This is a genomic window from Prevotella sp. KH2C16 (genome assembly GCF_900113305.1).
In the GTDB taxonomy this organism is placed as follows: domain Bacteria; phylum Bacteroidota; class Bacteroidia; order Bacteroidales; family Bacteroidaceae; genus Prevotella.
On the sequence record NZ_FOOW01000015.1, the window covers coordinates 1 to 57230 of the forward strand.

Here is a 57230-nt window from a genome sequence, read left to right on the forward strand (position 1 = left end):
GACCAGGGCATCCATCTCGTGCATGGCCTCAAGGCCAACATGAAGAATAAGCTCATGCCCATGTGGGACAAGATCATGCTCAGAAAAAGGTACATCATCGAGTGTATCAACGAATTGCTCAAGAACAAGGCCAACCTCGTGCATTCACGACACCGGTCCATACACAACTTTATGATGAACCTATGCTCGGCTCTCGCGGCCTACTGTTTCTTTGACAACAAGCCGGAGGCGCTGCCAGTGCATGTGGAGAAATCAAGACAATTAGAGCTATTTGCATGGTAATCTTATCCCGAACTCGCGTACTTATTGGTAACATTGTTACCAACCGCTGGTAATTCTCCGGAAAGCTATTTGTCGTAAAATCGGAATTTGTCGCAGTAGGCGTCGAACTCCACTTCTTCGATGTAGCCATAGCGGCGAAAGAGCCGGCGAATCCATTCCTGCTGTTCGGGCATGAGCGTGCGTTCGCCGTGCTGGTAGCGATAATAGGTGCCGTTTCCACCCAGATATTTCACCAGTTCGGCGCGCATAGCGGCGGCATGTCGCTGCTTTACCTCTTTGAAGATGTTGCCGAATCCTGCGGCTGTGTGCACGATCTCGGCCTTCTTGAAGAGTTGACATGTGCCGCCTTTCATTGCCTGTGGGGTTACTGCCGGCGCCGTGAGCACCGTTTCTGGCACGGCAAGTCCTGCCTTGTGCCGCAGACATTCTTCCTGTCGTGCGCATCCACTGAGAAAGCAGATGGCCCACCCCGTGGGGATGTCTTGATATCTTAGTTCCATGGTTTTTGTATAATTAGTCATACAAAAATACTTTTTAATTTCAACATTTGCAAGAAAAAGCGCAATCTTCTTTTCCTTGTGGCCGGCCCAGGATGATTTCCTTTGCATGGGAAGAACCGGGCGCGGAGGGGCTGGAATCCGTCCTGAAGTATATTTTTCTTAAAATATGCAAAAAACTTCGAGGAATATTTGGTGGTTCGGAAATAATGCCTTATCTTTGCACTCGCTTTTCAGATGAAGCCAAGGGCGTTTAGCTCAGCTGGTTTAGAGCATCTGCCCTACAAGCAGAGGGTCGGCGGTTCGAATCCGTCAACGCCCACACGAGAGTCCTGTTAATCGAAATGATTACAGGACTTTCTTGTTTTTAACAATTCTTTTCTCTGATAGTTGCAGGTGTATCGATTTAAATTCGTACTTTTGTAGGCGGATAAATTCAAACAAGAATGGAGTTGGACAGGTTGACCGCTATATCGCCGATTGATGGCAGATACAGGAGCAAGACAGAGCCTTTGGCAGATTATTTTTCGGAATGTGCCCTTATCAGGTATCGGGTACGGGTGGAGATAGAATATTTTATCGCCTTGTGCGAGCTGCCGCTGCCGCAGCTGGCATCGTTGGATGCCGCCTGTTTCGACCGTCTTCGCGCCATTTATCGCGATTTCACGGAGCAGGATGCCCGGCGCGTCAAGGAAATTGAGGCGGTAACGAACCACGATGTGAAGGCCGTGGAATACTTCATCAAGGAGAAATTCGACGCCATCGGTCATCTGGAAGCCTATAAGGAGTTTATCCACTTCGGCCTTACCTCGCAGGACATCAACAATACCAGCATCCCCCTTTCTGTCAAGGAGGCCTTGGAGCAGGTGTTCTGTCCGCTGGTGGAAGAACTCATCACCCAGCTACGGGAATATGCTGAGGCTTGGGCAGATGTGCCCATGCTCGCCAAGACTCATGGCCAGCCGGCCTCTCCGACACGGCTGGGCAAGGAGGTAATGGTCTTTGTCTATCGCCTCACGGAGCAGTTGGACAACCTGAAAACCTGTAGGATGAGCGCGAAGTTCGGCGGTGCCACGGGCAACTTCAATGCCCATCATGTGGCCTATCCGGCCGTTGACTGGAAGGCTTTTGCCAACCGTTTTGTGAGTGAGAAGCTCGGCTTGCAGCGCGAGCAGTATACCACTCAGATCAGTAATTACGATAATCTCGGCGCGGTGTTTGATGCCATTCGCCGCATCAACACCATCATCATAGACCTCGACCGCGACTTCTGGATGTATATATCCATGGAGTATTTCAAGCAGAAAATCAACCCAGGGGAGGTCGGTTCGAGTGCAATGCCCCACAAGGTAAACCCCATTGACTATGAGAATAGCGAGGGCAATCTGGGCATGGCGAATGCCATCTTGCAGTTCCTGGCGCAGAAACTGCCCGTGAGCCGCCTACAGCGCGACCTCACGGACTCAACGGTACTACGCAACATAGGCGTCCCCCTCGGGCATGCCGTCATCGCCATTGAGAGCACACTGAAAGGGCTCCGCAAGCTGATTCTTAATGAAGATAAGCTCCGGGAGGACCTTGATAACAACTGGGCGGTGGTGGCAGAGGCCATTCAGACCATCCTCCGCCGCGAGGGCTACCCCCATCCATACGAGGCCTTGAAGGCTCTCACGCGGACAAACGAGAGGATGACGGAGAAAACCATACACGAATTTATACAGAATCTGGATGTAAACGAGCGTGTGAAAGCTGAACTGATGGCCGTCACGCCCGGCAACTATACAGGAATTTAATAAAAACAATCTAAATATTCAGTATTAAATAACAGTAGTATTAATCAAGCCGTGAGGCTAAAAAAGGAAAGAGAAATGGAAGAATTGGAAAACAAGACACAGGAGTCTTCTGCTGAACAGAATGACAACAGCCGTGAAGGCAATCAGCCATCCGCAGAAGGTTATCAGGGAGAGTATCGTAACACATCAAGGCCACAGCGTCCTCGTATCCACACTCAGCGTGCATACAGCTCCGACCGTGGCAATTCAGCAAACAACGAAGATGGCGGTTTCCGTCCCGAAGGCTTTGGGGCCGGCCTCCAGAGTTCGGCTTCGCAGCGTCCCCGCGGAGGCTATCAGCCTCGTCCGCAGCAGGGTGGCTATCGTCCTCGTTATAATAATAATGCTGGCGAGGGCGGCTATCAGCCTCGCCAGCAAGGTGGCTATCGCCCGCGCTATAACAACAATGGTGAGGGTGGCGGCTATCAGCCCCGCTCGCAGCAGGGTGGCTATCGGCCGCGCTATAACAACGACGGCGAAGGCGGCTATCAGCCTCGTCCATATCAAGGAGGCTATCGCCCGCGCTATAACAACAATGGTGAGGGTGGCGGCTATCAGCCCCGTCCGCAGCAAGGTGGCTATCGCCCGCGCTATAATAATGACGGCGAGGGTGGCTATCAGCCTCGTCAGCAAGGCGGAGACTATCAATCCCGTGGCGGTTACCAGCCTCGCGGGGGCTACCAACCGCGTCAGCAGGGCGGCTATCAGCCTCGTGGCGGTTACCAGCAAGGCGGTTATCAGCCCCGTGGCTACCGCCCGCATACGCCTGACTATGACCCGAATGCAAAGTACAGCATGAAGAAGCGCATCGAGTATAAGGAGGAGCATATCGACCCCAACGAGCCGATTCGCCTGAACAAGTATCTTGCCAATGCCGGTGTATGCTCTCGCCGTGAGGCCGATGAGTTTATCCAGGCAGGTGCTGTAACCGTGAATGGCGAAGTTGTGAAGGAGCTGGGAACGAAGGTTATGCGTTCAGACGAGGTTAAGTTCCACGACCAGCTGGTCTCTTTGGAGAAGAAGGTGTATGTTCTTCTGAACAAGCCGAGAGACTATGTAACCACGAGCGACGATCCCCAGCAGCGCAAGACGGTGATGGACCTCGTGAAGAATGCTTGTCCGGAGCGCATCTATCCCGTCGGTCGGCTCGACCGCAACACCACGGGTGTGCTGTTGCTCACCAACGACGGCGACCTTGCCAGCAAGCTCACCCACCCCAAGTTCTTGAAGAAGAAGGTATATCATGTCTTCCTTGACAAGAATGTTACCGCCCATGACATCCAGCAGATTGCCGAAGGCGTGGAGCTGGAAGACGGCGAGGTACACGCAGACGCCATAGAGTATGCCGACGAGAGCGACAAGAGCCAGGTGGGCATAGAGATCCACAGCGGTAAGAACCGCATCGTTCGCCGCATCTTCGAGCATCTTGGCTATCGGGTAGTCAGGCTCGACCGGGTACAGTTTGCCGGCCTTACGAAGAAGAATCTCCGTCGTGGCGACTGGCGTTTCCTCACGGAGAAAGAGGTTGATATGCTCCGCATGGGCGCTTTCGAGTAATTTAATAAATCATTAGCGAAAATGAAGAGAACTAAAGTTGTTGATGCTCTTTGCAGCACCGACTTTGGAAAAGATATAACAGTAAAGGGATGGGTACGCACTCATCGAAGTAGTAAGGTCGTAGACTTCATTGCCCTCAATGACGGCTCTACCATCAAGAACATACAAATCGTGGTAGATCCGGCTAAGTTTGACGCCGAAATGCTGAAGAGTATTACCACCGGGGCATGTCTCAGTGCCACGGGAAAGCTCGTTGAAAGCCAGGGCGGAGGACAGGCTGTCGAGGTGCAGTGCGAGGCTATTGAGGTCTACGGTCTTTGCCCCGGCGACTATCCGATGCAGAAGAAGGGGCAGAGCTTTGAGTACATGCGCCAGTATGCCCACCTGCGTCTGCGCACCAATACCTTTGGTGCCGTGATGCGGATACGCCATAACATGGCCATCGCCATCCACAGATACTTTCACGAGCATGGGTTCTACTACTTCCACACACCCCTTATCACCGCCAGTGATGCCGAGGGTGCGGGCGAGATGTTTCAGGTAACTACGCTTGATTTAAACCGTGTTGCAAAGAGCGGCGAGGTGGTTTACGACCGTGATTTCTTTGGAAAGAAGACGAGCCTGACGGTCAGCGGTCAGCTGGAAGGCGAGCTTGGGGCTACAGCCTTGGGCGCCATCTATACCTTCGGGCCTACCTTCCGCGCCGAGAACAGCAACACTCCCCGCCATCTTGCGGAGTTCTGGATGATAGAGCCTGAGGTTGCCTTCATCGACAAGGACGACCTGATGGACCTCGAGGAGGACTTCATCAAGTATTGCGTGCGCTGGGCTTTGGACAACTGTAAGGACGACCTGGAGTTCTTGAACAAGATGATTGACAAGACGCTCCTTGCCACCCTCGAGTCGGTGGTTAATGAGGACTTTGTCCGCCTGCCTTATACCGAGGGAATCAACATCCTTCAGGAGGCTGCTGCAAACGGCCATAAGTTCGAGTTCCCGGTAACGGGATGGGGCATGGACCTTAGCAGCGAGCACGAGCGCTACCTTGTGGAGGAGCACTTCAAGCGGCCGGTCATCATGACCGATTATCCCAGCGAGATCAAGGCCTTCTACATGAAGAAGAACCCTGACGGGCGAACCATGCAGGGAACGGATGTCCTCTTCCCCCGCATCGGCGAGATTATCGGAGGCTCCGTGCGTGAGGAGAACGGCGAGAAGCTGATTGCGGAAATCCGTGCCCGCGGCATGGAGGAGTCCACCTACAGCTGGTATCTCGACACCCGCAAGTACGGAAGCTGTCCTCACGGCGGTTTCGGATTAGGCTTTGAGCGCCTCATACTTTTCGTTACGGGCATGCAGAACATCCGCGATGTCATCCCGTTCCCCCGCACTCCGAAGAACGCGGAGTTCTAAGAAGTCCGTTTATTGACGCTGTTTTGCGAATGTATCCGACCCTTAAAGACTGGTCCTGTATTGTAGGACCATGGGGGTCGGACACATTCGCATTTCTTTCTTTACGGTAAGTCAGTCCTTCCTCTGAAGAAGGGAGTTGCAGGGTGGTTTTCCTTTTAGCCGCTAAAAGGAAAGCTTTTAGCCGCCTTTTACTCACCTTTTAGCCGTTAAAAGGCGAGCTTTTAGCGGCCTTTTACTTTTCCTATTCCCCAGCCCTGTGTCCTTTCCCATTAGAAAGGGTCTCAAAGCTCGTTGATAGAGTGAACATGGAATGCCATCATCTTGCACTTGCTTGTGGAATTCACCCTGCAAGGCAGAAAGTTAAACTATGTTATTTTTGTTGACATCTAAGCAAAAACAGCGCTATATTTATAGAATAATAAGTTTAACCTGATAATTAAAGTGGCAATGAAAACAAATATGGATAGGCTTGTCATATTGTTGATTCTTTGGTTTACGGGCATTGCGGGACATGCGCAAGACGCCATCAAATCCATTCAGATAGTCGACCCGCAGGGAAAACCACTGAAGGGAATCGTTGTTGGGATAAATGCGTGTGGCAAGGATTCCAAGCTGAAAACGAAAGAAGACGGAACCGTAAAGCTCAGCAATGTAAACTGTGCAAGCATCAATATTCATATCGGAAACAAGTTTTATGAAGATGTTGACACGCTCATAAATTCAGCAGGGGGCGATGTCAAGATTGCCTTGAAAGATAAGATTATAGGCCTGGAAGATGTAGAGGTCAAAGCTTTCAGGCCTATGCTAAAGGGCGATGCGGAGAAAACCATCTACTCGATAGATACCCGTGGGCTGCTGAAAAACGCCAAGGCCAACGAAGCGTTGCGCTTCCTTCCCGGGGTGGTAGCGGAAAATGATACATACAAGATATTGGGAAAAGCGAACAATGCACGACTGAAAATCGACGGGGTTGCGGCATCTGTCGAAGAACTGAAGATGCTCAAGGCCACGGACATCAAGCAGGTTGAGGTACACAACATCAGTTCTGACGACACGGCAGGGTCTTCTGGCGAAATCAACATTATTCGCAGAAGGCACGAACGGCCGCGAATCTACGGGTCGGCACAGGCATGGACCAACCTGCTTCATCCTCTTTTCGGGAACTTCGACACCTTTATGTTCCAGAACAAGAAGTGGGATCTGGGTGCAAGGATGAACTATGTTACCAACAAGCAGCGCATGGAGAACGGAGTGGAGAGGCAATATCCGGCCACCGGCAGCATCGAGTCGCTGTATGAAGACCGCCGTTTTGATGTTACGCAGTTTTCCCAGGCTCTGAAGGTGGGCTATTATCCGAATTCCAATGCTTCCATCACGGCCAAGCTCTCACACGATAAGTATTCCAGCGACATCACCCATGAAACCCGGGGTTTTGAAAGTGAACTCTCTAACACAAGCGCAAAAGAGAACATCGAGCACTACCTCGCGTTGCTGAATGGGTTTCTCAAAATCGGGGAAAACAACAGCCTGCTGCTGAAGGGGAATTACCATAAATATAGATATACGACCCGATATATTACGGGATATGATGATTTCTACAGATCGTCCATGGACGAATTCACCGCCGAACTGGTCTCTGAAAACAACAAGATAAGCTGGCTTTGGGACGATAATGTGCGCATCGGGCTGAAAAGCGTGTGGCGTAGGAATGATTCCCATGCGGCAGAGAGAAGCAACTATAGCATTCAGCAGCTGCACGCCTCCCTGTCTCACAACTTCAGCAAGAAGCTTTCCATGCACTTGATACTCAAGGGCGAAACCGACAATCTGAACCATGAGCGCTCCTATGAGTTCCTTCCGTCGGTAAGGCTGAACTATAATATGGGAAAAGCCGGCAGCATTTCGGCAAATTACCAGCGTAATGTCGTCCGCCCAAGTATCGACTACCTGAACTCAGACACCTTGCGGGTAAGTGAATTCCAGCTATGGGTGGGCAATCCGAGTCTCGCCTCACAACACAATGATGCCTTCGAGCTGTCTTACCGCAAGCAGATAAAGTCGGCCTATCTTACGATTGCCGCAGGCTATAATCGCCAGAAGGGTATCATCAATCCGGCATATCTTGACCCTCAAGACTACAATACTTACACCTATGAGAACATCGGAAGCAAGGACGAGGCTTCGCTCTCTGCCAACTGGACGCAGCGCCTGTGCAAGGGAAGGCTTAATCTCTCTTTCACCTTGGCGGGGCTGTATACAAATTACGATGTAGTAAGGAACTTTGCCGACGCAGTGCTGATGGTTCCTGAAAAAGGATTCGGATGGTCGGCAAACCTGAACTTCAGCTATCTCACTACCAGGCAGTGGCAATACTCTCTTATGTGTTCCTATCGTCCGCAGACTTATTCCTTCAATACCATAAACTATCAGAAGCCGTTCTTGATGGGAAGCATCACGAAGGCGTTCTTTAATGACAGGCTCGAAGTCGGCGTAAACTTCTATAACTCTTTGCTCTATCTGAACCGTACTCATGCCACGAGTAACTTCCGCGATATGCAGCAGCGTTCGTGGCGGAAAATGTATATGAACAGCATAAATCTGAGTCTCACATGGAATTTCGGGAAGTGGTTCCGTGGGCGCAGGGGTGCTGAAGACACAGACAACAATGATATTGAGCTGAGGAAATAATGTGTCATCCTTGGCAATAGCCATCTCCCCAATCCGCTATCTTGGCTTGTTGTGCCAAGCCGGGATTGTTATTTGGAATTCTTTTCGCGCTTGTCTATGATCTTTGCGTTAGGATATTTTGCGGGATAGAAGCTGAAGTTGACATCTGAATAGTTGGCTGTCGTAACATTCCAGAGCCTGATATTGGCCCATATCAGACCCAGTTTCACACGCAGGCGGGTGGGCTTATTATTGGCTTTGTCAATCCAGATCTCCGCATTCTTTATCTTTGCGCTCTTGTCCTGGGCCCTTACCGTGATCTTCCAGTCGCTCCCGTCGCTGACCATAGAGTACAGGCAGTCGTCCCTGACCTTGTTGATCTGCTCTGTCAGCGACGCGTTCTCATCTTCGTCCTTGCGTCTGCTGCGCTTCGGATTTGATATCTTCACCACCTGTGTCTGCCGGTTCATGGTCCAGTAGGTGCTGCCGTCAAACCAGTCGATGGTTCGCTTGCTCCTTCGCTGGAACTTGTTCCCTTTGAAGATAACATATCCCTGCCGGTGGAATACTGCCACATCAATCTTGTAGTTCAGGCTTGCCCCGCCTGGGTTCTGAAGTATGTTGAGTGCCTTGATCAATACGGCGGGAGGCTGTTGCTCTTTGTTCCGTGCGCTTACGGTAACCGACAATGCGGCCAAAAGTAAAATCAGTAAACTCCTAAATCTCATTCTGCCAGTTTGATTCCTTCTTCTCCCAATATAACAATAAGGTGCCGCCTGTAAAGGTCGCCGACGGCCTTCTTGTATGTCTTCTTGCTCACCTGGAAGCGGCGTTTTATCTCTTCGGCATCGCTCTTGTCGCCCAGATCACACTTTCCGCCATTCTCATGGAGGTAGTTGAGGAGCATTTCGGAGAAGTCGAGGGTCTGCCTGCGTCCCGCAGCCTGTAGCAAGACATCGATTTTCCCATCCTGCCTTACGGTGCCGATATAGCCTTTCATCCGGTCGCCCGTATGTACAGGTCTGAAAATCTGGTTCTCGTATATCAAGCCGGGATAGTCGTTGTCGATGATTACCTTGAATCCCAGGTCGGTCTTCTGCCATATGAGCAGGTCTACCTCGTCGCCCGGTGCATAGGGGGGATAGTCTTCCGCAAGGAATTTCTCCACCTTCGCCGATGCCACGATACGGTAGCTCTCCTCGTCGACATAGAGGTAGACGATGTAGGAGTTGCCGATTTCCATGCGCCTTTTCTGCTCATGGAAGGGACAGAACACATCTTTCATTAGTCCCCAGTTCAGGAATGCCCCGTATTCATTCACCCAGACGCATTTCAGGCAGGCAAAATCGCCTACCTTGGCAAGGGGCTTTTCGGTGGTGGCAACAGGTCTTTCGTCCTGGTCAAGGTAGACGAATACTTCGATTTCGTCCCCAATCTGACAGCCTTCCGGCACATATCGCCTGGGCAGAAGAATCTCCCCTTCGCTGCCGCCGTCAAGATAAACTCCGAAGTCAACGGACTTTACAATCTCGAGCGTGTTATAGTCGCCTAATTTAATTTTATTCATTGGTCTCTGTTTTTGGGATTTCCGTGATTTCTTCGGGCATCACGATCTGCCCGTCCTTCAGGTGAATGGTGCGGTCGGTGGTGGCCGCAAGGCTTTCGTCGTGCGTTACAATGACGAAGGTCTGGCCGAATCGGTCTCTCAAGTCGAAGAAGAGCTGGTGCAGTTCCGCCTTGTTTTTGGAGTCCAGCGAGCCGCTCGGCTCGTCGGCCAGGATTACCGCGGGATTGTTGACCAGGGCTCTTGCCACGGCCACGCGCTGCTTCTCGCCCCCTGATAGCTCGTTGGGCTTGTGTGCAGCACGGTCGGCCAGTCCCATGAAGTCGAGCAGTTCCATGGCCCGGTTCTTGGCTTCTGCGTGCGATTGCCCGGCTATGAAGGCCGGAATCATAATGTTTTCGAGCGCGGTGAACTCGGGAAGCAGCTGGTGAAACTGGAACACGAATCCTATGTGCCGGTTGCGGAAGTCGCTCAGTTTGTTGGTGGAGAGCTTTCTCACATCAACTCCGTCTACCTGTATCTGGCCGCTGTCGGGCTTGTCGAGTGTGCCGATAATCTGCAGGAGCGTGGTCTTCCCGGCTCCCGACGGTCCCACGATGCTTACGATCTTGCCTTTGTCGATGTGCAGGTCAATGCCTTTTAGCACCTGCAGTGAGCCGAAACTCTTGGTGATACCTTTTATGTCTATCATATCTTTTTCCGTTTATGGGTGTATTTTCTTGTGCAGCCATTCGTTCAGCATGTCGTAGGCACTAAGCTCCTCCGTGTGCTGCGGCTGGGCAAATGTCATCTCGTCCATGGTGCTGCCGAACTGGTCGGGGAAGATAATTATCAGATTCTTGCCGCTGAAGTATCTGGTGATTTCCTCCGGGAGGCGTTCAAGGGCATTCTTGAAGGATACCGTGCCCTTGCGTGCCGTTATCACCACGAAGAGGTGGTCGTCGGCAATGGTCTTGGCCAGTTGTGGCATCGAGTTCCAGTGCTCCATCTCCTGATAGTCAGCCCGGATGCTCGCATGCCGGTTCTGGATGTATTCCCTGATGAGCACGAGCGTGTCGTCCCGCCCGTTGAAGGTGATGCGGCACTCCAGGCTCTCGGCCATCCGCGAGAGCCGTTCCAGCCAGCGATAGAATCCCGGCTCGTATTGAGCCCTCGAGGGAACGGCCACCTGAATCCTTCGGAGCGTATTGAGAGGCTGCATCAGGCGTGCCATGATAATCTGTTGGTTCAGTCCGTTGAACAGGCTCTGGTGGAATTGTCCCCAGAACTTGGTGCTCACATTGAAGTGCATGTGCAGCCCGATGACCACCTCCGAGGCCTGAAACTCCTTGAAGGCATGTTTGATTCCGTTGGCGATGTTTGCCGCCACACGCACCTGCGTGCTCATGGGCACATCGGCGGCAGCGGCATATTTGGTAACCTTGTCCAGCAGTTCGCGTCCCCGTGCCTGGTTCGCCCTCATGTTTTCGTCGTCGTAGACCACATTCAGTCCTACCAGCGGGCGGTTCAGCCTGGGGTTGCGCATCAGGATGGCGAGGGTGGTGAGTCGTTCCGCATATTCCGGATACTTCACCGGGATGAGCATTCTTTCATCGTCTTTTTCGGGTAATTCATCGCTTGCCACTTCCTTGTCGCGGAGGATGATGCGCTGGGCGGCATACTCCGTAACGAGCGACGAGATGACGCAGGTGAACAAGATCATGATGACGATGCCGTTCAGCATTACATCATCCACGATTGGCTGCCCGTCGGCACCTTTCAGCCGCAATCCCACCATCACCATGGCGATGGCACCCGCGGCATGCGCCGAGGTGAGGCCGAACATCATGTGGCCTGACGAGAGCGGCATCTTCAGGAGAAAGGAGGCTGTATAGGCAGCCAGAGCCTTGCCCAGCGTGCCGAACAGCACGAAGCAGAACACCACCCAGATGATGCCCCCGCCCTGGAAGAGCAGTCGCACATTGATGAGCATGCCTACGCCAATCAGGAAGTAGGGAATGAAGATGGCGTTGCCGATAAACTCTATCCGGTTCATCAGGGGAGACAGGCGAGGGATGTATCGGTTCAGTATCAGGCCCGACAGGAATGCCCCGAAGATGCCCTCAAGGCCCACGGCCTCTGACAGCGAGGCACTCATGAACAGCATCGAGAGAACGAAGATGAACTGCATCACGGCATCGCTGTATCGGCGCAGGAACCATCGCGTGAGCCGCGGGATGAAGAAGATGAGGACGGCGCAGAAAGCCACGAACTTCACCGCGAACCAGAGCCAGAATCCCCAGCCGTTGCTGCCCTGATTGGAGGCCACGATAGCAGCCAGCATCACGAGTGCCAGAAAGAGTGCTATCATGGTGGAGCCTACGCTCACGATGACGCTGGGCTTACGCTGCAGACCGTATTTTCCCACGATGGGGTAGGCTACGAGCGTGTTGGAGGCCATGATGCTTCCCAGGAGGAGCGACGCCGTAACGGAGTATCCGAGCATGTCCTTACCCGTGAAATAGGTGATGGCGAAGGGTATCAGCGAGGTGAGCAGACCGAAGGTGAGCATTCTGTATTTGTTCTTCTTCAATCCCTCCATGTCCATCTCCAGCGCGGCCAGGAACATGATGTAGTAGAGTCCCACCTTGCCGAAGAGCTCGAACGAGGCGTCGCGCTCCAGTATATTCAGTCCGTATTGGCCGATGAGCACGCCGGCAATCACCATTCCGATGATGTGCGGAATGCGCAGTTTGCCCATGATGATGGGGGCAAAGAGGATAATCAGCAGCACCACGAGGAATCCCAGGGTGGGGTCGGTGATGGGAAAGTATTGCAGCAGGCTGGTCATGGACGAGTACTTTGTATTTGTCTGCAAAATTAGCAAAAAAAAAGCCAAAGCAGCTATATTTCGGCCGAAAAGTTGTACTTTTGCAAGCATAAGAATCGTTTATTAATTTTTTAAAAGATATGAAAGTTGCAATCGTTGGTGCCAGTGGTGCCGTTGGTCAGGAGTTCCTGCGCATTCTCGCAGAGCGCAAATTCCCTATGGATGACTTGGTTTTGTTCGGCTCGGAGCGTAGTGCGGGCCGTAAATACACCTATCTCGGCAAGGAATATGAGGTGAAGCTGCTGCAGCACAACGATGACTTCAAGGACATCGACATAGCCTTTGCCTCTGCCGGCGCGGGCACTTCCCAGGAGTTTGCCGAGACCATTACCCGGCACGGGGCCGTGATGATCGACAATTCGAGCGCCTTCCGCATGGACGGGGATGTGCCCCTCGTGGTGCCCGAAGTGAACGCCGCGGACGCCCTTGTGCGTCCCCGCGGCATCATTGCCAACCCCAACTGCACCACGATCATGATGGTTGTGGTGCTGAAACCCATCGAGCAGCTGAGTCATATACGCCGGGTGCATGTGGCGTCGTATCAGAGTGCCAGCGGCGCGGGTGCCGCCGCGATGAAAGAATTGGAGCAGCAGTATCGCGAGCTCGTGGAGACCGGCGAGGTAAAGACCGTTGAGAAGTTTCCCCATCAGCTGGCCTACAATGTGATTCCGCAGATAGACAAGATGACGCCCAACGACTACACGAAGGAGGAGATGAAGATGTTTAACGAGACGCGCAAGATCATGCACTCCGATGTGCGCACCAGCGCCACCTGCGTGCGCGTGTCTTCCCTGCGCTCCCACTCGGAGTCCGTATGGCTCGAGACCGAACGGCCGCTCACCGTCGAGCAGGTGCGTGAGGCCTTGAAGGCGGCTCCGGGCATCCGGTTGGAGGACGATCCGCAGAACTATGTCTATCCCATGCCGCTCGAGTCGGCCGGCAAGGATGATGTCTATGTGGGGCGTGTGCGCAAGGATCTGGCCGACGACAATGGGCTCACCCTTTGGCTCACGGGCGACCAGATTCGCAAGGGGGCGGCGCTGAATGCCGTCCAGATTGCCGAGTTTCTCATCGAATCGGGCAGCGTGAAATAGCCTCCGGCCTCCCTTTAAGCCGTCGGCGACTTAGTAAAATAAGTGATTTTACATGATAAAATAAGTTATTTTGCATCGCAAAATCGCCGATTTTGTCGAACAATCTCGCCGATTTTGTCGGACGGATTAGCCTGTTTCATTTCTATGGGAACCGTCTTTCCGGTTTCCGTCGCTTACCGGCATGGCGCCAATGTGATGGTTTTATGCGGAAGAGACATGAGCCCTGCAAGGAAAACAAGTCGTGTCTCCGGAGAATGGTTGAAAGCGCGGATATTGCAGGCAGCGGGCGTGGTGGTAGGGCTCGCTGGCACGAGAGTCCGGCTGTCGTGGCCGGCACCATCGTCATCCTTGTCTGTGGGCGGTTTCTGAATTTCCTGATAAAAAAATAAACTGTTTGGGGAAAAGATTGCTCAGATATCATATTTTTTACTTATCTTTGTGGCAAAATATAACTAAAGACCCGATAATATGAAGAAAAAGTTTTTGCTTATGATTGTTTCCACCATCATTTCGCTGGGAGGAGCTTCGGCTGCCGACGGGAGGAAAGTAGCTGATTACAATGTAGTTCCACTGCCCCAGGAGATAAGTCTCTCGAAGACAGGGGAATTTGTTCTTACGGGAAACACCCGGATAGCTTATCCCGAAGGCAATGATCTGCTGAAGAAGGATGCGCAGTTCCTGCGTGATTACATCGCCGACCTCACCTCGTTGCAGCTTACGGTAACGGCGGAAAAGGTGAAGAATGCCATCACCCTGAAACTCAACCCCAAGGTTCAGAACAAGGAGGGATATACCCTCACGGTGAACAAGAAGGGCGTGAGCATCGAGGGGAGCACTGCCGCCGGCGTGTTCTATGGCGTGCAGACGCTCCGTAAGTCGATTCCCGTAGGCAAAAACCTCACAGCGGTAACCCTTCCGGGCGTTGTCATCAAAGACGAACCGCGGTTCGGCTATCGCGGTATGATGCTCGACTGTGCCCGCCACTTCTTCCCCGTGAAGTTCGTCAAGCAGTTCATCGACCTCATGGCGATGCACAACATGAATGTGTTCCACTGGCACCTTACTGAAGACCAGGGATGGCGCATCGAGATCAAGAAGTATCCCGAGCTCACGAAGATAGGCTCCGTGCGCACCAGCACCGTGATTGGGCGCAACTCGAAGGTATATGACGGCACACCCTACGGCGGCTTCTACACACAGGAGGAGGCTCGCGAGCTCGTCAGGTATGCCGCCGAGCGCTATATCACTATCATTCCAGAGATAGACATGCCCGGGCATATGGTTGCCGCACTGACGGCCATTCCCGATATGGGATGCACCGGCGGTCCTTATGAGGTGTGTCGCTACTGGGGCGTGATGGATGATGTGCTCTGCCTCGGGAACGAGAAAACCTATCGGTTCTGTGAGGATGTGCTCTCGGAACTCATGGATATCTTCCCGTCGAAATACATCCACCTGGGCGGCGATGAGACGCCGAGGACCCGCTGGAAGGAGTGTCCTAAGTGTAAGGCGCTTATGGCAAAGGAGGGTCTGGGCGTGGAGAAACTGCAAGGGTACTTCACCAATCGCATCGAGAAGTTTGTCAACAGCAAGGGGCGCAGCATCATCGGATGGGATGAAATCCTGGAGGGAGACATCAACCAGAGTGCCACGATCATGAGCTGGCGCGGTACGGAGCCTGGTGCCAAGGCGGCCAAGGCGGGCCACGATGTCATCATGTCGCCGACCACTTATTGCTATTTCGACTATTATCAGACGCACAACGACAAGGAACAATGGAACGAGCCGTTGCTGATCGGTGGTAATCTGCCAGTAGAGAAGACCTATTCCCTGGAGCCGATTCCCGCGGATGCGACTCCTGAAGTTGCTGCCCGTATCGTCGGGGTGCAGGGAAACCTCTGGACAGAGTATATTGCCTATCCGTCGCTGGTTGAATATCAGGTGCTCCCGAGAATGGGGGCGTTGAGCGAGGTGCAGTGGATGAACGGAAAGAAAGACTTTGAGGCATGGAAGACAAGGCAGTCGCGTATGCTCGATCTCTACGATCTCTACCGCCTCACCTATGCCACTCATCTGTGGCCGAAGCGGATTCCCGCGGCGAATGTAGACATGAAATAAAACAGAAAGCGCAATCTCTATGAGGTTGCGCTTTTGCTTTCGTGCGTGTGGAATTCTGTTATTTCAAGATCTCGTCTTTCTGTTGCTTCAGCTTTTCGAAGATTTTCGACCAGATGTTGCCTTCCTTTTTATTTTTGTGCTGAGGGTTGGTCTGGAGCTTGGAAGGGTTGAGCTGAGGCTTGGACGAGGTTGCCTGACGGGCATCATGCGGCTTCTCCGCAATCTTTCTGCGAGATGGTTTTGTTGATTCCGTGCTTCCTTGCGGATTTGCCCTCGTCCAGTTGTCAACGAGCTTATAGTCGCCCTCGGTGATTTCAAAGTCTATTTCAGGCAGATTTATAGTCTTTTCCTGTCGGTAGGGAATGCCTCGGGTTTCTTTATATACCTCTACCTTTACGGTTGCCACGCCCTGTGCCAGAATGCCCAGCTGCTTGGCGGCTCTCCAGGAGAGGTCTATGATTCTCCCTCGGACAAAGGGTCCGCGGTCGGTAACCCTGACGACCACCTCCTTTCCGTTGCTTAGATTCGTAACCTTGAGCAAAGTTCCGAAGGGGTAGGTGCGGTGTGCACAGGTGAGGCTGTCATGGTGAAGCCTTTCGCCACTTGCCGTACGGGCACCTGTCGCACGGCGGGAATAATAAGTAGCCTTACCCCTCTGCGTCTGTGCAGGCAGCGGGGTAAAGCCTAAAATCGTGATAAATGTAATTAAAACGCTTCTTCGATATGTCATATATAATGGTCCGCCCCCGCATCTTCCGTAAGGAGACGCGGGGGGAAGGACTTTGGTTATACGACGCCCTGGTCGAGCATGGCCTTGGCCACCTTCATGAATCCGGCGATGTTTGCTCCCTTGACATAGTTCACATAGCCGTCAGCCTCCGTGCCGTACTTGGTGCACTGCTCGTGGATGGAGCTCATGATGTAATGGAGCTTCTCGTCTACCTCTTCCTTGCTCCAGTGCAGGCGGATAGAGTTCTGCGTCATTTCCAGGCCAGAGGTTGCAACGCCGCCGGCATTGACAGCCTTTCCCGGAGCAAAGAGCTGCTTGGCAGCGATGAACTTGTCGACCGCCTCGGCCGTGCAGCCCATGTTGCTGACTTCTGCCACGCACAGTGGTTTGTTGGCAAGAATCATGTCGGCATCCTCGCCGTTCAGCTCATTTTGGGTAGCACAGGTCAGATAGACATCTGCCTTGACCTCCCAAGGCTTCTTGCCGGCAACGAACTTGGAGCCTGCGTATTTCTCTGCATAGGGGGCACAGATGTCATTGCCGCTTGAACGAAGCTCGAGCATGTATTCATTCTTCTCTCCGCAGATGCCTTCCGGATCATAGATGTAACCGTCGGGACCGCTGATCGTGATGACTTTGGCGCCCAGCTGGTTGGCCTTCTTGACGGCTCCCCATGCAACATTTCCAAAGCCCGAGACGACTACGGTCTTTCCCTTGAGGTCGAGTCCGTGGCTCTCCATCATGTGGTGAACAAAGTAGAGCGCGCCGAAGCCCGTTGCCTCTGGGCGGAGAATGGAGCCGCCCCATTCCATGCCCTTACCCGTGAGCACACCCTCATAGCGGTGCGTGAGCTTCTTGTATTCTCCGAAGAGGTAGCCTATTTCACGGCCTCCGACACCGATATCACCGGCAGGAACATCCTCGTCCGGTCCTATATAGCGATAAAGCTCGTCCATGAACGCCTGACAGAAGCGCATAATCTCTCCGTCGCTCTTTCCGCGGGGGGCAAAGTCAGAACCGCCCTTGGCACCACCCATGGGCAGCGTGGTGAGCGCATTCTTGAAGGTCTGCTCGAAGCCGAGGAACTTCATGATGCTCAGATTGACCGACGGATGGAAACGCAGGCCTCCCTTGTAAGGGCCGATTGCGCCGTTGAACTGTACGCGATAACCGATATTTACCTGTACATTTCCCTGATCGTCGACCCAGGGAACACGGAACATGTGGACACGCTCGGGCTCTACGATGCGCTCAACAATCTTTGCCTTTTCGAACTCGGGATGCTGGTCGTAGACATCCTTGATAGAGATTAAAACTTCTTTTACTGCCTGAAGAAACTCAGACTCACCTGGATGCTTGCGCTCCAGCTCCTGCATGATTTTGCTAACTTCCATAGTAATATCTTATTAACAATTTTAGTTATTGGTTTCAATGTGTCATTTAAGACAAGGCAAATATAAGTTTTTCTGGTGTAACTGCCAAATAAAAATGGATTATTTTTTGCTTTTTTGCTTGCATTGTGTAAAATTAAAACTATCCAGACACATTTCCTATATAGGCTTCTTGATTACAAGTTAAGTAAAAAAGTTTGGATTTTGCAACAAAAGAGGATGGAAATCTCCTGTTCGACAGCTTTTTGTTGCAAATTTAATGTATCTTTGCATCAAATCGGAGAATATGGAAAGTCAGTTGCCACAACAGTGGAGTAAGTTCTATCTAAAGGATGTAAACTTCGTAAACCTCATGATGCGGCGGGTCTATAATGTGCTTATCGTGGCCAATCCTTACGATGAGTTCATGCTTGAAGACGACGGCCGGGTAGAGGAGAAGATATATAATGAATACATGGAGTTGGGTCTTCGCTATCCGCCCACCTTCACCCAGGTGAGCACGATACCGGAAGCCGAGCAGATTCTGGCTACTACGAATATAGACCTCGTCATCTGTATGCCGGGCAATGCAGACAACGATGCCTTTGCGGTGGCGCGTGCCATCAAGGATAAGTTCCCCAGAATCCACTGCATTGTGCTGACTCCGTTCTCCCATGGGATCACGAAGCGCATCGAGAACGAGGACATGAGCATCTTCGATTATGTGTTCTGTTGGCTGGGAAACACCAACCTCATTCTGTCCATCATCAAGCTGATAGAGGACAAGATGAACCTTGAGCATGACATCAAGGAGGCCGGCGTACAGCTGATTTTATTGGTGGAAGACAGCATAAGGTTCTATAGCAGCATCCTTCCAAACCTCTACAGCTATATCTTACTGCAGAGCCAGCACTTCTCGACGGAGGCCCTGAATCCCCATGCTGCTACCCTCCGCATGCGCGGAAGACCAAAGGTCGTGCTGGCCCGGAACTATGAGGAGGCGTGGAATATCTATCGGAAATATTCGAAAAATGTGCTTGGCGTGATCAGTGATGTCCGTTTCCCTATCCATGGAAAGAAAGATTCCGAGGCGGGACTAAAGCTCCTGAAGGCCATCCGGAAGCAGAATGAGTATGTGCCTCTTATTATAGAGAGCTCCGAATCGGGCAACCGTGAGAAAGCCGAGGCACAGGGCTTCCACTTCGTGGACAAGAATTCCAAGAAGATAAGCCTCGACTTGCGCCACCTCTTAGAGGAGCATATGGGGTTCGGCGACTTCATTTTCCGCGACCCTAAGACGAAGGAAGAGATCATGAGGGTGCATAATCTGAAGGAACTGCAGGACAACATCTTCGCCATTCCCAACGACTCCATGCTCTATCATATCTCCCGTAACCACATGTCGCGTTGGCTTTCCGCCCGTGCAATCTTCCCCGTGAGCGCCTTTCTGAAAGATGTAACCTGGCACAAACTGCAGGATGTGAACTTGCACCGGCAGATTATCTACGATGCCATCGTACAGTATCGGCGCATGAAAAACCTTGGAGTGGTGGCCGTTTTCGACCGTACGAAGTTCGACAAGTTCAGTCATTTTGCCCGGATAGGCGAGGGGTCGATGGGTGGAAAGGGGCGCGGCATCGCCTATCTGGACAACATCATCAAGCGCCATCCCGACTTCAACCAGTTTGAGGGGGCGTCGGTACAGATTCCGCGAACCGTTGTCCTGTGCACGGATGTCTTCGACCAGTTCATGGAGAACAACAATCTCTACCCGATAGCCTTAAGCGACGCGAGCAACGAGGACATTCTCCAGGCCTTCCTGAAGGCTCAGTTGCCCGATGATTTCATAGAAGACTTCTACGCATTCTTCGAGGCTACGCAGAGTCCTATTGCCATCCGTTCCTCCTCGCTGCTGGAAGATGCCCACTATCAGCCCTTTGCCGGCATCTACGCCACCTACATGATTCCCTATCTGGAAGACCGCGAGGAGATGCTCCACATGATGGCCTGTGCGATAAAGAGCGTCTATGCGTCGGTATATTACAAAGACTCCAAGGCCTATATGGCGGCGACGAGCAATGTCATCGACCAGGAGAAGATGGCGGTGATACTGCAGGAAGTGGTCGGAAAGCGTTATGGCAACCGCTTCTATCCCAATATCAGCGGCGTGCTCCGGTCGCTCAACTATTATCCGATAGGCGACGAGAAGGCCGAAGACGGCATCGCCTCGCTGGCTTTGGGGCTGGGCAAGTATATCGTGGACGGTGGCCAGACGCTCCGCGTTTCGCCCTATCACCCCCATCAGGTGCTCCAGACCAGCGAAATGGAAATAGCCCTGCGGGAAACCCAGACGCAGTTCTATGCCCTCGACATGGAGCATATCGGCGAAGACTTCAAGGTCGACGAGGGATTTAATATCCTCAAATTGAAAGTCAGGGATGCGGAGAAAGACAACTCACTGAACTATATTGCGTCGACTTACGACCCCTATGATCAGGTCATCCGGCCGGGTCTTTATGAGGGGGGAAGGAAAATTATCAGCTTCAGTGGCGTGCTCCAGCAGGGAGTGTTCCCGCTGCCGGAAATCATGCAGACGGCGATGAAATACGGTGTGGAGGAGATGAAGCGTCCCGTGGAGATAGAGTTTGCCTGCAATCTGAATGCCGACAGGACCGGGGAGTTCTATCTCTTGCAGATTCGTCCTATCGTCGACAGCAAGCAGATGCTGGAGGAGGATGTTGCGGGGATACCCGATGAGGAGTGTCTGATTCGCTCGCACAACTCCCTGGGGCACGGTATCTCGGAGGATGTTGCGGATGTGGTCTATGTGAAGGCTGGCAACGACTTCTCCGCGGCGAACAATCCTGCCATTGCGGCAGATATAGAGCAGATTAACCACAACTTTCTTGAGGAGGGCAGAAACTATATCCTTGTAGGACCAGGGAGATGGGGCTCCAGCGATTCGTGGCTCGGAATTCCCGTGCGCTGGCCGAATATCAGTGCCGCGCGCGTTATCGTAGAGGTGGCTTTGAAGAACTATCGCGTGGACCCGAGTCAGGGAACTCACTTCTTTCAGAATCTTACCAGCTTCGGGGTGGGCTATTTCACGGTAGACGCGAATGCCGGCAACGGCCTCTTCCGCAAGGATATACTCGATGCGATGCCCGCCGTTGAGGAGACTCGCCATGTGCGCCATGTGCGCTTCGGGAAGCCTCTCAAGATATTGATGGACGGCAAGAAGCAGGAGGGCGTTGTCTTGATTTAAATCAAGAAATGGTCTAAAGTAAGGAAAAAGACCATGAAAAGCGATGCGTCTGTATAAATAATGTATATCTTTGCATCGTGTTTTTCATGGTATTAGATTTAAGGTTAACAAAGATTGGGACTCAGCGGAGTCCTTTTTTTATGCTTTTTTGTGAAATCTGATACGAGGAAATCTGAAGAAATCGTTTACCTTTGCAATTCACGATGAAGTCCCCGGAGCATCTTCCTGGCCATAGGGCACGAGAGGATAGGCTGCGGGCAGGCTGATTCGGAAACAGAGTTAACATTATGGCAAATAAAGCTTATTATACAACGCAGGCAGAGCGGTTGGCTCTTGAGATTGCGTCTTTGCGCCGCAGGAGCCGGGGACTGCTGACGGGTGAGCTGCTCCTCTTCTTTGCATTTGTGGCATTCCTCGTACTTTATACCCTCATAGACCTTGGCGAGTGGCTTCTTGCCTTGTCGGTTTTGTCGCTTCTGCTTTACTTCTTTGTCCGCTATGCGGATGCCCGCAACAATTCCAATATCTCCTCCCTGACCGATTTGCGTCAGGTCTATCTCGACGAGTTGGAAGCAGGGCAGGGGCACTTCGGGTGTTTCGACGCGGGAGAAAGGTATGTCGACAGCCGTCATCCGTTCACCTACGACCTGGATATATTCGGGAAAGAGTCGCTTTTCAACCGCATGAGCCGCTGTGTTACCACCGGCGGGAGCAACCGGTTGGCAGACTATCTGTCGTTTGCCCGCATACGCTATCAGGCTGAAGCCATAGAAGCTCTCAGCAGGGAGGAAGCATGGAGGGCGCGGTTCATCTCCTTCCGTCAGCAAGGGCGGATTGACACAGGCACAATTCTGGAGTCGGTGCATCGGATGCAGGAAGTGGACATGCCGCCTGTTTTCGGCTCCAAGGCCGCTTTTCTGTCAGCATGTATTCTCGTCCTTGCCTTCTGGGGAGTGATAGCGTTGTCGGTTTTCGGCGTTGTCGAAGCCGGTGTCCCGTTCCTGTGGGGCTCGGTGCAATTCCTGTTTGTCTTCCTCCTTTCGTCCAAATGGCTGAAGCGTATCGGCTCATCGGCCGATGTCCTGGAGCGTTCCGTCTCTCGGCTGTTGCTTCTGATGCGTCATAGCAGTACCCTTGCCGAGGTCCCTGACGGCAGCCGTGTGTTCTTTCAGCAGTTGGATGAGGCCTTGGGGTCGTTTGCCGAACTCGACAAGATCGTGAGAATGCTCGACCGCAGGGGCAATGTGCTGGGGCTTTTCTTGCTGGATGCCCTGTTCCTGAGTGATATTTTCCTCGTCCGTAAGCTCATCAGGTGGCAGGATGCCTATGTGGGGCGTATGGGAGAATGGATAGACGCCATGAGCGAGATAGACGTCCTGGTATCGATGGCCACCTTCCGTTATAATCATCCACAAACTTCCTATGCCGAGGTGCTGGATTCCGACGAGCTGGTCTATGAGGCTCATGGGCTCCGCCATCCGTTCTTGGGCGAGAAGGCCATCAGCAACGATTTCACGATAGGCGACAACCATTATTATATTATCACAGGAGCCAACATGGCGGGAAAGAGCACTTTCCTGCGTGCCGTCGGCGTCAACTATGTGCTGGCACGGAATGGAATGCCGGTGTTTGCCGATCGGCTCAAGGTGTCGCGCTACTGCCTTTTCAGCAGCATGCGCACTACCGACAACCTTGCACACGGCATCAGCTATTTCAATGCCGAGCTGTTACGCCTCAGGCAGCTGATAGAGAACCTTCCGCCAACGGGAGCCACGCTCGTGATACTCGATGAAATCCTCAGGGGCACCAACTCCCTGGACAAGCTCAACGGGTCGCGTCTCTTTCTGGAATACATCTCCCGCAGGCATGTTTCCGGCATCATTGCCACGCACGACCTGGAACTTTCGAAGATGGAAAGTGCGCGCTTCCATAACTTTTGCTTCGAGATAGGCCTTGGCGAGTCGGTTACCTATTCTTATAAGATTACCCCAGGGGTTGCCCGGAACCAGAATGCCACCTATCTGTTGCGGCAGATGCTCGACGAGAGTGCCGTCTCGTAAGCTTCCGGAAGTGGCCTTGTGTTTTCTTTCCGGCCGTCAGGAGTTTTACAAAATCGCCGATTTTGTGCGACAATCTCGCCGATTTCGTGGGACAAATTCGCCGATTTTGTCAGGAGAATGACGGCTTCCGGTTTTGTGGTGCGGGGCTTGCCGTCAGCTTGCAGGCCGCCCTCGCTTGTGCGGAATTCCATAAATTGTCAGAAAGTTTGATTTTTTTAGTCCGAAATGTTGCAGCCTATTCATTTTTTAATTATATTTGCAATTGTAAATACAAGTATGGGTTCTTAGCGCAATAAAATCTTTCCGGGCGCGTTATATGCTTGACATGAAGGGCGCGCAATCGTCTCGGGAAAACAGAAATTATGTTACTTTAATATATAAAAAAATGAAAAAGTATTTAGCAGAAATGGTCGGCACGATGGTGCTGGTATTGATGGGATGCGGCGTTGCCGTGTCTGTAGGTTGTAATCCTGTGGCAGATCAGGCTTCGGTAATCGCTACCGCTTTGGCCTTCGGTCTGTCGGTTGTTGCGATGGCTTATACCATTGGTGGTATCAGCGGGTGCCATATCAATCCCGCCATCACTTTCGGTGTTGCGTTGAGTGGGCGTATGAGTTGGAAGGAAGCCTGCAGTTACATGATTTCCCAGGTAATCGGCGGTGTCATCGGCGCAGCCGTTCTCTATCTCATCACATCAAGCGCGGGGCTCGTGGGGACAGGTGCCAATGACCTGCAGGCCATCAACGAGGCTCAGACCATCAGTGTGCTGGGCGGTCTCCTGGCAGAGATTTTCTTCACTTGCGTATTCGTTCTCGTTGTTCTCGGTGCTACAGCCAAGACAAACGGAGCGACAAACAACTTCGCAGGACTGGCTATCGGCCTTACCTTAGTGCTTGTCCACCTGGCATGTATCCGCTATACAGGCACCTCTGTGAACCCTGCCCGCTCCATCGGTCCGGCTCTCTTCCAGGGTGGCACGGCTCTCACTAATCTCTGGATCTTCATCGTAGGTCCGTTGGTAGGCGGCGCCCTTGCCGCTCTTATCTGGAAGATCATCGATCCAGAGAAGGCTGAGAAGTAAAATACAAGAAGTTTTTCAGACATGGGGGTATTGTAACAGATGCCCCCATATTTTGTCTTTATAGATGAGAAAAGACCAGAACAGACTGACGGAGAGGCGTTTCCTGTTGCCTTTCGTGCTGATTACGGCCCTCTTTTTCCTTTGGGGATTTGCCCGCGCCATCCTCGATGTGCTCAACAAGCATCTGCAAAACGAGATGGGCATCTCCATCACCCAGTCGTCGTTGATTCAGGTAACCACCTTCCTGGGTTATTTCCTGATGGCGATACCGGCGGGGCTTTTTATTAACCGGCGGGGCTATCGACGAGGCGTGGTGCTGGGGCTGCTGTTGTTTGCGATTGGTTCCCTGCTGTTCATCCCCGGTGCGTGGATGGGCAGTTTCCAGGCTTTTCTCCTTGCGCTGTTCATCATCGGCTGCGGTCTCGTATTCCTTGAGACGGCGGCCAACCCGTATGTTACGGAACTGGGACCGAAGTCCACCGCCGCGAGCCGCCTCAATCTTTCGCAGTCGTTCAATGGGTTAGGCTCCTTGTCTGCCACCTTCGTGGTGGGGCAGTTTTTCTTCCAGGGCGGTAGTGAGGCGGGAAATGTGGCGCTGCCCTATACGGTCCTGGGAGTGATTGTCCTCCTGATAGCCTTGGTCTTCTCGCGGGCGGAACTGCCGGAAATCGTGTACGATGAGGCAGAATCCCCTGCTGGTGGATTTCGGAATCTCTCGGAGCTCTTCCGTCGGCCGCTCTTCGTCTTCGGTCTGGTAGCCCTGCTGTCCTATGAGGTGGCCGAAATTTCCATCAACAGCTATTTTATCAACTTCGTAACGGGGATGGATTGGATGGACGACAACCTCGCTTCCGTCGTCCTGACCTGTGCTCTGGCTTTCTTCATGATAGGTCGCTTCCTCGGTAGTTGGATCATGAAAACTGTCCGTCCGGAACGAATGCTCCTCCTGTGTGCCACGGGTACGGTGGTCTGCACGGGTCTCGTGCTTTCCGGTTTGGGGCGGCTCTCCATGGTTGCACTGGTTGCCGTCTATCTCTTCGAGGCCATCATGTTCCCCACTATCTTCTCCCTTACCCTCAAGGGACTTGGAAACCTCACCAAGAGCGCGGCCTCCCTGCTGATGATGACACCGGTAGGAGGCTGCGGATTCCTCCTGATGGGGTGGATGGCCGACGGTGGCAGCCTGCTGCTTCCCTTCCTGGTTCCGCTGTTGGGGTTTCTTGTCGTGATGGCTTATGCCGTGAGGATCATAAGGGAAAGATAGTGGGTGCAGGATTGCAAACTATGTTTTGCAAAAAACGAAGATATTTCCTGATATTCAAGGAATATAAAACTTTTTAACTTGTTTGCAGCATTATTAAACTCGCATGGGCTTTGAGAAACGAAATAAAAGTAGTAATTTTGCATCAGGTAAGAAAAGAAAGTTTCAATAATAAATCATTTTTAGAATTATGGCAGTTAGTTACAAAGAATTAGGTCTCGTAAATACACGCGAGATGTTCAAGAGAGCCGTAGACGGTGGTTACGCCATCCCGGCATTCAACTTCAATAACCTGGAGCAGCTTCAGGCTATCGTTACGGCTTCTTCTCAGTTGAAGTCGCCGGTTATCCTGCAGGTTTCCAAGGGTGCGCGTAACTATGCAAACGCTACGCTTCTTCGTTATTTGGCTGAAGGCGCTGTGGAATATGCGAAGGAACTGGGATGTAACCATCCTGAAATCGTTCTCCATCTTGATCACGGAGACAGCTTCGAGCTCTGCAAGAGCTGCGTAGACATGGGCTTCTCTTCTGTTATGATCGACGGCTCAGCTCTTCCTTACGAGGAGAATATCGCCCTGACCAAGCAGGTAGTAGAGTATGCTCACCAGCATGATGTAACCGTTGAGGCAGAGCTCGGCGTGCTTGCAGGTGTTGAGGACGAGGTCGTTGCCGAGGAGTCTCACTATACGAAGCCGGAGGAAGTGATCGACTTCGCTACCCGTACGGGCTGCGATTCGCTCGCTATCTCTATCGGTACCTCTCACGGCGCATATAAGTTTACCCCGGAGCAGTGCACCCGCGATCCGAAGACGGGGCGTCTGGTTCCTCCTCCATTGGCATTCGATGTGCTCCACGAGATCGAGAAGAAGCTCCCTGGATTCCCCATCGTGCTCCACGGTTCTTCATCCGTTCCACAGGAGTATGTAGACATCATCAACAAGTTCGGCGGCAACCTGCCTAACGCAGTAGGCATTCCAGAGGAGCAGCTTCGTGAGGCTTCCAAGAGTGCTGTTTGCAAGATCAACATTGACTCTGACTCTCGTCTGGCTTACACGGCAGGTGTCCGTGAGACTCTGGCTGAGCATCCTGACTACTTCGACCCGCGCCAGTATGGCAAGGTGGCTCGCAACTATATGATCGACCTCTACAAGCACAAGATTACCGATGTGCTCGGGAGCGACAACAAGTTGGCTAATCTGGACTAATCAGGCCATTAGGGTCAGGCAGATAATAAACTGAATGGAAGAAAGGCGGGAACTGTCGTAAGACGGATTCCCGCCTTTCCCGTCTTCTGTCTTTGGCTTCCCGCATGTTGGGAGGATAAGGAAGACGGTCGGCAGGACGGTTTGCCTAATTGTTACCAATGGCTGGTAATGACATTACCAACAGCTGGTAACAATATTACCAACGGCTGGTAACAGCATTACCACTTACTGGTAATGTGGAGGTAAAGTGCCACTGCCGATCCAGGAGGCTGCAGAGGAACGGGCTTTCAGATGATGTGGCTGCCTCGTCTCTCTGCTTCTCGTGGGGAATCCTGCCTTCGGCTTGGCGCAATATAATCATGCCCTGCGTGCTCACGAAGAAGCATGCAGGGCATGAAACCTTGTCCTGGCAGGTGTCGCTGCTTATTTCAGCATCTCGCTTTCTATTTTTTCGATACTGCCCGTAAGCGGGTTCAGAAGCAGTCGGGTCGTCGTTTTCTTGCCGAAAAGCTCGCTGCTCAGGTTCTCGGTCTTGCCGAATTGGCCGGCCCATACCTCATAGCTGTCCAGCGGCTGTCCGTCTTTATAAAGGCTAACCTTGATTTTGTCGGGAATGTTTACATTCAGTCCGAAGTCGTCCTTGCTCTTTTTCTCGTCTCCCGTGGCAGGGGCGTTCTCTGGAATATTCTGCTCGTCGGCGATGCTAATATAATAAGGAGCACCGCCCAAGTCGTCGGTATCGGTGATGCCCGTCCATTTCGAGAATCGGAAGAAGAGCTGTTTGTCCACGGTTCTGGTAGGGATGAAGGTGAGGATTGTTTCCGTCGTGTCCCTGCGCGTGGTGCCTTCGAAGGTCTGCAGGAGGGCTGCCTCCTGTGTGTCGAGGTTGTCCATCATGATCTTGAGCTGTGCTCCGTCCTTGGGCATGAAGTCGGCCTGTCCGCGGGAAAGCTGTGCGCGGCTGTCTCGAATCTCGTAGATATCCTGGGCGCAGAGTTGCGCCATCTTGGCCGTGCTTCCCGCCGTGAGGATGTCTTCGTTCATGTAGTCGCGCGGATTGGGCAGCGGTTTCTGGGGCGCAGGACTGAAAGGCTCCGGCTCCTCGGTGCCTTTCCCCTTTGCGTTGATGGCCAGCAGGATGCCGCTGGGGTCTCTGTCGACCTCGGAGATGCTAAGTTTCTTGTCGAGCACAAGGGAATATTGCTTGGCCGAATCCGGCATGGCCGTGGGGGTCATGCGGATGGCTGCGATGCGATAGGTGGTGGAGGGCTCCAGCCGTACATCCATCTTCTTGAGGTATTTGCCGGCATAGGCGGCGAACTGACCGGGTGTGTAGGTGGTCTTTTCTACTAAGAGGGAAAACCTCAGGACGGTCTTTGGAAGATAATAGGTGGTGCCTGCCATAGGCTGCTGCGCCTGCAGGCCCAAGAGGAAGAACAATCCCGTAAGGGTGAGGAATATCTTTTTCATTTTCAGTCGTTTTGTTTAGTCGTTCAGTCGTTTGAAAGCCTGTGGCAGATAGGTGATGAGGTCGCTGGCCACAAGGCTCTCCTTTCCGGTCTCCCTGACAGCCAGGTCGCCGGCGAGGCCGTGCAGGTACATGCCCATCTGGCAAGCCTCTTTCTGCTTGTAGCCGCGGGCGAGCAGTCCGCAGATGATGCCCGTGAGCACATCTCCGCTCCCGGCCGTGGCCATGCCGGAGTTGCCTGTCGGATTGAAGATGATTTTTCCGTCGGGCAGACACAAGGCTGAGAAGTGTCCCTTTAAGATGATGTATCCCTGAAGATGTTCTGCCAGGTCGCGTGCTTTCATCAGCCGTTCGTAGCATCCGTTGCTCGTGCTGCCGGAGAGCTGGTCGAACTCCTTGGGATGCGGCGTCAGGATAATGCCTTTGGGCAACTGCTGCATCCACGCGCGGTGGTTGGCAAGTATGTTCAGCGCGTCGGCGTCGGCGACGATCGGGCATTGCGTGCGTCGCAGCTGGGCAATCATGGCGATGGCGGTGTTCTCGTGGTGGCCAAGTCCCGGCCCTATGGCGAGGGCGTCGAAGTCGTCGGTGTCCACGGGTTCGGAGAAGTAAGTCTCCTCCCGGTCCATCTGCATCACCGCCTCGGGGACGGCTATCTGCATGATGTTGTAGTTTTTCTTGGGTGTATGCACCGTAGCCTTACCCGCCCCGGAGCGCAGACAAGCTCGCGTGGCCAGGACTGCAGCCCCCGACATGCCGTAGCTGCCGGCAATGATGAGGGCGCTGCCCATCGTCCCCTTGTGGGCGAAGTCGTCGCGGGGCAGCAGCATCGGGCGGATTTCGTTTTCCTCCTGAATGCAATAGGGGGCATCGGTTTTTCTGGTAAACTCTTCCGAAAGTCGGATGTCGAGCACCTTTACCTTGCCGAGATAGGCCTGGTTATCGGCCAGGAGCATGGCCAGCTTTTTCTGCTGGAGCGTCAGGGTGAGGTCGGCCCGGATGATGTTTGCCCGGATGTTGTAGGTGTTGTCTTCGGTCATCAGCCCTGACGGGAGGTCGATGCTCACGACTTTCGAGGGGCTCTGGTTGATGTATTTCACCAGAGAGGCAAACCCTCCGGCCAGGGGCTTGTTCAGTCCGGAGCCGAAGAGGCCGTCCACGACGAGCGTGTCGGCGTCCAGCGTCGGCGGGTCGAAATCTACCTTGATTTCCTTGAAGATGCTCACCTTCTTGTTGTCGATGAGTCTCTGCCGGTTGGTTTCGCAGTCTTCCGAGAGGCGGTCGTGGATGTTGAAGAGATAGACGCAGACCTTGTATCCCTGCTCTGCCAGCTGTCGTGCAACGGCAAGGGCGTCGCCTCCGTTGTTTCCGGGTCCGGCAAAGACGACGACAGGTGTCCGGCTGGTCCATTCAGAACAGATGGCAAAGGTGATGGCCTTTGCCGCACGCTCCATCAAGTCAATCCCCCGGATCGGCTCATGTTCCATTGTATATGTGTCCTGCTCGCGTATTTGAGCGCCTGTGAAAATCTTCATGTCTCTGCAAAAATACGAAATTAATGCTAAACAATCATGCTTGTTTGGCATATTTTTTGTAATTTTGCAACAAATGTATTTAAAATAGCCTTATGAGCATCGTTAAAATCAAGGACAAAACCTTTAAGACTTTTATCCCCGAGAGCGAGATTCAGCAGCGCGTCAAGGCCGTTGCGGAGAAGTTGAACAGGGATATGGCCGGCAAAACCCCTCTGTTTCTTGCCGTGCTGAACGGTTCCTTTGTGTTCGCAGCCGACCTGATGCGCTACATCACGATTCCCTCGGAAATCTCGTTTGTCAAGCTCGCCTCTTATCAGGGGACGGCTTCTACGGGAGAAGTAAAGGAGATTTTCGGTGTTACCGAGGAGCTTCACGGGCGTCATGTGGTTATCGTGGAGGATATTGTGGATACGGGTTTGACCATGAAACGCATGCTGGAGACGCTGGGTACGCGTGAGCCGGCCTCGTTGCACATATGCTCGCTGCTCGTCAAGCCCGACAAGCTCCAGGTGCCCTTGAATATAGAGTATGCCGCCATGGAGATTCCCAACGACTTCATCGTGGGCTATGGGCTCGACTATGACCAGCAGGGGCGCAATCTAAGGGATATTTACAAGATTATAGAATAAGATGATGAAGAATATAGTTATTTTCGGTGCACCGGGCTCAGGCAAGGGCACACAGAGCGACAAGATGATTGCTCAATATGGTTTCGGACATATCTCCACGGGAGATGTGCTGCGCAGTGAGATTAAGAACGGTACGGAACTCGGTAAGACGGCCAAGGGATATATCGATCAGGGGCAGCTCATTCCCGACGAGTTGATGATTGACATTCTGGCAAGCGTCTACGACGGGTTCGGCAAGGAGCATGAAGGCGTTATCTTCGACGGCTTCCCCCGCACGATTCCCCAGGCTGAGGCTCTGAAGAAGATGCTGGCTGAGCGCGGCCACAAGGTGGCAGCCATGATAGAGCTCGATGTCCCCGAGGAGGAGCTGATGAAGCGACTGGTGCTCCGAGGGCAGCAGAGCGGTCGCTCAGACGATAACGAGGAGACCATCAAGAAGCGTCTGAATGTCTATCATAGCCAGACCGCTCCCCTCATAGAGTGGTATGAGAAGGAGGGCATCCATTATCATATAGACGGTTTTGGAGAACTCGACCGCATCTTCGGCGACATCTGCCATGTAATCGATAATCTGTAATCGTCTGGGCAGAATGGCAGAATCCAATTTCGTAGACTATGTGAAAATCTACTGCCGATCCGGCAAGGGGGGCAGAGGTTCGATGCATCTGCGCCATATAAAGTATCAGCCGAACGGCGGGCCTGACGGCGGCGACGGCGGCCACGGGGGAAGTATTATCCTCCGGGGCAATCATAACTATTGGACTCTGCTCCATCTGAAGTACCAGCGTCATGTGTATGCGGAGCACGGGGGGAACGGTGCCCGCGACAAGCGCCACGGCACTGACGGCAAGGATCAGTATATTGATGTGCCGTGCGGGACGGTGGTGTATAATGCCGAGACCGGCAAATATGTCTGCGATGTTACCTACGACGGCCAGGAAGTGGTGCTCCTCAAGGGAGGTCGCGGCGGCCTGGGCAACTTCCAGTTCCGCTCGGCAACCAATCAGGCACCCCGCTATGCGCAGCCCGGAGAACCTATGGAGGAGATGACCGTCATACTGGAGCTGAAGCTTCTGGCCGATGTAGGACTCGTTGGATTCCCCAATGCGGGAAAGTCGACGCTGCTTTCGACGCTGTCGAGTGCGCGTCCCAAGATAGCCAATTATCCCTTTACAACGCTCGAACCGTCGCTGGGAATTGTCGCATATCACGATCGCCAGTCGTTTGTCATGGCCGATATTCCGGGCATTATCGAAGGAGCGAGCGAGGGAAAGGGGCTTGGCCTTCGATTCCTACGGCACATAGAGCGCAACTCGCTGTTGCTCTTCATGGTGCCGGGCGATACGGATGACATCAGGAAGGAATATGAAATCCTGCTCAACGAACTAAAGAAGTTCAATCCGGAAATGCTTGACAAGCACCGTGTACTTGCCGTCACGAAGTGCGATTTGCTGGATGATGAACTGATAGAGATGCTTCGGGAAACCCTTCCGACTGATTTGCCGGTCGTCTTCATCTCGTCGGTAACCGGAAAGGGATTGAATGAACTCAAGGACATTCTTTGGAAAGAGCTGAATAGCGAGAGTAATAAGTTACAGGAAATTACGGCCGAAGACACGCTCGTACATCGTGATAAGGACATGGGGAACTTTGCTGCGGAATTGCATGATGAGGGTGAAGACGGGGCGATTGAGTTCGTCGACGAGGAAGATATAGAAGACCTCGACGACTTCGAGTACGAGGAAAACGAGGCCGATGATTAGTCCCCGGCTCACCTTTTATAATATAGGTAACGGCGTAACGGCGTTTTCCACGACTCGGCATGGCGGCGTGAGCAAGGACAGCTATGGTGAATTCAACATCAATCCCTATTGCGGCGACACCCTTGAGGCCGTCAGCGAGAACAGGGAAGCCCTTGTCGTCGAGCTTGGAATCCAGTCCGACCGCATTCTCTTGCCGCACCAAACCCATGGAGCGGAGATTCGCAAGATTCATACGGACTTCTTTTCCCTGCCTATAGAGCAAAGGCAAGAGTGGCTTGACGGGGTCGACGGTATACTGACCGATATGCAGGGAGTCTGCATCGGGGTGTCAACGGCCGATTGCATTCCCGTCTTGCTTTACGATGAAGAGCACCATGCTGTTGGTGCGTTGCATTCAGGATGGCGGGGAACGGTAAGGGGCATTGTGGCGAAAGCCGTCAGGGAGATGGGCGCCCAGTTTCATGTGGATGCCCATAATCTCAAGGCCGTTATCGGTCCGGGTATCTCGCTCGAGAACTTCGAGGTGGGAGATGAAGTATATGAAGAATTTGCCGGTGCGGGATTTGACATGTCCCGTGTGGCCCGAAAATATGAAAAATGGCACATTGACCTGCCGGAATGCTGTCGCATTCAGTTGATAGACATGGGCGTGAGCTCACAGAATATCCAGATGGCGGGTGTGTGCACATACTCTCATGTTGATGATTATTTCTCTGCCCGTCGGTTAGGCATCGCATCGGGGAGGATTTTCACTGCGATTATGATTAGATAGGACGCAAACTCAGAACCTGAAATGAAGAAAAGAAACAAGACAAGAAGCCTAATGGCCTGCGGCGTAATCATCGTGATGATGTCGTCGTTTGCACCAGTAAAGGATACTTTCACACCGGCAGAGCAACAACAGATTAGCATTGAAACGCCGGGACTCTTCAGTCGTTCCAATGCTTTCAGCGTCGATTTCGGTGCCCTCGGGAGCAATGAATACAGTTTTCCGCTTCCTGTAGGGAAGGCTGAACTTGAGGGTGGAAATGCCAATTTGAGGATTACCACGAAGAAAGGAGATGTCGTAAAGGCGATGTTCGACGGAGTTGTCCGTTTTTCCCGTAAGGACGGAAAGTTTGGCAATGTCATCGTGATTCGTCATTCCAACGGACTGGAAACGGTCTATGGAGATAATGCCGAGAATCTCGTGAAGGTAGGGCAGAGCGTCAAGGCCGGGCAGTCTATTGCCATTGTGGGAGGTAGGGAAGGCCGTGTCTTCTGTACATTTGCCATTATGGTGAATGGCGGGCGCATCAACCCGGAGACACTGATAGAGCTTGCCAGCCATCGGCTTCGCAAGCAGGAAGTGATTTTCCGGAAGTCGGGAAACCGCATAGCCGTGGCTGTTTCCAGAAAGGAGAAGGCCGAGGAGAAGGGATATACGGCATCGAATCCCAACACGACAAACCGTCTCGACCTCCGAAAACTGAAGGAGCATGAGTGGGCCTATCCGTTGCCGGGATGCAAGGTGATCAGCGACTACGGCTATCGGGGTCGCCGCATGCATACGGGTGTAGACCTAAAGACGAAGCCCAACGACAAGATTTATGCCGCTTTCGACGGCGAGGTAACAATGTCTTGCCTGTATCACGGGTATGGAAACTATATCATCATCAGGCATCCCAACGGTTTGGAGACCCACTATAGTCATCAGTCGCGCAATTATGTGAGAAAGGGCCAGAAGGTAAAAGCCGGTGAAGTCATCGGCCTGACGGGGCGCACGGGGCGTGCCACGACAGCTCATCTGCATTTCGAGGCCGTCTTCCGTGGCAAGCGTTTCAATCCTTCCCAGCTCTTTAACCATGCTACGAAGCAGCTCCGTCCTCACACCTTGGTTGTTAAAGGAGGAGCAGTCAAGGCAGAGAAGTAGGCTTTTGGGGAAATCCTCGGATACAACCTGTCAAACAAATAGCGGCTACCTGTGATGCAGGTAGCCGCTATTTTTGTGGCGGACAGTAATTGGGACTATCGCCTCTCCCCGCCCGTTATAGGGTGAGAGGCCATGGACGGGAGTAGCATTCCTTATTTCCCTTTATGCCGGTTGGCGCGCTGTTCACGGTATTTGGCCTTCTGCCGTGCTGAACCGGAGCCGTGCGCACCTGTGATATACTTCTTTTTCTTGGCCTTGGTCTTCACCTTTTCGTCCTTGGGGCCTCCTTTCGGTGCTCCCTTGAAGACGATGCCGCCCTCGATAATATCGTCAATCTCGCTCATATTGAATGGTATGGAGTTGTCTTAATGATGGAAAAGCCGCACATGGGTGAATGCCATGGCGATGCCATATTTATCGCAAGTGTCGATGACATGGTCGTCGCGGATGGAACCTCCGGCCTGCGCGATGTATTTCACACCACTCTTGTGAGCGCGCTCGATGTTGTCGCCGAACGGGAAGAAAGCGTCGCTGCCGAGGGCCACATTCGTGTTCCGGGCTATCCAAGCCTTCTTCTCTTCCGGAGTCAGGGGCTCCGGCTTCTCGGTGAAGAACTGCTGCCATGCACCCTCGCGCAACACATCCTCGCTCTCGTCGCCGATATACAGGTCGATGGTATTGTCTCTGTCGGCGCGGCGGATACCCGGTTTGAAAGGCAGGGTCATGACCTTCGGATTCTGGCGCAGCCACCATGTGTCGGCCTTGTTGCCGGCCAGGCGGGTGCAGTGGATGCGGCTCTGCTGTCCCGCACCGATGCCGATGGCCTGTCCGTCCTTTACATAACACACGGAGTTGCTCTGCGTATACTTCAGCGTGATGAGGCTGATGATGAGGTCGCGCTTGGCTTCCGGGGTGAAGGTCTTGTTCTGCGTAGGGATGTCTTCGAACAAGGCGTCGTCGTCGAGGCGGACTTCGTTTCGCCCTTGCTCAAAGGTTATGCCGAACACCTGCTTGCGTTCCACGGGACAGGGTCTGTATTCCGGATCGATTTTGATGACATTATAGGTGCCCTTACGCTTCTCCTTCAGGATTTCGAGGGCTTCGGAGGTGAAGTCCGGAGCTATCACGCCGTCGCTCACCTCTCGTTTGATGAGCAGGGCGGTGGCCTTGTCGCAGGTGTCGGAGAGTGCCACGAAATCGCCGTACGAGCACATGCGGTCGGCTCCTCGGGCGCGGGCATAGGCATTGGCGATGGGTGTAAGCTCAAAGTCTATGTCGTCTACGAAGTAGATTTTCCTAAGCGTGTCGTTCAGGGGAAGCCCTACCGCGGCTCCTGCCGGGCTCACATGCTTGAATGAGGCGGCTGCAGGAAGCCCCGTGGCAGCCTTCAGTTCCTTTACCAGTTGCCATGAGTTGAGGGCGTCGAGGAAGTTGATGTATCCCGGCCGGCCATTGAGAATTTCAAGGGGGAGTTCGCCCTCTTCCATGAAAATGCGTGAGGGCTTCTGATTCGGGTTGCACCCGTACTTAAGGGAAAGTTCTTTCATGTGAGTCGAAAATTATCTTTTAGTGTCTGCAAAGATACTAAAAAAAGTGAAATCGGCACCTTCCGGGAAAGATTAAGATAACGGATGAGCAAACAAAAGAACATAATGTTTGTTAATAAAACTTAACGGATGGGGGGTAAGAGTGATTTCCCTTATCTTTGCAACTGCATTCTTTATGCTTCCACCGTAAAAAACAGGATTACAGGAAGAGACTTATCAGGATAGGCGATGTCATCATAGCTCGCCATGAAAATAATAATTAGTATTTACAAAGAACAAAAGGAAATGAAACAAAAGTATCTTAAACCAAAAATCGAAGAGGTTGAAGTGGCCTTCGAGAAGGCGCTGGCTGCCGGCTCGGGCGACACATCTGCGGGTTATGACATTGGCGGCGAGGGTTCTAAGTGGCCGGAAACTGGTCCGATACATGATGACACGGGAGGGGGTCCAGGCGTTTCCGGTGCCAAGGAGGGCGGCTTTATGCCGGGCGAAGAATAACCATATCAAGACTACAGGGTATCTCTGCTTTTGGAGATCGACTGTCGTGCTCCGTCCATTTATGGTCGGAGCTTCTTTTTTCTCCGGCTACTGGGCTTCAGGCCGTCAATCAATTTTTCGCGCAGAGGGTGCAAAAAATATTAGGAAAATTTGCCGAGGATAATCAGATTTTATGTAATTTTGCAGACAAATAAGAAAGGTTCGTTGGTATGGAGCACGAATTGAAGAGACTTCTTGACAAATGGGGGCATGATTTTGGACAGCATCTTGATACCCGGAAACTCTGGCATTGGGTGAGAAATCACAAGCATCTGTCAGGCGAGACACTCGATCGGCTGGCTTTGCTTACGGGCTTCCAGACATGGGATGACCTTCAGGAAGCCCTCCGCGGGGAAGGGGATGCCTCGCTCAACTATGAGGACGACCCCGTGTCTGCAAAGAAATAAGGACTCGGGTATCGGTATTTGCGACGAATGCGCATCGCCTTTTTGGCAAGAGAGGGGGGCCTCAGGCTCCAAGCAGAGCGTTTGAAGCCCGGGAAATACAATATTCCATGCCTCTGCGACAGCCTTTTCCAGACTGTAACCAACCCTAAAAACCATTGGATATGACAAAGGAAACCAACTCTCGCATCTTAGCGCTCGATGTGCTGAGAGGCATCACCATTGCAGGTATGATACTGGTTAACAACCCGGGAAGCGGGCAATATATCTTCGCTCCCTTGGAGCATGCCGAGTGGATAGGCGTTACGCCCACCGACATGGTGTTTCCTTTCTTCATGTTTATCATGGGCTTTTCCATGTTCCTGTCGTTGCGGAAGTTCGACTTCCGGCTGACGCCGTCGTCGGCATGGAAGGTTGTCAGGCGCACGATTCTCATCTTCCTTATCGGACTTCTGCTCACTTGGATGTGGATATTCGTCGACGGCTGGGTGGGTTCGGCCGATAGTGGGCTGGGCTTCTTCCAGCGTCTGTTTCAGTCGGCCTTCGATTTTTCCCACCTTCGCATCATGGGTGTGTTACAGCGTCTGGCCTTGGCCTATGGCCTCTCGGCATTTATCATTCTGACAATGCGCTCCCGTCGTCTGCTCTGGATAGCGGCCGCTCTGTTTGCAGTCTACTTTTGCATCTTGCTTGTGGGCAATGGCTTCGTGAATTCGCAGGAAAGCGTGCTCTATCGCTTTGATGTGGCCGTGATGGGTGCCAATCACCTTTGGGACGGCGATATCATAGACCCCGAAGGACTGTTAGGCACCATTCCCAGTGTGGCTCATGTGCTGTTGGGCTTCTGTGCGGCTCGTCTGGCCATGACGAAGGCCAGTCTGGCAGAGCGCATCGAGGTTCTTTTTGTCTATGGCACCGTCCTTCTGCTGGCCGGCATGCTGCTGAGTTACGGCTGTCCGATCAGCAAGAAGATATGGACTCCCACATTCTCTCTCTTCACTTGCGGGCTGGCATCGAGCCTGTTGGCATTGTTGGCCTGGGTGATCGACGGGCGCGGGTGGCACCGGTGGAGCTTCCCGTTCCAGGTGTTTGGCGTAAATCCACTCTTCCTCTATGCCCTGTCGGGCGTGATGGCGGTGCTGTTCACCTTTGTCTATGTGCCTGTGGCCGGTTCTCCCAGCATTCACGACTGGCTCTATCAGAGCCTTATGGCTCCCGTCTTCGGCAATTATGGCGGCAGCGTGGGCTATGCCCTGTTGTTCGTGTTGCTGAACGGCATGGTGGGGTATATTCTCTACAAGAAGAAGATATACATAAAGGTGTAAGCCTTTTGCCGGGCGCAGGATTTCCGGTTGACGGATTCCCGCCCGTTTTTTCATGTCTTCCGATTTCTTTGTGCGCTGTGTATGACGAAACTTTTTTCCCCTTCTGTGTCTGCGGCTTGCTGCCGGATGATGCACGGAAGGGGAAAGAGTCGTGTAGGGTGAGGGGGTTGTTCTTTTATTCCTTGGGCATCCAGGTGCAGATTTGCTTGCCCTGCCATCCGTCTACCGACGAATAGTCCACCATGTGGATGCTGCCCGTGGTTGTGGGCACAAGAAACTCCATGCGTGTGCCGGACTTCTGCGGCTTGACGGGCGTGAGCTTCACCTCGCCGTTGGCATCGGCTTTTATCTTCACGGGTTTATTGTAGTCAGGGTCTATGTTCTCGTCCCGGGCCAGCACGATGGGGCCATAGGTTACGGCTTCATAGTTCCATCCGGCGGGATTGCTGCCGTGAGGAGCCGGGATGAGCCTTGCCTTCATGTCGAGTGTGAGCTCTATCCGGTCGCCTTTCTTCCATTTGCGGTCGATGGCGAGATACTTTCCTGCCACGGCATTCTCTATGGGACGGCCGTTTACGCTCACCCTCGTCTTCTCGCTCCAGGCAGGAATATGGAGGCGGAAGACGAACTTCTCGCCCTTCAGCTCCGTGAGTTCTATCGACACCTTGCTATTATATGGGAAGTCGGAGTCGATGCGAAACTTCATCTCCCTGCCTTTCCGGGTCTTGGCAGTGATGTGGGCGGCATTGTAGAGGTTTACCACGGGTCCCTCCTTGCTCTGCATGGAGGCCACGAAGGGAATGTAGGCCAGCCCCATGGGGCCGCTCAGGTTGCAGCAGGTAACGGGCAGTCCGTCGATGTTCGTGCCCCATCCCGAGTCGGTAACCTTGCGTCCGTTGAGCAGGTTCACATAGCTGAATCCGTCGCCGCCCGGCTTCATGGCTCCAAGGAGGCCGTTGTAGATGTATTTCTCGATATAGTCCACGGCCGACGGCTCACCCGTGATGCGCAGTATCTGGCTGCAGAGCTTCATCCAGGTAACGCCCGCGCAGGTCTCCATCATCCGCTTGATGTTGGGATTGGTCTGTTCCAAGGCGGTGTCGTCCCATGCCTCGCCGTTCCATTTCGGATAGTAAGGCTGGTCGGCTCCCCCGTTTCCGATGAGGGTGATTTCCCGCTTCTTGATGTTCTCGAAGAGGTTCATGAAGGCCGTGCGGATGCGCTCGTCGCCCGTACAGCGATAGTATTCCACGGCACCCTCGAAGAGGGAAAGCATCTCGTAGGCCTTGGGATAGCCGGCTCCCATCTTGCGCGGCAGCACATTGTCGAAGGCTTCCTGAAACAGGTCGGCACCCTTGCATCCGCCCTCCTTGATGAGATAGGTGCAGAAGTCGAGGTATTTCTTGTCGCCGGTGAGTTGATACATGCGCATCATGGGTTCCATGACGGTGAACGACTCGATGCCGTTGCGGCTCCAGCCCTGCGTGGTCATGCGGGTCTTCGGGGCATAGCCTATCTGGTCGACAATGCTGTTGGCCTCGTCGACCATGAGCTTCAGGACGCGCGGATCCTGCTTTACATGGGTGTAATACCGGCTTAGGCCGAGCAAGACATACTTTCGCTCCCACATGTCGCCTCCCTTTCCGTAGGGCTGCTTGTCGGGGGGGACGGTGGCAATGGTACCGTTGCTGCGCACTACTCCGAACACTTCCTCGACCGTCTGCTCGAGAATGGCTTTCAACTCGGCGTCGTGCGTGTATCCATAAAGCATCGAACCGCTGCGCACGGCCTTGGCCCACATCTCGCCGAGGGCGAACTTCGGCGCGCCGTTTACATAGAAGTCCATGAGCTTGCGGTAGGGCACCACGCCCTTGTTCCAGTGCTCTATGCTGTTCAGAATGTCGTTCTGGAAATAGTTGGTGAGCTGGACCTGGCCGTCGGCGAGCGGCTCGAACACATCGTTTACCTTGATGGCCTGTCCGCTTGCTGCGGTGGCACAAACCGTCATGGCCGTCAGGAAGAGGTCTCTGAGTAGATGTTTCATGATACTTTAGTTTTCGGCAAAGATACTCAAAAGCGGCTGTCCGTGCAAGCTTTCCCGCTCTTTTTGCCCCCTGAGGGCGGCTTTTGTTGCGCAAACTTGTCGCCTTCAGCAGGATGATATATGGCTTTTAGGGCGTGTTTCAGTCATTGAAACATCTTGTTTCAGCTGTTGAAACACTTTGTTTCAGCCGTAGAAACAAAGGCGGAAAATCGCTTTCGTGCTCACGGATGACTGTATACCGACTCGCGGAAGAGGGCTTCTGCGCAGCCAAGAGGCGGTTGCCGCATCTGTGAAACCGGGCTTTTGCCGTTTCCGGCGGCAGCAGGGAAACTAAAGAGAGGTGCCTCCTGACGGGGACACCTCTCTCTATTTCTTTCTGAAAAAAGATAGGAAACTATTCAGCTGAAGCGGTTCTCTTCTCCTTGATGCGGGCAGCCTTACCAGTAAGCTTGCGCAGATAGTAGAGCTTCGCACGGCGAACCTTACCGCGCTTGTTAACCTCAATATGGTCAATGTTGGGCGACTCCATAGGGAAGATGCGCTCTACGCCTACGGTTCCTGACATCTTGCGGACAGTGAAACGCTTCTTCTCTCCGTGGCCGCAAATCTTGATGACCACGCCACGATAGAGCTGGATACGCTCCTTGGTACCCTCGACGATTTTGTAAGCGACAGTTACGGTGTCTCCGGCTTTGAACTCCGGAACCTGCTTGCCGGTTGCAAATGCTTCTTCAGCAACTTTAATTAAATCCATTGTAAGTTTAAATTAAATTTGTTTGTCGTTCCAACTCAACATGGCGTAATGACTCTTCCATCAACCAGCGGTTAAGCCGAAAAGCGGTGCAAAGTTACTACATTTTTCGCTCCCTGCCAAATGTTTTAGGGGAAAAATGTATATTTTATGGAAGAAAGGGCTTTGTGGATTGGCGGATTATGCCTATCTTTGTGGACAGAAACATTTCTGATATGAAGAAAAATATCATTCTCGCGGCAGTGCTCGGGGTGCTCCTTGCATGCTCGTCGTGCCGCTCCCACTATGTGCTGAAAGGCGTCGAGCGTTCCAGAATACTTATCGACCAGCGCTATGACGCAACTCCCGATGCCGCGGCCGCGGCCTTTCTCGCCCCCTATAAGCAGGAGGTGGACTCGATCATGAGCCCGGTGGTGGGCGAAATCGACCACTATATGGCGGCCGGCCAGCCGGAGAGCGACCTCTCCAACCTGCTCAGCGACATTCTGGTGTGGGGCTCGAAGAAGTTCAACGAGACGCCGGACTTCGCCGTGTATAACATGGGAGGCATTCGCGCGGCCTTCGCCAAGGGCAAGATTACCTATGGAGATGTGCTCGAGGTGGCTCCGTTTGATAACAAGCTCTGCCTGCTCACGCTGAGTGGCGAGAAGGTGATGGAGCTCTTCCGGCAGATTGCCAGGAGGGGCGGCGAGGGCGTGAGCCATGGTGTGGAACTGGTCATCACCAGGGACGGAATACTGAAGCGGGCGCGCCTGAACGGCAGGGAAATAGACCCGAAGACCCCTTACCGCGTCGCCACGCTCGACTATCTGGCTCAGGGCAACGACGGTCTGTCGGCCTTCAAGGACAAGACCGGCCTGGTATCGCCGCAGGATGAGGAGAACAATGTGCGCTTCATCATCATGGACTACTTCCGTGAGATGCAGAGGCAGGGAAAGGTGGTCAACGCGAAAGTGGAGGGCCGTATCGTAATAGAATAATGAAGGAGGACGAAATGATGAAAAGACTGAACATGATAGTGCTCTTCTGCCTCTGTACGCTGGGCATGACGGCACAGAAAACCATCACCATACTGCATACCAACGACACCCACAGCTGCATCATGCCGCTGAACGCGAACCTTGCCGACACGCTTACGGCCGGGCGCGGAGGCTATCTCCGTCGCATCGCCATGCTCAAGGAAGAGCGGCGCAAGGACCCCGACCTGCTGCTCTTCGACAGCGGCGACTTCTCGCAGGGGTCGCCTTACTACACCCTTTTCAAGGGCGATGTAGAGGTGGGCTTGATGAATAGGATGGGCTATGTGGCCACCACCATCGGCAATCATGAGTTCGACTTCGGGCTCGAGAACATGGCGCGTCTCTTCCGGAAGGCCAGCTTCCCCGTGCTCTGCACCAACTACGACTTCGCTGGAACGGTGATGGAAGGCCTCGTGAAGCCCTATATCATCGTGAGGCGGAAGGGCGTGAAGATAGGTGTCTTTGCGCTCGACCCGAAGATGGACGGGCTCGTGGACGCTACGAAATGCAAGGGCGTGAAGTATCTGGACCCGACGAAGACGGCGCTCGAAACGGCTACGATGCTGAAGGAAAAGAAGAAATGCGACCTCGTAATCTGCATCAGCCATCTCGGCGTGGGGCAGCTCGAGGACGGCGACGAGCAGGTGGTGGCAGGTTCGAGAAACATCGACCTGGTGCTGGGAGGCCACTCCCATACTTACATGAAGCAGCTGCTCTATGTGAAAAACATGGACGGAAAGCCCGTGCCCATCGACCAGAATGGCAAGCACGGCATCTATGTCGGCAAGATAGAGCTGCAAGTGGCAAAGAAGTAGGCGGCTTGCATCATGATAAAATCGGCGAGATTGTCAGTCAATCTCGCCGATTTTGTCTTACGATTTCGCCGATTTTGCCGGGCTGTTAATACTTGTTAGCCTGACGGCGGGTTATTCAGGCAGCGAATAAAGGGGGCGAACCCTCTTTGCGGGTGCGCCTGAATTTGCCATAGTACAGAGTTCTTGACCCGTCAATGAATCTCCTTGAGATAGACCGTCATCACCTTTACCTCTCCCTGCCAGTTCATGGAGGTCTTCGGCTTTACTTCTTCCACTACGAAGCGGCGATTGTTCCATTCAACCGTTTTGCCTACTCCGTAGATGGCATTGAAGCGCTCCATCTGCCGGGAATATCGCTCGGACACGCCTTCAAACTCAATGTGCACGCTGCCGTCGGACAATTCGTAGAACTTAGGTTTGAACTTGCCGTGATTGATATTGTACCATATTCCTATGGCAGCAGCAGCTAATAGTGCAACGACAATGGCTCCCATAATCCACATCCAAGGTTCTTCCATGTTCTTAGTTTTTAGTTGATTGATGATTATATATGTCTTCTATTTGCTCTGATACTTCGCTATATCCCAGTTGGCATAACGCTGAAGGTTGTTTTCAAGCACATCCGGCTGGGAGAAGTCTTGCCAAAGATGGCTGGCTCTGGATATGCCCAGCACGCCACAGCCTATCCATAGGCTCTCGTGCATGGAACCGTAAGAAAAGTAGACTTGCTCGTGAGGCACGAAAGACTCACGCCCGTTTATCACGAATCCGATGCCGTCGGGATAGACGCGAAGCTCCGTAAAGGGCATTTTCTTCCGCCAGACCATGACCGTCCCGATGAGCATAGGCAGCCCCAGCCACAACCAGTAATTGATAATGAATGGCACTCCGCTCTTCACCCAGTCAGCCACCGCCCAGTCGGCAAAGCCTGTCATTGCCCCTTGTACTGCCGGAATACGGGTAATGAGGTAGATGGCGAGGAATACAATCCACCCCTGTATGACACCTTTCCACTTCCCGATGCCCTCATAGGAGCCTCTGTTCAAGTGATGAGACGAGACAAGATTTTTTTCTGTCATACTCTTTTTCCAATTCGTTCTGTTGCAAAGTTAATTGTTTTTTTGAATAATCCAAGGAAAACGAGCGGCAAAATGACTTTCTGGCGATAGATATGCAAAGTGCCGATAGCCCTTGAGAGTCTATCGGCACTTTACTGAAAGGGGACGCAGGAATTAGAAATTCCAGTTCAGTCCGCCCATGAAGGTGGCTCTCGGCATGGGGAATCCGGCCACGGTCTCATACCGTTGTGCCAGCAGGTTCTCGCCCTTGACAAAGAGGTGGAGGCCTTTGGCCACACGGTATTGTGCCGTGAGGTTGAGCAGCCAGAAGTTCTCTTTCTGCTCGTCGGCACCCGTGGCGGTGTAGAGACCCGCTATATATTGCAGTCCTCCATTGGCCGAGAATCGGTTTCTGCGATAGTTGGCTCCCACGAAGAGCTTGTGCTCGGGGGCGGAGAGCTGCGGATTGCTCATGTGCAGGAAGCTGTAGTTGCCGTTCAGCCCCCACTGGTCGTTGACGCGGAAGTCGGCTTCTAGCTCCAGTCCGGTGTTCTCGGTGGCTCCGGTGTTTACATTCAGCGGTCTGCCTTCTACCATCTGCGTCTGGATCAGGTTGTCGGCCTTCAGATAGAAGAGGTTGACGCCATAGCTGAACCGTCCCTCCAGCAGCTGCTGCCTGTAGGATACCTCGTAGTTCATCATGCGTTCTGGCTTGAGATCGGCGTTTGCCGGGCGGAACATGTAGAGCTCGCGAAGCGTGGCATTGCGGAATCCCTTGCTGACCATGGCGCGCAAGGTGGCGTCTTGGGGCAGTCGGAAGGTGAGGCCTCCCTGGGGAATCCATTCGTTGCCGGCCACGGAGTGGTGGTCGAGACGCAAGGCTGCGTTCAGCGTGAGCCATGCAGCGAGGTCCTGGCGGAAGTCTACATAGCCCGCGATCTCGTTCACACTACGGTGGGCAATGTCGGTGCGGCTGCCGTCGCTCATAGCCTTGTTCCAGGCTTCCCCTCCAAAATGCTGGAAGTCGATGCCTGCGGTTGTTGTGTTATTCTTGAATAGTGAAGCGCTTTGATAGAGTGAGAAGCCGCCCATCTTGTCGTTGTGCAGATAGTAGGCGGTGCGCGGACTGCCTCCCTCGTGGTAGCCGTCGTTGATGTGGTGGTGGCCCCAGATGTAGTAGACGCGCAGCGCACCGGAGGTCTTCTCATAGTGATTGGTGAGCGAGACGGCCGAGGTTCCCCGGGTAATCATCATGTCGTTGTCGATGTAGGGATTGCCTGCCTCTCCGGGATTAGACGACTCGAAGTAGGTGAGGTCTATGCCTCCGCTCAGCGTCCAGTTAGGCGTGAAGTCGTAACCGAGTTTGAGGAATCCGCTTGTCTGCTCGAATTCAGAGTTCAGGCGATGGCCGTCGGTGCGTCCGTAGTTGACTCCGGCAATGCTTGAAAACTTGCCGCTGCGAAGGCGGTTGGTAACATTTGCCTCGAAAGTTCCATAAGAGCCTCCCTGAAGATTGACATTGGTGTTCACGCCGTATTCGTCCATCTTCCGGGTAACGATGTTCACGACGCCGCCCATGGCATTGGAACCATAGATGGTGGAAGCCGGTCCGCGCAGCACTTCCACGCGTTCGGCGAGCATGGCCTGATAAGCGTCTGCCACAGGATGGCCATAGAGGCCGGCATACTGGGGCAGTCCGTCGATGAGCACGAGCAGGTTGGCCATACTGCCGATGCCGCGCACCTTGATGCCTCCGGCCGACCCGGTGCTCACGCCGTAGCCGAGCATTCCACGCGAGGTGGTGAAAAGTCCAGGCACCTGCTGCGTGAGGCTGGGGAGCACATTGTCGTTATAGTTCTCGGTGAGCTTCTGCCTATTGATGACGGAAATCGTCATGGGTAGGTGGCGGATGTCGGTCTGATAGCGGCTGCCCGTTACGACTACATCGTCGAGCTTGAAGGTGGTGGTGTCGATTCGGCCGTCGGCCATGGTGGCAGCGGAGGCAGTCAGGAGGATTCCTGCAAATAGTTGTCTCAGCATCATTTGCCCTCCTCCACGAATTTTTTCACATCTCCGGCAGTCGGATGGTTGAGGAGCCTGGAGCCCCGGATATCGAGCTCGGGATATGCGGATTTCAGGTCTTTCTCGGCTTTTTTCACATTGCTGCCGCCACTGGTGGCAAAAAGGAATATCTTCTTGCCCTTCAAATAGTTCTTTTCGATGAAAGTATTGATGATGGTGGGTGCGGTGTACCACCAGATGGGGAATCCGATATACACGGTTCCGTAGTCGTCAAGATGGCGTACTGTGCCCTTGATGGCCGGGCGCGAGCTCTTGTCGTTCATCTCGAGGGTTGAGCGGCTCTGCTTGTCGGTCCAGTCGAGGTCGGCATCCGTATAGGGCTTTTCTGGCTGAATCTCGTAAAGGTCGGCTCCGGCTGCCGATGCCAGCACCTTGGCTGCTCCCGCCGTGGTTCCCGTGGCAGAGAAATAGGCGACTAAAGTTTTGGTTCCCATATTATTTTCTTTTGTTTTATTGCTTTGTGAGCAGGCACTCAGGCTGATAGCGAGCAATGTTGCGAGTGTCAGGATAAAATGCTTCATACTTTTTGATGTCTGATTTAATAGGTACAAAGATATAAATAAAATCTGGGTTTACGGTTACCAGAATTTCGGTAATACTAAATCTTTTTACCGCTTTTTATGAAAGCTGGTCTTGTAAGAAACCATTAGAAGATGGGTGAAAGCTGTTAAAATTAAGGCAGGATATTATTAGAAGCCCATCTGTCAGTCGTTTTTTACGAGATTCCTAATCATTAGAAATTAAAAAATCCCGAACCTTATTACAAGATCCGGGATGATATCTGGTATTTATGATATTTCTTCATTCGTTGCCTGTGGCCTCAGGGGTCTCTTGGGGTGGCGCAAGGGCGGCTTTCGCGTTCTTGTCGTCAGGGGAGAGAATGAGTAGTTTCTCGTAGTAAGGCTTTGCTGCCTCGAGGTCCTGCTTGGTAGCCCAGTAATAATAGCCGATGAGCTGGTATGCCTGAATGAGGTAGTTGGTCTCGTCGGCATCACGGTCGGCCTTGTTGGCATAAAGGTCGATGGTCTTCTGATAATAAGATGCACCGAGGTCGTCGAAGCCGGCATCTGAAGAACCGTTGCCCGCCTGGTTATAAGCCCATCCCGCAATGGAGGGGAACTTGGAGACGATGGTCTCGTAGATCTTGTTGGCCTGTGCGATGCTTGCGGCAGCATCTTCGCCTTTCTTGGCCTTGTCTACATAGATGCTTGCCAGTTTGGCATAGTCAGATGGAGTGGCGTTCTCGTTCTTGTCCATGTATTTCTGGTTGTATTCAAGGGCTTTATTCTCGTTGCCGGCAGCCTGATAGGCCTCGGAGATATACTGAAGCGGCTTGATGTCCTTGCTGTCGAGCTCCAGTGCTTTGTTGTATTGTTCGATGGCTTTGTCGAATTGTCCGACGCCCTTGAGGGCTTGTCCGTAGTTGTTATAGTCGAAGGTGGTCTTCTTGCAAGTGTCGTTCAAAATCTTCTGTGCACTAGCGAGGGCCTCCTGATAATTGCCTAACTCATTGTTGGCACGCATTGCCTGCCGCTGAAATCCCATCTCTGCAGGGTATTTCCCGGCAGCGAAGTTGGCGATTTCCAGTGATTTTTTCTGGTTTCCGGCATAGTAAGCAGCCGTGGCAAACTCCGAGAGACGATACTTCTCGAGCTTGTTGATGTCGCACTTGTCGAAGTATTCGATGGCTTTATCCATGTTGCCCGTCAGATAGAAGTTGTGTGCAGCCTCTGCCTCAACGGGGAAATCAGGAATCTGCCTCTTGAGTTCTTTCCATGCATTCTCTGCTTCTACGGGATTGGCCTTGCGGTTTACGCTGGCAAACTTTACATAGCCTTCGGCGTTCTTCGGATCCATGCGCATGGCCTGCTCGTACCACATGGAGGCATCACCGCCATTATCCTGAACGGCCGCGATATCACCCTTGAGGATGTAAGCCGAACCCATAGTCTTGTTTCTGGCGAGTGCGAGGTCGGAGAACTCGTTGGCCTTGTCATAGGTTTTAGCATTGAAGAATTCATACCCCAGTGCGACCAGAGCCTCGGGATTCTTCTTGAATGTCTTTGCATACTTCTTCACGAGATCCTTTGCTGCAAGAGAATTGCCAGGGTTTGCCTTCAACTCTTTCGCAATAGGCTGCAACATGGTCTTGTAATCAACATCTTGTGCAAATGTAGAAGCCGATGCCAACAGCAACGCTCCTACTAATAAATATTTGATACTTTTCATAATCGCATGTTTTTAAAAGTCGTTTCACAATCAGTTTACTAACTCTTTCCCCATTAGATGCTGGAAATCTCACTCCGGTTTAAACCGAATGGATTTTTTAGCAGTATGGGTTATATTTTTCCCTGTTTTTAGTTTCTTTTCACATCTACCGTCTTGATGGTGATATCACCACGGTATGGGAGTAGACCCGCCTTGAAGATGATGAGTTGTCCGACCGGGCTTGTGATGTAGTTGGCAAAACTCCATGGAAGTGCCTTCTGGGGGTCTACTACTATGCAGTATAATGTTCGTACAAACGGATAACGCCCGTCGAGCAGGTAGGCCTGATAAGGTTTCCAGCTGTTCATCTCGTTGGCTTTATCTCGCAGGGATACAGACATTACATGGATATTCTTCTTAAAAGTGGTGTTGGTGGAGTCGCGGTGGTCATTAAGCCAGTTGGATCCAATCACACCGATGGCGTTTGGGGTCTGGTCAATATAGTCTATCACATCTTTGCTGGTTTTTGCAGCAACGATGTTGGTACTATTGATAGGCTTGCCGTCCAAAATGGAGTCAACTACATAATGCAAAGTGGCTGACTGCTTGTTATCAAAGACAACTTCAATCTTCCCGCGCTTCGATTTCGGATAAAGTTGACTCCAGTCGGTAACCTCTCCGCCCAGGACACGCTTTACATCCTTTACTGAGATGCAAGTGTCGTTATTGTTCTTGTTAACGATAAAGGCTAAGCCGTCGTATCCGATGGGAAACACAACCGGAATTTGCCTCTTGGTCTTCAGATAGGCGATTTCGCTTGGCTTCAGACCTCTTGATGTGATGAACAGGCAGGTCTGCAGATCCTTTATCTTCTGCAATCCTGTTATCTCATCGGTATATATCGGCTTGAGGTCGACCTTGGGAAATTTGAATTCAAACTGCTCGACCTCTTCCTCGATAATGGGACTGAAACTCTCATCGGCATAAAAACTTATGGAACCGGAGGTGGGAGTATCAGTTCTGCCTCCTCTCTTGTCCTTTGAGGAGCAAGAGAGGAGGGCAGCTATTGTTAATCCTACGAATATGTAAGATGGGGTTTTTTTCATAAAGTGATTAGTTCTGCAACTTGAACGATACAGGAACATTATACTTTACGCGTACTGCAGAGCCGTTCTGCTTTCCAGGATTCCACTTCGGCATGCTTCTTACCACACGCATGGCTTCCTTATCGAGCGACGGGTCTACGGAACGGGCGATTTTCACATCGCTGATAGAACCATCACGCTCAACAACGAATGAAACAACAACACGTCCCTGCACGCCATTTTCTTGAGCTACCACCGGATATTGAAGGTGGCCCTGCAGGTATGACATGAGAGCACCGTTGCCACCGGGGAACGATGGCATCTGCTCTACTACATCAAATATCTTCTGCGTAACCTCCTCCTTTGGAGCTGGCGGGGGAGTAGCAACTGCGACATCAGTACGGACGGCTTCTACGATACGGCTGTCAGAGCCTTCGTGAGTCTCTGCGCCAACAGCTGCTTTCTTGTCAAGGTCGTCCATGGCTTTCAGCTTGTTGTCGTCCTTTACCAGTTCGTCCTTTTTGATGACAGGAGCGGTGAACTTCTGGGTTTCACGCGCAACAGGAATCTCCTTCTTAGGTGGAACCTTAGGCTTGATTTCCTCGACTTTCTCTCTCTTTTTTGCCTGTTCCTGCAATTTAGAGAGTTCCATCGCTTCCATATAAGCCTGACGCTCCTCAGCAGCCTTGTCGGTCTGCACTTTCCAAATCAAGAGTCCACCGATGATAGCAGCAGCAATGACCAGAATCGTTAAAGCCTTGATGTTGCGGGCAGAAGTACTCTTACGCAGCTTGTAGGCTCCGTAATCCTTGTTCTTGCTGGCGAACACCATGTCGACCCATTTAGGATCGTAAAGATCTATTTTTGCCATGATTTCTTTCCTTATTTAGTTTAGTCGCTGATTACATCTTGATATTTCTTGACTTGAGCAACTTCTCGTCATCAGGATTAATCTTATCAATGACATAAGTTCCAATACTCAGAATCTGCATTTCATCAAGAGCATCTACCAAATTCTCGTAGGATGCATTGTCTGTAGCCTTGATGACAATCGTCAGCGTAGGAATCTTCTCGCCTCCCTTCAGTTCACCAGCTTTCAACTTGTTGAGTTCCTTCTGATAGATACTGTCAGGATACATCTTTGGGTTCTTTGCTTTTGCAGCTTGTAACTCCTTGACGGCAAGGGTGATGCGCTCTACAGGACGGGTGCCGTTCTCGGTGGCGTGCTCACGGAGTTTGGTGCGGAGACCATCCTTGGCACTACCCCAAGTAGCTTCCTTGATCCATGCAGGATTATCATAGTCAGGGATACCCTCTCCATAATAAAGCTTGTTATCAGCGCAAACATACAGTGTAACGGTTTCCGAGGCCTTGGTCTCGTTCTTCATGTCGTCCTGAATGTTTTTATCATTACTCGGCATGGTCAGCTCCATTGTCTGAGGCTTGCTCAGAGTGGTACAGAGCATGAAGAATGTGATAAGAAGCATCAGCATGTCCACCATAGGCGTAAAGTCTACGCGAACGGTGATTTTCTTTTGTTTGCTTTCTTTCTTTGCCATATTATTCGCTCTCCTGCTTTAACTGAGTAATCATATAATAATGAGACTCATCCATGTCTTGAAGTTCGTTCATTACACGCTTAACGGTCTTATAGGGGGTAGCGGCATCTGCCTTGAGGGCAATCTTGATGTCGGTATTGGCTCTGCGAGCCTGGTCGACCCACTGTTGGAACTCGCTCATGCCGCCTTTGATAGAATCGAGTGGAATCCCCTTTGTGGGAAGGGTCTTCTGACGAGTCTGTGTGGACATTGCAAGATAGCTGCTCAACTCGGTCATTGGCACACCGAAGGTAGACTCAGCCTTGAACACCTCTTCCTGCTTAGAGGTGAGAGATACGCCAAACTGTGAAGTCATGCCCTGTAGTGTAGTACCGAGGTTATCGGTGTTGTCGATCTGCATGAATACCTGGCCTTCGCCCGTAGGCTTGCCAGCAGCGTCCTTTTCAGGACTGACCAATATCGTGAGGACGCCGTTCTCAGGCACCTTGATCTCGGAGACAGAACCCGGGGTGTTTACCTTCACTGGCTCATTCTTCACAAATGTAGAAGTGAGCATGAAGAAGGTAAGCAGCAGGGTCATGACATCCGACATAGGCGTCATGTCGATCCAGACATCACTCTTCTTAATTTTTACTTTACCCATAGCGATAAAATTTTAAAGGGTTAGCAAAAATTAAGCCTCTTCCGTGTGGTTTGCTTCGTATGTCTGAGCAATTGAATAACCAACCTCGTCGAGGGCATATGTCAACTTGTCAACCTTGTTGGTGAAGTAGTTGTAAGCTACAACTGCGCACCAAGAAGTGGCGATACCGAAGGCGGTATTGATCAAGGCCTCTGAAATACCCTGAGAAAGAGCGGCAGAGTCAGCACCACCACCTGCAGACAAAGCAGAGAAGGAGCGGATCATACCAACCACAGTACCCAGAAGTCCGGTCAGCGTACCCAGTGTAACAATCGTAGCGATGATTGGCAGGTTCATGGTCAGAGTAGGCATCTCAAGCTGAGTGGCTTCCTCGTGAGCCTGCTGGATCTTGGCAACTTTCTGAGCCTTTTTCAGAGCGGCATTTGCGCCAGACTCCATGTCCTTGTAAGCATTCAGAGAAGCCTGAACTACATTTGCAACAGAGCCTTTCTGTTTGTCGCAGAGTTGCTGTGCCTTTGCAAAATCATTTTCATTCAGAGCTGCTTTGATGTTTGCTACGAACTTAGGAAGTGCACCCTTACCGAAAGCTGTGCGGAGAGCCAGCGTGCGCTCGATGGCCATAGCGATGACAGTAAGCAAAAGGGTGTGGATAACCGGAACGACGATACCACCCTTGAAGATTGTTCCCCAAACATCGATAGGAGAAGTCTTGGTCTCATCTGCGAAATGGACAGGACTTCCGAACCATGTGAAGAACAATACGAATGCGATGATAGCGCAGACTACGATAATCCAGAATGCACCTCTTACTCCCTGAAAACCCTCAGACTTTTTCTTAGGGCTGGCTGTTTGTGTGTTAGTTGCCATAATTGTTGAAATTTTAATTTTTAGTTATAAATAAATTTGATTATAAAAATTCGTCTCATAATGTATCCCGACTTAACGGAAAGACACTATTCAGCAAGCAAAGATAATAATTAAACGCAAAGAATGTGCGCAATTAACTTGTTTTAACGATAAATTTGGGAAAAATCTATTCGTTAGCCTTAGTGTATATTACTCAAGCTTTGCCAATGTCTCTCTAATTCTTTTCAATGCTTTATAAATATTCTCGTCGCTTGTAGCATAGCTCATTCTGAAACAGTCATCGTCTCCGAAGGCTTCGCCGCCTACGATCGCAACATGTCCGACTTCAAGTAGGAGCATGGCAAGGTCATTGGAGTCCTTGATTTCCCTGCTGCCAAAGTGCTTGCCGTAAAAGTTGTTGCATTTAGGAAACAGATAGAAAGCTCCTTCTGGTTTATTGACTTCAAGACCGGGAATGTCTTTTGCAAGGCTGACAATGATATCGCGCCGGCGTCGGAAAGCCTGTCTCATTTCCTCTACGCATCCCTGGTCGAGTGTATACGCGGCTTCCGCGGCTTTCTGGCTAATGGAACTGGGGCCGCTGGTGTACTGTCCCTGAAGCTTGGCACAGCCTTTTACAATCCATTCCGGAGCTGCGAGATAGCCTATCCTCCAGCCTGTCATGGCATAGGCTTTTGAAACACCGTTGACGACTATCGAGCGTTCTTTCATGCCCGGAAATTGTGCGATGCTTTCGTGATGCCCGATATAGTTGATGTGCTCGTAAATTTCATCGGAAAGTACGAATAGTCCTTGATGGCTTGCTATGACCTTGGCCAGTTCTTTCAATTCTTCTTTTGAATAGACCGATCCGGTAGGGTTGCTGGGTGAGCAGATAATTACCATCTTTGTCCTTGAAGTGATGGCAGCCTCAAGCTGTCTGGGCAACATCTTGAAATTCTGTTCGAAACCAGTATCCACATATACAGGTATGCCCCCTGCAAGTTTTACCATTTGTGGGTAGCTTACCCAATATGGAACTGGGATGATGACTTCGTCTCCATCGTTAACCAAGGCAAAGATAGCATTGCAGACGCTTTGCTTTGCCCCATTTGAAACTAAAATCTCGCTGGGGGTATAGTCCAAGTCGTTCTCCCGCTTTAGCTTTCTCGCAATAGCCTCTCTTAAGGTGGCATACCCTGCTACCGGAGAATATCTGGAATAGTTTTTGTCGATGGCCTCCTTAGCTGCTTCCTTGATGTAATCAGGCGTATTGAAATCTGGCTCGCCGACGCTCATATTGATTACATCAATGCCGTTAGCTTTCATTTCGTTGCTTTTCTGCGACATCGCAAGAGTTGCAGAGGAGGCGAGACGATTCAGTCTGTCAGATAGTTTGGGCATGGTCGTGTGATTGCTATTTTTTGCAAATGTAGCCATTTTTATCGTAAAAATGGAAAGATACTTACGGTAATTTGATAAAATGCCCGGATTTTTAACAGAATTGTATCATTCAAGATGAAGGAGATGCCCCATCCTGTCGCGCTTGGTTTTCAAATAGTGTTCATTATATTTATTAGGTGTGATTTCAATAGGCACATTCTCTACGATTTCAAGACCATAAGCCTCAAGCCCTACACGCTTTACGGGATTATTTGTCATCAGTCGCATCTTGTGGACGCCGAGGTGGCGCAGCATCTGAGCACCGCAGCCATAGTCGCGCTCGTCGGGCTTGAAGCCGAGATGTACATTTGCATCTACGGTGTCGTAGCCTTCCTCTTGGAGCTTATATGCGGCAATCTTGTTCATCAAGCCGATTCCGCGCCCTTCTTGCTGCATATAGATAACCACGCCCTTTCCTTCTTTTTCTATCATTTGCATGGCCTTGTGGAGCTGTTCGCCACAGTCGCAACGGCGGCTGCCCAGAATGTCGCCGGTGGCACATGAGGAATGTACGCGCACAAGGATGGGCTCGTCTTCTTTCCAGTAGCCTTTCACGAGTGCCATGTGCTCCATGCCGTTACTCTGCTGGCGGAAGGGAATCAGGTGGAAGTGTCCGTATTCTGTGGGCATGTTAACCTCTTCGCCCACTTCAATGATAGACTCTTTCTTTAAGCGGTAGGCTATCAGGTCCTTGATGGTAATGATTTTCAGTCTCCATTTCTGTGCGAGTTTTTGTAGCTCGGGCATGCGGGCCATGCTTCCATCCTCATTCATAATCTCCATCAATGCACCGGCAGGATAGAGTCCGGCCAGCTTGCAAAGATCGATAGCCGCCTCGGTATGTCCACTGCGTCTCAGTACTCCATTGTCTTGTGCATAGAGGGGGTTGATATGCCCTGGTCTACCAAAAGTCTGCGGGGTTGAGTCTGGATCTGCAAGAGCCTTTATGGTCTCTGCACGGTCATGAGTGGAGACACCAGTAGTGCAGCCTTCAAGTTTGTCAATGGTAATGGTAAAAGGTGTACCGAGGACAGAGGTGTTGTCTGCTACCTGATGAGGCAAGTCTAATTCCTCGCAACGGCTGAGCGTGATGGGCGCACAGAGCACGCCGCGTGCGTTTTTCAGCATGAAGTTCACTTTTTCAGGAGTAATCATTTCAGCTGCCGTGATGAGATCTCCCTCGTTCTCACGGTCTTCGTCGTCAACGACGATTACGAATTTGCCTTCCTTGAAGTCTTTTATGGCGTCTTCGATGCTACTCAGTTTGAAATCTCCCATAGTTTTTATTTCTACTTTTTGATATATACCTTAATATATTATTATAAATCACCTTGGATGATGGTGCCAATCCTTGAAATAATATTCGCGTTAGTTTGCCGGATGACTCTTAAATCTCTCAGAAGCCTTAGCCTAAATCGCCACATCCTGAAATAGAAGAAAATGCCGGCAGGTATGCAAATAGCCGCAACCACATTCATCCATTGTCGTTCGAATGGGCGGGTATGGGCCTTAGTTGCGATAATGGGGTAGGTGTTTAGTTCTGTGAGTATCACCTTGTCGCGTGTGTTCGAGAGGTCTTCTATGATAGTCTCTAACTCTTCCCCGATATGTTCTATCTCATGGTCAGGGTTGTATCTGAAGAAGACCTTGATGGCGTCTGGAGCAGCCTTGAGGTTCTTCTTTTGCGAATACCTTACGATTCTGGAGCTGATATCGCGTAGTTTCTTGGCGTCTTCAACATAGTCAGGATTTTGTATGATGACCTCCTTGCCGTAGACATGGCGCTTTACGCGAAGTCCCATCATGCGCATGAATAGGTTTTTCCAGATGTCAAAGTTGAAGACCACGGAGTCGTTATTGGCCTTATAGGTTACGAAAACTGCAAGGGGAATCAGCACGGCTGGAGCAAGCGCCTTGCCGAACCATATCGCCCAGATACTGTCTCGTGCCATCTTGGACCCTGTGTTGTCGAGAATATAGAAGACGATGTAGACGAGTACGGCAGCGATGATTGGCACGCCAAGTCCGCCCTTCCGGATAATCGTGCCCAGAGGTGCCCCGATAAAGAAGAATATCAAGCAAGATAAGGCAAGCGTGAACTTGCTCCATTCTTCTATCTTATGCCGTCGGATTAGCCAGTCTCCGTCATTGGTTATCAGTTGTTTGAATTCCAAGTCCATGACTTCCTGTTGTGCCTTGGATAGGGCAGTATTGAAAGTGGCTCGCTTTTCCGTATCTGTCTGTCTGGCGAAAAGAGAGTCAAAGTTTACCTTTTGGCTCTTTATGATTTTCAGGACTTGCAAGGAGTCTTTCTTCGAAATACTGTCCTTGCGATAATAAGACATCCTTGCGCTTGCCATGTATGACTGCCCTATGCTGTCGTAATGGATGGTCATCGAGTCGATATCGTTGCTCAGTTGTTTCAGGTTCTTTCCCCGCCAGTTGTTTGAGAGGCTGGAAGCATCGGTCATATTGAAGTCTCCGTCAAAGTCAAGTATGATTTTTTTTGCGACGAAAGACTCGCGGCGGTAGGGTACGGCAGCACTGTTCCCAAATTCAGACGACTGCATATTTTCAAACCATTCGCCACTATAAAGACTCAGTAAGAGATGCTTCTTCTCTGCCGTAGACTGCAACATTCCTGAATCTGCGAGAATGATGGCCTGATCCTCGTAGCTTCCAGTCATCCGGTAAATCATGATTCCATACAACTTGCCAGTTTGCAAATCCTTTTTCTGTACATAGATATTGCAGTTTGGGATGCCGTCATAGAAGATTCCTTCCGGTATTTCGAGTTCCGGACTTTTCTGTTTCATGGAAATCAAGAGCTGTGTTATCTTCTGGCTCGCTTTAGGTCCGATATTGTTTTGGAAGATAAATGATACGAACATAATAAAAACGGAGAATACGATAAGCGATCGGAAAGTCTGCATCAATGAAATCCCCGCCGCCTTGATGGCCGTCAACTCACTGCTCTCCCCGAGGTTTCCAAAAGAAATCAATGAGGATAGTAGCAAGGCCAAAGGAAGGGCTTGGGGCACCATCATCAAGCTCATATACCAGAAGAACTGTCCCAGAATGTCTATCGTGAGGCCTTTCCCGATAAGTTGATCCACATACTGCCATAAGAATTGCATCATCAGTACGAACAGACTGATGAAGAAGGAACCTATGAAGAGCAGCAGGAACTGCCTGAGAATGAAGATGTCTAATTTCTTTATTCGAAACATTTCAATCCTTTATCGTATTGCCATGCGGATTATCAGTTGCAAAAGTAGCACAAAAATATAAGAAACTCCCCGATTTTTAGATTTTTAATTTTCTGATGGGTGGAGAATTTTGTGCTAAGAAGCTTTTTCTGTAGACGAAAAAGAAAATCATCTTGTTTTTTTTGGCGATTTAAAAATTAAATGTTACCTTTGCACCCGCAATCCCATCAGCCGATGGGTAACGGCGGGATAGCTCAGCTGGTTAGAGCGTCGGATTCATAATCCGGAGGTCGTGGGTTCGGGTCCCACCCCCGCTACATTGATTATCAGGGAGTTACAGCGATGTAACTCCTTTTTTGTTTCCATCGGTGAACTTTTGGTGAACTTTCCGAAAGAGAAGCTACGAAATGAAAACTTATGAAATTTCACCTTGAAGGGGAATCTCTCAGAAAAACGCAAGTGAAAAAGAATTAAAACGCTTGCC

The 57230-nt window shown here is 51.9% G+C and carries 51 protein-coding genes and 2 tRNA genes; 25 read left to right on the top strand and 28 right to left on the bottom strand.

The annotated features are described in order from the left end of the window. Nucleotides 1–282: transposase (locus BM114_RS09905; protein WP_218151486.1), on the top strand; the 282-nt coding region annotated here is incomplete at its 5' end. A 65-nt stretch (nt 283–347) separates the two neighbouring features. On the opposite strand, the gene BM114_RS09910 is transcribed toward BM114_RS09905, so the two are convergent. Further along, a complete protein-coding gene (locus BM114_RS09910; RefSeq protein WP_255406484.1) occupies nt 348–803 on the bottom strand; it encodes a DUF6078 family protein in 456 nt (151 codons plus the stop codon). A 223-nt stretch (nt 804–1026) separates the two neighbouring features. On the opposite strand from BM114_RS09910, the gene BM114_RS09915 reads away from it, so the two are divergent. From BM114_RS09915 to BM114_RS09935, 5 genes are all read left to right on the top strand, one after another. Further along, nucleotides 1027–1101 (top strand) — tRNA-Val (locus BM114_RS09915). A 124-nt stretch (nt 1102–1225) separates the two neighbouring features. Then, nucleotides 1226–2572 (top strand): adenylosuccinate lyase, encoded by a 1347-nt coding sequence (gene purB / locus BM114_RS09920; RefSeq protein WP_092112967.1) that lies wholly within the window; start codon nt 1226–1228, stop codon nt 2570–2572. A 75-nt stretch (nt 2573–2647) separates the two neighbouring features. Next, nucleotides 2648–4168, top strand: a complete 1521-nt coding sequence (locus BM114_RS09925) for a pseudouridine synthase (RefSeq protein WP_092112970.1) — start codon at nt 2648–2650, stop codon at nt 4166–4168. Between the two features lie 21 nt (nt 4169–4189). Then, nucleotides 4190–5581: an asparagine--tRNA ligase gene (gene asnS / locus BM114_RS09930; protein ID WP_092112973.1), complete on the top strand. Its 1392-nt coding sequence runs from the start codon at nt 4190–4192 to the stop codon at nt 5579–5581. A 447-nt stretch (nt 5582–6028) separates the two neighbouring features. Further along, nucleotides 6029–8269 (top strand): TonB-dependent receptor domain-containing protein, encoded by a 2241-nt coding sequence (locus BM114_RS09935; protein ID WP_092112976.1) that lies wholly within the window; start codon nt 6029–6031, stop codon nt 8267–8269. A 68-nt stretch (nt 8270–8337) separates the two neighbouring features. On the opposite strand, the gene BM114_RS09940 is transcribed toward BM114_RS09935, so the two are convergent. The 4 genes from BM114_RS09940 to BM114_RS09955 are packed head-to-tail and all read right to left on the bottom strand — an operon-like array spanning nt 8338 to nt 12642. Beyond that, entirely contained in the window at nt 8338–8976 is a 639-nt protein-coding gene (locus tag BM114_RS09940) for a LolA-like putative outer membrane lipoprotein chaperone (RefSeq protein ID WP_092112979.1), read from the bottom strand. Beyond that, nucleotides 8973–9815 carry a CvfB family protein gene (locus tag BM114_RS09945; protein WP_092112982.1) on the bottom strand — a complete coding sequence of 281 codons (843 nt, stop codon included), beginning with the start codon at nt 9813–9815 and terminating at the stop codon, nt 8973–8975. Before BM114_RS09945 ends, BM114_RS09940 begins: the two co-directional genes overlap by 4 nt. After that, nucleotides 9808–10503 carry an ABC transporter ATP-binding protein gene (locus BM114_RS09950; protein ID WP_092112986.1) on the bottom strand — a complete coding sequence of 232 codons (696 nt, stop codon included), beginning with the start codon at nt 10501–10503 and terminating at the stop codon, nt 9808–9810. The genes BM114_RS09945 and BM114_RS09950 overlap by 8 nt, the downstream gene beginning before the upstream one ends. 12 nt (nt 10504–10515) lie before the next feature. After that, entirely contained in the window at nt 10516–12642 is a 2127-nt protein-coding gene (locus BM114_RS09955; protein WP_092112990.1) for a cation:proton antiporter, read from the bottom strand. A 119-nt stretch (nt 12643–12761) separates the two neighbouring features. Here BM114_RS09955 and BM114_RS09960 point away from each other — a divergent pair, with 119 nt between their 5' ends. From BM114_RS09960 to BM114_RS09970, 3 genes are all read left to right on the top strand, one after another. Further along, a complete protein-coding gene (locus tag BM114_RS09960) occupies nt 12762–13775 on the top strand; it encodes an aspartate-semialdehyde dehydrogenase (RefSeq protein ID WP_092112993.1) in 1014 nt (337 codons plus the stop codon). Between the two features lie 203 nt (nt 13776–13978). After that, nucleotides 13979–14164 (top strand): hypothetical protein, encoded by a 186-nt coding sequence (locus BM114_RS14140; protein WP_143089302.1) that lies wholly within the window; start codon nt 13979–13981, stop codon nt 14162–14164. A 79-nt stretch (nt 14165–14243) separates the two neighbouring features. Then, nucleotides 14244–15893 carry a beta-N-acetylhexosaminidase gene (locus BM114_RS09970; protein WP_092113000.1) on the top strand — a complete coding sequence of 550 codons (1650 nt, stop codon included), beginning with the start codon at nt 14244–14246 and terminating at the stop codon, nt 15891–15893. Between the two features lie 58 nt (nt 15894–15951). Here BM114_RS09970 and BM114_RS09975 read toward each other — a convergent pair whose 3' ends face one another. After that, complete coding sequence (locus BM114_RS09975; RefSeq protein ID WP_092113003.1) at nt 15952–16623, bottom strand: septal ring lytic transglycosylase RlpA family protein; 672 nt, start codon at nt 16621–16623, stop codon at nt 15952–15954. Nucleotides 16624–16679: 56 nt separating this feature from the next. Further along, nucleotides 16680–18017 carry an NADP-specific glutamate dehydrogenase gene (gene gdhA, locus BM114_RS09980; protein ID WP_092113005.1) on the bottom strand — a complete coding sequence of 446 codons (1338 nt, stop codon included), beginning with the start codon at nt 18015–18017 and terminating at the stop codon, nt 16680–16682. A gap of 283 nt (nt 18018–18300) precedes the next feature. On the opposite strand from gdhA, the gene BM114_RS09985 reads away from it, so the two are divergent. Both BM114_RS09985 and BM114_RS09990 read left to right on the top strand, forming a co-directional pair. Continuing rightward, nucleotides 18301–21258 carry a PEP/pyruvate-binding domain-containing protein gene (locus BM114_RS09985; RefSeq protein WP_092113008.1) on the top strand — a complete coding sequence of 986 codons (2958 nt, stop codon included), beginning with the start codon at nt 18301–18303 and terminating at the stop codon, nt 21256–21258. A 287-nt stretch (nt 21259–21545) separates the two neighbouring features. After that, entirely contained in the window at nt 21546–23318 is a 1773-nt protein-coding gene (locus tag BM114_RS09990; protein WP_092113011.1) for a MutS-related protein, read from the top strand. Here the strand turns inward: BM114_RS09990 and BM114_RS14390 are convergent. Continuing rightward, entirely contained in the window at nt 23276–23509 is a 234-nt protein-coding gene (locus BM114_RS14390; protein ID WP_177207089.1) for a hypothetical protein, read from the bottom strand. The two genes, BM114_RS09990 and BM114_RS14390, sit on opposite strands and share 43 nt — an antisense overlap. 194 nt (nt 23510–23703) lie before the next feature. Here BM114_RS14390 and BM114_RS09995 point away from each other — a divergent pair, with 194 nt between their 5' ends. The 3 genes from BM114_RS09995 to BM114_RS10005 all read left to right on the top strand — a co-directional run bounded on the left by BM114_RS09995 (nt 23704) and on the right by BM114_RS10005 (nt 26864). Next, a complete protein-coding gene (locus BM114_RS09995; RefSeq protein WP_092113014.1) occupies nt 23704–24399 on the top strand; it encodes an MIP/aquaporin family protein in 696 nt (231 codons plus the stop codon). Between the two features lie 64 nt (nt 24400–24463). Continuing rightward, complete coding sequence (locus BM114_RS10000) at nt 24464–25663, top strand: sugar MFS transporter (protein ID WP_092113017.1); 1200 nt, start codon at nt 24464–24466, stop codon at nt 25661–25663. Nucleotides 25664–25850: 187 nt separating this feature from the next. Next, nucleotides 25851–26864, top strand: coding sequence for a class II fructose-bisphosphate aldolase (locus tag BM114_RS10005; protein WP_092113020.1), 1014 nt, complete (start codon nt 25851–25853; stop codon nt 26862–26864). Between the two features lie 196 nt (nt 26865–27060). Here BM114_RS10005 and BM114_RS14395 read toward each other — a convergent pair whose 3' ends face one another. From BM114_RS14395 to BM114_RS10015, 3 genes are all read right to left on the bottom strand, one after another. Beyond that, nucleotides 27061–27225: a hypothetical protein gene (locus BM114_RS14395; RefSeq protein WP_177207090.1), complete on the bottom strand. Its 165-nt coding sequence runs from the start codon at nt 27223–27225 to the stop codon at nt 27061–27063. Nucleotides 27226–27287: 62 nt separating this feature from the next. Next, complete coding sequence (locus BM114_RS10010) at nt 27288–28334, bottom strand: DUF4831 family protein (protein WP_092113023.1); 1047 nt, start codon at nt 28332–28334, stop codon at nt 27288–27290. Nucleotides 28335–28349: 15 nt separating this feature from the next. Further along, nucleotides 28350–29867 carry an NAD(P)H-hydrate dehydratase gene (locus BM114_RS10015; RefSeq protein WP_092113025.1) on the bottom strand — a complete coding sequence of 506 codons (1518 nt, stop codon included), beginning with the start codon at nt 29865–29867 and terminating at the stop codon, nt 28350–28352. Between the two features lie 92 nt (nt 29868–29959). Here BM114_RS10015 and hpt point away from each other — a divergent pair, with 92 nt between their 5' ends. Genes hpt through BM114_RS10040 form a run of 5 tightly spaced genes read left to right on the top strand, consistent with a single transcriptional unit; the run spans nt 29960 to nt 34171 of the window. Further along, nucleotides 29960–30496 (top strand): hypoxanthine phosphoribosyltransferase, encoded by a 537-nt coding sequence (gene hpt / locus BM114_RS10020; protein ID WP_092113028.1) that lies wholly within the window; start codon nt 29960–29962, stop codon nt 30494–30496. A 4-nt stretch (nt 30497–30500) separates the two neighbouring features. After that, nucleotides 30501–31073: an adenylate kinase gene (locus BM114_RS10025; RefSeq protein WP_092113104.1), complete on the top strand. Its 573-nt coding sequence runs from the start codon at nt 30501–30503 to the stop codon at nt 31071–31073. 13 nt (nt 31074–31086) lie between these two features. Next, entirely contained in the window at nt 31087–32259 is a 1173-nt protein-coding gene (gene obgE / locus BM114_RS10030) for a GTPase ObgE (protein WP_092113030.1), read from the top strand. Next, a complete protein-coding gene (pgeF, locus tag BM114_RS10035; protein WP_092113032.1) occupies nt 32252–33031 on the top strand; it encodes a peptidoglycan editing factor PgeF in 780 nt (259 codons plus the stop codon). The genes obgE and pgeF overlap by 8 nt, the downstream gene beginning before the upstream one ends. 21 nt (nt 33032–33052) lie before the next feature. Continuing rightward, nucleotides 33053–34171, top strand: coding sequence for a M23 family metallopeptidase (locus BM114_RS10040; RefSeq protein WP_255406485.1), 1119 nt, complete (start codon nt 33053–33055; stop codon nt 34169–34171). Between the two features lie 152 nt (nt 34172–34323). Here BM114_RS10040 and BM114_RS10045 read toward each other — a convergent pair whose 3' ends face one another. Both BM114_RS10045 and BM114_RS10050 read right to left on the bottom strand, forming a co-directional pair. Then, nucleotides 34324–34515, bottom strand: coding sequence for a hypothetical protein (locus BM114_RS10045; protein ID WP_092113035.1), 192 nt, complete (start codon nt 34513–34515; stop codon nt 34324–34326). A gap of 21 nt (nt 34516–34536) precedes the next feature. Next, nucleotides 34537–35718, bottom strand: coding sequence for a phosphoribosylaminoimidazolecarboxamide formyltransferase (locus BM114_RS10050; RefSeq protein WP_092113037.1), 1182 nt, complete (start codon nt 35716–35718; stop codon nt 34537–34539). A 246-nt stretch (nt 35719–35964) separates the two neighbouring features. On the opposite strand from BM114_RS10050, the gene BM114_RS10055 reads away from it, so the two are divergent. From BM114_RS10055 to BM114_RS10065, 3 genes are all read left to right on the top strand, one after another. After that, complete coding sequence (locus BM114_RS10055; protein ID WP_255406486.1) at nt 35965–36216, top strand: cytochrome C; 252 nt, start codon at nt 35965–35967, stop codon at nt 36214–36216. Nucleotides 36217–36425: 209 nt separating this feature from the next. Next, nucleotides 36426–36662 carry a hypothetical protein gene (locus tag BM114_RS10060; RefSeq protein WP_092113041.1) on the top strand — a complete coding sequence of 79 codons (237 nt, stop codon included), beginning with the start codon at nt 36426–36428 and terminating at the stop codon, nt 36660–36662. Between the two features lie 161 nt (nt 36663–36823). Next, complete coding sequence (locus BM114_RS10065) at nt 36824–37984, top strand: acyltransferase family protein (RefSeq protein ID WP_092113044.1); 1161 nt, start codon at nt 36824–36826, stop codon at nt 37982–37984. 175 nt (nt 37985–38159) lie between these two features. Here the strand turns inward: BM114_RS10065 and BM114_RS10070 are convergent, their stop codons facing one another. Together BM114_RS10070 and rplS are read right to left on the bottom strand one after the other, a co-directional pair. Next, complete coding sequence (locus BM114_RS10070; protein ID WP_092113047.1) at nt 38160–40028, bottom strand: beta-L-arabinofuranosidase domain-containing protein; 1869 nt, start codon at nt 40026–40028, stop codon at nt 38160–38162. A gap of 394 nt (nt 40029–40422) precedes the next feature. Continuing rightward, complete coding sequence (gene rplS / locus BM114_RS10075; RefSeq protein WP_092113050.1) at nt 40423–40782, bottom strand: 50S ribosomal protein L19; 360 nt, start codon at nt 40780–40782, stop codon at nt 40423–40425. A gap of 212 nt (nt 40783–40994) precedes the next feature. Here rplS and BM114_RS10080 point away from each other — a divergent pair, with 212 nt between their 5' ends. Further along, the gene (locus tag BM114_RS10080; protein ID WP_092113112.1) at nt 40995–41759 is read left to right on the top strand and encodes a 5'-nucleotidase C-terminal domain-containing protein; all 765 of its coding nucleotides are present in this window, start codon (nt 40995–40997) and stop codon (nt 41757–41759) included. A 14-nt stretch (nt 41760–41773) separates the two neighbouring features. After that, nucleotides 41774–42613: a bifunctional metallophosphatase/5'-nucleotidase gene (locus tag BM114_RS10085; protein WP_369808417.1), complete on the top strand. Its 840-nt coding sequence runs from the start codon at nt 41774–41776 to the stop codon at nt 42611–42613. A gap of 191 nt (nt 42614–42804) precedes the next feature. On the opposite strand, the gene BM114_RS10090 is transcribed toward BM114_RS10085, so the two are convergent. From BM114_RS10090 to BM114_RS10150, 13 genes are all read right to left on the bottom strand, one after another. Continuing rightward, a complete protein-coding gene (locus tag BM114_RS10090; RefSeq protein ID WP_143089303.1) occupies nt 42805–43131 on the bottom strand; it encodes a hypothetical protein in 327 nt (108 codons plus the stop codon). A 39-nt stretch (nt 43132–43170) separates the two neighbouring features. Beyond that, complete coding sequence (locus tag BM114_RS10095; RefSeq protein WP_092113056.1) at nt 43171–43692, bottom strand: hypothetical protein; 522 nt, start codon at nt 43690–43692, stop codon at nt 43171–43173. Between the two features lie 153 nt (nt 43693–43845). Further along, nucleotides 43846–45714 (bottom strand): TonB-dependent receptor plug domain-containing protein, encoded by a 1869-nt coding sequence (locus BM114_RS10100; RefSeq protein ID WP_092113058.1) that lies wholly within the window; start codon nt 45712–45714, stop codon nt 43846–43848. Beyond that, on the bottom strand, nt 45711–46187 hold the full coding sequence (locus tag BM114_RS10105) for a flavodoxin (RefSeq protein WP_369808418.1): 477 nt from the start codon (nt 46185–46187) through the stop codon (nt 45711–45713). Before BM114_RS10105 ends, BM114_RS10100 begins: the two co-directional genes overlap by 4 nt. A 367-nt stretch (nt 46188–46554) precedes the next feature. Then, a complete protein-coding gene (locus BM114_RS10110; RefSeq protein ID WP_092113063.1) occupies nt 46555–47982 on the bottom strand; it encodes a tetratricopeptide repeat protein in 1428 nt (475 codons plus the stop codon). Nucleotides 47983–48110: 128 nt separating this feature from the next. Continuing rightward, the gene (locus tag BM114_RS10115; protein ID WP_092113066.1) at nt 48111–49067 is read right to left on the bottom strand and encodes a PstS family phosphate ABC transporter substrate-binding protein; all 957 of its coding nucleotides are present in this window, start codon (nt 49065–49067) and stop codon (nt 48111–48113) included. A gap of 7 nt (nt 49068–49074) precedes the next feature. Next, on the bottom strand, nt 49075–49917 hold the full coding sequence (locus BM114_RS10120) for an energy transducer TonB (RefSeq protein WP_092113069.1): 843 nt from the start codon (nt 49915–49917) through the stop codon (nt 49075–49077). Nucleotides 49918–49948: 31 nt separating this feature from the next. Next, nucleotides 49949–50605, bottom strand: a complete 657-nt coding sequence (locus BM114_RS10125) for an ExbD/TolR family protein (protein ID WP_092113073.1) — start codon at nt 50603–50605, stop codon at nt 49949–49951. Nucleotide 50606: 1 nt separating this feature from the next. Beyond that, nucleotides 50607–51248, bottom strand: a complete 642-nt coding sequence (locus BM114_RS10130; RefSeq protein ID WP_092113077.1) for an ExbD/TolR family protein — start codon at nt 51246–51248, stop codon at nt 50607–50609. Between the two features lie 30 nt (nt 51249–51278). Then, complete coding sequence (locus BM114_RS10135) at nt 51279–52115, bottom strand: MotA/TolQ/ExbB proton channel family protein (RefSeq protein ID WP_092113081.1); 837 nt, start codon at nt 52113–52115, stop codon at nt 51279–51281. Between the two features lie 189 nt (nt 52116–52304). After that, complete coding sequence (locus tag BM114_RS10140) at nt 52305–53498, bottom strand: pyridoxal phosphate-dependent aminotransferase (RefSeq protein ID WP_092113084.1); 1194 nt, start codon at nt 53496–53498, stop codon at nt 52305–52307. A gap of 105 nt (nt 53499–53603) precedes the next feature. Next, a complete protein-coding gene (locus BM114_RS10145; RefSeq protein WP_092113087.1) occupies nt 53604–54815 on the bottom strand; it encodes a bifunctional 3,4-dihydroxy-2-butanone-4-phosphate synthase/GTP cyclohydrolase II in 1212 nt (403 codons plus the stop codon). A gap of 41 nt (nt 54816–54856) precedes the next feature. Further along, complete coding sequence (locus tag BM114_RS10150; protein ID WP_092113091.1) at nt 54857–56767, bottom strand: LptF/LptG family permease; 1911 nt, start codon at nt 56765–56767, stop codon at nt 54857–54859. A 222-nt stretch (nt 56768–56989) separates the two neighbouring features. Here BM114_RS10150 and BM114_RS10155 point away from each other — a divergent pair. Next, a tRNA-Met gene (locus tag BM114_RS10155) sits at nt 56990–57063 on the top strand. Nucleotides 57064–57230: the final 167 nt, after the last annotated feature.

What these genes read in the sequence shown, in the direction of transcription:
- BM114_RS09955 (WP_092112990.1), bottom strand. Translation starts at nt 12,642, where the DNA reads ATGACCAGCCTGCTGCAATACTTTCCCATCACCGACCCCACCCTGGGA.
- hpt (WP_092113028.1), top strand. Translation starts at nt 29,960, where the DNA reads ATGAGCATCGTTAAAATCAAGGACAAAACCTTTAAGACTTTTATCCCC.
- BM114_RS10045 (WP_092113035.1), bottom strand. Translation starts at nt 34,515, where the DNA reads ATGAGCGAGATTGACGATATTATCGAGGGCGGCATCGTCTTCAAGGGA.
- BM114_RS10150 (WP_092113091.1), bottom strand. Translation starts at nt 56,767, where the DNA reads ATGTTTCGAATAAAGAAATTAGACATCTTCATTCTCAGGCAGTTCCTG.
- gdhA (WP_092113005.1), bottom strand. Translation starts at nt 18,017, where the DNA reads ATGGAAGTTAGCAAAATCATGCAGGAGCTGGAGCGCAAGCATCCAGGT.
- BM114_RS10115 (WP_092113066.1), bottom strand. Translation starts at nt 49,067, where the DNA reads ATGAAAAAAACCCCATCTTACATATTCGTAGGATTAACAATAGCTGCC.
- BM114_RS09925 (WP_092112970.1), top strand. Translation starts at nt 2,648, where the DNA reads ATGGAAGAATTGGAAAACAAGACACAGGAGTCTTCTGCTGAACAGAAT.
- rplS (WP_092113050.1), bottom strand. Translation starts at nt 40,782, where the DNA reads ATGGATTTAATTAAAGTTGCTGAAGAAGCATTTGCAACCGGCAAGCAG.
- BM114_RS10145 (WP_092113087.1), bottom strand. Translation starts at nt 54,815, where the DNA reads ATGGGAGATTTCAAACTGAGTAGCATCGAAGACGCCATAAAAGACTTC.
- pgeF (WP_092113032.1), top strand. Translation starts at nt 32,252, where the DNA reads ATGATTAGTCCCCGGCTCACCTTTTATAATATAGGTAACGGCGTAACG.
- BM114_RS10000 (WP_092113017.1), top strand. Translation starts at nt 24,464, where the DNA reads ATGAGAAAAGACCAGAACAGACTGACGGAGAGGCGTTTCCTGTTGCCT.
- BM114_RS10010 (WP_092113023.1), bottom strand. Translation starts at nt 28,334, where the DNA reads ATGAAAAAGATATTCCTCACCCTTACGGGATTGTTCTTCCTCTTGGGC.
- BM114_RS10060 (WP_092113041.1), top strand. Translation starts at nt 36,426, where the DNA reads ATGGAGCACGAATTGAAGAGACTTCTTGACAAATGGGGGCATGATTTT.
- BM114_RS09995 (WP_092113014.1), top strand. Translation starts at nt 23,704, where the DNA reads ATGAAAAAGTATTTAGCAGAAATGGTCGGCACGATGGTGCTGGTATTG.
- BM114_RS10140 (WP_092113084.1), bottom strand. Translation starts at nt 53,498, where the DNA reads ATGCCCAAACTATCTGACAGACTGAATCGTCTCGCCTCCTCTGCAACT.
- BM114_RS09935 (WP_092112976.1), top strand. Translation starts at nt 6,029, where the DNA reads ATGAAAACAAATATGGATAGGCTTGTCATATTGTTGATTCTTTGGTTT.
- BM114_RS10025 (WP_092113104.1), top strand. Translation starts at nt 30,501, where the DNA reads ATGAAGAATATAGTTATTTTCGGTGCACCGGGCTCAGGCAAGGGCACA.
- BM114_RS10120 (WP_092113069.1), bottom strand. Translation starts at nt 49,917, where the DNA reads ATGGCAAAAATAGATCTTTACGATCCTAAATGGGTCGACATGGTGTTC.
- BM114_RS10005 (WP_092113020.1), top strand. Translation starts at nt 25,851, where the DNA reads ATGGCAGTTAGTTACAAAGAATTAGGTCTCGTAAATACACGCGAGATG.
- BM114_RS10130 (WP_092113077.1), bottom strand. Translation starts at nt 51,248, where the DNA reads ATGGGTAAAGTAAAAATTAAGAAGAGTGATGTCTGGATCGACATGACG.
- asnS (WP_092112973.1), top strand. Translation starts at nt 4,190, where the DNA reads ATGAAGAGAACTAAAGTTGTTGATGCTCTTTGCAGCACCGACTTTGGA.
- BM114_RS10090 (WP_143089303.1), bottom strand. Translation starts at nt 43,131, where the DNA reads ATGGAAGAACCTTGGATGTGGATTATGGGAGCCATTGTCGTTGCACTA.
- obgE (WP_092113030.1), top strand. Translation starts at nt 31,087, where the DNA reads ATGGCAGAATCCAATTTCGTAGACTATGTGAAAATCTACTGCCGATCC.
- BM114_RS09990 (WP_092113011.1), top strand. Translation starts at nt 21,546, where the DNA reads ATGGCAAATAAAGCTTATTATACAACGCAGGCAGAGCGGTTGGCTCTT.
- BM114_RS09950 (WP_092112986.1), bottom strand. Translation starts at nt 10,503, where the DNA reads ATGATAGACATAAAAGGTATCACCAAGAGTTTCGGCTCACTGCAGGTG.
- BM114_RS10065 (WP_092113044.1), top strand. Translation starts at nt 36,824, where the DNA reads ATGACAAAGGAAACCAACTCTCGCATCTTAGCGCTCGATGTGCTGAGA.
- BM114_RS10105 (WP_369808418.1), bottom strand. Translation starts at nt 46,187, where the DNA reads ATGGGAACCAAAACTTTAGTCGCCTATTTCTCTGCCACGGGAACCACG.
- BM114_RS10125 (WP_092113073.1), bottom strand. Translation starts at nt 50,605, where the DNA reads ATGGCAAAGAAAGAAAGCAAACAAAAGAAAATCACCGTTCGCGTAGAC.
- BM114_RS09910 (WP_255406484.1), bottom strand. Translation starts at nt 803, where the DNA reads ATGACTAATTATACAAAAACCATGGAACTAAGATATCAAGACATCCCC.
- BM114_RS14390 (WP_177207089.1), bottom strand. Translation starts at nt 23,509, where the DNA reads ATGGAATTCCGCACAAGCGAGGGCGGCCTGCAAGCTGACGGCAAGCCC.
- BM114_RS10100 (WP_092113058.1), bottom strand. Translation starts at nt 45,714, where the DNA reads ATGATGCTGAGACAACTATTTGCAGGAATCCTCCTGACTGCCTCCGCT.
- BM114_RS09970 (WP_092113000.1), top strand. Translation starts at nt 14,244, where the DNA reads ATGAAGAAAAAGTTTTTGCTTATGATTGTTTCCACCATCATTTCGCTG.
- BM114_RS09975 (WP_092113003.1), bottom strand. Translation starts at nt 16,623, where the DNA reads ATGACATATCGAAGAAGCGTTTTAATTACATTTATCACGATTTTAGGC.
- BM114_RS10085 (WP_369808417.1), top strand. Translation starts at nt 41,774, where the DNA reads ATGATGAAAAGACTGAACATGATAGTGCTCTTCTGCCTCTGTACGCTG.
- BM114_RS09960 (WP_092112993.1), top strand. Translation starts at nt 12,762, where the DNA reads ATGAAAGTTGCAATCGTTGGTGCCAGTGGTGCCGTTGGTCAGGAGTTC.
- BM114_RS10040 (WP_255406485.1), top strand. Translation starts at nt 33,053, where the DNA reads ATGAAGAAAAGAAACAAGACAAGAAGCCTAATGGCCTGCGGCGTAATC.
- BM114_RS10070 (WP_092113047.1), bottom strand. Translation starts at nt 40,028, where the DNA reads ATGAAACATCTACTCAGAGACCTCTTCCTGACGGCCATGACGGTTTGT.
- BM114_RS10095 (WP_092113056.1), bottom strand. Translation starts at nt 43,692, where the DNA reads ATGACAGAAAAAAATCTTGTCTCGTCTCATCACTTGAACAGAGGCTCC.
- BM114_RS10080 (WP_092113112.1), top strand. Translation starts at nt 40,995, where the DNA reads ATGAAGAAAAATATCATTCTCGCGGCAGTGCTCGGGGTGCTCCTTGCA.
- BM114_RS09945 (WP_092112982.1), bottom strand. Translation starts at nt 9,815, where the DNA reads ATGAATAAAATTAAATTAGGCGACTATAACACGCTCGAGATTGTAAAG.
- BM114_RS14140 (WP_143089302.1), top strand. Translation starts at nt 13,979, where the DNA reads ATGCGGAAGAGACATGAGCCCTGCAAGGAAAACAAGTCGTGTCTCCGG.
- purB (WP_092112967.1), top strand. Translation starts at nt 1,226, where the DNA reads ATGGAGTTGGACAGGTTGACCGCTATATCGCCGATTGATGGCAGATAC.
- BM114_RS09940 (WP_092112979.1), bottom strand. Translation starts at nt 8,976, where the DNA reads ATGAGATTTAGGAGTTTACTGATTTTACTTTTGGCCGCATTGTCGGTT.
- BM114_RS10110 (WP_092113063.1), bottom strand. Translation starts at nt 47,982, where the DNA reads ATGAAAAGTATCAAATATTTATTAGTAGGAGCGTTGCTGTTGGCATCG.
- BM114_RS14395 (WP_177207090.1), bottom strand. Translation starts at nt 27,225, where the DNA reads ATGATTATATTGCGCCAAGCCGAAGGCAGGATTCCCCACGAGAAGCAG.
- BM114_RS10055 (WP_255406486.1), top strand. Translation starts at nt 35,965, where the DNA reads ATGAAAATAATAATTAGTATTTACAAAGAACAAAAGGAAATGAAACAA.
- BM114_RS10015 (WP_092113025.1), bottom strand. Translation starts at nt 29,867, where the DNA reads ATGAAGATTTTCACAGGCGCTCAAATACGCGAGCAGGACACATATACA.
- BM114_RS10135 (WP_092113081.1), bottom strand. Translation starts at nt 52,115, where the DNA reads ATGGCAACTAACACACAAACAGCCAGCCCTAAGAAAAAGTCTGAGGGT.
- BM114_RS09985 (WP_092113008.1), top strand. Translation starts at nt 18,301, where the DNA reads ATGGAAAGTCAGTTGCCACAACAGTGGAGTAAGTTCTATCTAAAGGAT.
- BM114_RS10050 (WP_092113037.1), bottom strand. Translation starts at nt 35,718, where the DNA reads ATGAAAGAACTTTCCCTTAAGTACGGGTGCAACCCGAATCAGAAGCCC.